Origin of the sequence: Microbacterium sp. SA39, assembly GCF_000967865.1 — a bacterium.
Lineage (GTDB): Bacteria > Actinomycetota > Actinomycetes > Actinomycetales > Microbacteriaceae > Microbacterium.
The window spans coordinates 167,001-224,671 of sequence record NZ_JXRU01000033.1 but is presented as its reverse complement, the minus strand read 5'-3'; the positions used below and the strand labels follow the sequence as shown (position 1 = coordinate 224,671).

The window sequence follows — 57,671 nt, the reverse complement described above, 5'->3', positions numbered from 1 at the left end:
TAGCCACTCGACTTGTCCGGGTTGCTGACACGTGTCGTGACGTCATCCTCGAGGTAGCGCCGCATGCCCGCGAGCTCGCGCGTTGCCGAGAAGTAGTCGACCACGGTGAGGTACGGCTCGGCTGCATCTCCGTGTGCGTCGAACAGGCGCTGCCCGGCGAGCAGCAGAATCTCGCTGAGGCGGATCTCTGCGAGCGTGAGCCGGGCGCCGTGCAGACAGACACCCAGGTACTTGCGCCCGGGCTCCTCGTCGAGCGGAACTTCTTTCGAGAAAAAGGTGTCGCTCACGCTGAGCACCTGAGGCGGGAAGACCTCGACATCGCGCGCGTAGAGCCGCTGCACCTGCTCGGCGGCCTTGCGCACGGTCGCGGTGGAGGCGATCACGAGTGGCTTGACCGCCTTCGCGGCATCCGCTTTCCCGAACTCCCAGCTCGACAGTACATCGACGGCGCCTTCGAAGAGGCCGACGGCGGTGCCGAGGGCACCGGTGATGAGGTGCAGCTCGTCCTGGATGATGAGGTCCGGCGGCCGGAGTCGACCGGTCGGCTGCACCTGCGTCGGCGGGTAGGTTCGGCCGTTCGCCTTGCTCGCGTTGTGGTGCTCGGCCCCGCAGACACTCGCATCGGTATCGGCGTGCTTGTACCCATGACGTGCACACTTCTTCGCCACGTATCCGAAGAGACTCGCCGCCTCGCCTTCGCGCGCGAGCCGGGCGAACTTGTCGACCGTCGCGAGCAGGAAGGTCGGTGGATTCCGGTAGATCTCATCGTCGACCGTGAGCACCGGGAGGCCCTCAACAGCCGAGCCGCCTGCACTGAACGGGCATCCGTTGCGCTTGTCGCCGCAATAAACCCGGATGCGTTTCGCGACGTCGTCGGCCTCGACGTCCGCCTTCGGATTGATCGGCGTTCCGCACCACGGGCAGTGGCTGAACTGCAGCACCGTGAGACCGAAGGCAGCGCCCTCGCTGTCGCGCACGCTCTTCACCTGGTCGGCTGCTTCGGCGTAGCGTTTCGGGCTCACGCTCGATCCGACCCAGAGCCCGATGCGGAACGGTACATCGCCCCAAGCGGTCGGGTCTTCGCGGCGCACCACCTCGGCGGCGCACATCAGCGTGGTCGCTCGCAGGAACTGCTGCGACGTGAGCAGTCGCAGCGTGTACCGCATGAGCACGGCAACGCCGTCGCCCCCGTCGAGCAGCCCGTCGGGTGTCTCCACTTTTCCCTGGAGGCGTCGGATGCTGAAGGTGAACGCCGCGAGACCGAGATACGCTTCGGTCTTGCCGCCACCGGTCGGGAAGAACAGGAGCTCGGCCTGAGGGAAGTCGGACGAGCGGCGCTTGTGCGTCGGATCGACGACGGCCGGCAGCTGCATCAGGATGAAGGCCAGCTGGAACGCGCGCCAGGATGCTGCTTTGTCGCCGTAGCTCTCGACCTTGGCCGTCGCCGCCGCGATCGTGACGGTGGGGTCGGCGATGCGCACGGCTGCGATCTGCGAGCGGATGCGCTGGTCGCGCATCGTACGGTTCATGAACCAGAACGCCCGTTGCGCGTGCTGGTCGGTCGTGAGCAGGTCGAGGCCGGCGCGGAGACGGTTGAGCGCAGCTTCACCGTCGGCGATGCCGATCGAGCCTTCCTGGCGGAGCCACTCGGGGAGCTGCTCATTCGCAGCCGCCTGCTTCTTCAGCCACACGTCATAAGCGTCGATGAGGGGTTGGAGCCCGGTGCGCAACTTGTCGGAGCCTGATTCCATGAGCACGCGCATGCTCAGCACCGCGCCGGGCACTTCGGGTGCCAGCGTCTGCGGCACTTCGGCAGTGGGAAGCCAGGTGGTGCGAACTGCCGTCGCGCGTCGGGAATCCTCAGGGGACACTTCCCAGGTGGCGGACGCGGTGCGACCGACGGCGAACTCCAAACGGTCGCGATACAGCAGGTCGAGACGACGAACCTCCTCATCGCGCGAGGCGCGATCGTCGACGAGCGCATCGCGAGTCGGGAGAAAGACGGCGGATGCCGCGTCGAGAGCGGTCACCTCGAGCTCGGCTTGGAACAGCCAGAGTCTCGGCGGCAGTTCGCGCCCCGTCTGCTTGGAGTTGAGCAGGGCCGCCTCTACGACACGACGCCCTTCGTGAGCGAACACCTCGACCGAGAGGTCCACATCGTCGGCGAATACCCGACGCACGGATGCGCCGCTCTCGATCGTGGAGATGTCTATATCGACGATCTCTTCGAACGGGGTGCGGTCGTAGTAGGTCTGCGTCCGGCCCTTCTCATCGACCGCGCGGTGCGATTCGTACTTGCCCCACCGGGCGACGAAGCGCAGGGTCGTCGTCTCGGCACCCACCTGGAACCTGATGCCCATCGACGAGGGGGCGATGATCTTGGAATCCGGGCCGCGGTCCTCGTCGGAGTCGGTGGGGGAGGCCTCACCGATCGTCTCCTCTTCATCGGCTGGCACGCCCTGTACTTCGTGCGCAGCCGATAGATCGGCGACCGCAAGCGTTTCGTCATTGCGGACGTCATCGAGCGTCGCCGCGGAGGCGGTGGAGGTCGTGGCTGAGCCGGACCCCTCGAGTAGAGAGATCGGCGCCAACGCGCCCGCCAGGTAACGGCCGCGCGGCGTGCCGACGATCGTCTCGGTCGGCCCGTCCCACGGCCCGACGAGGTCGCGTCCGAGCAGGTCGAGCAACTCGTCGCGAACGTATGCCGATGTCGTGCTGGTCGCATCGCTCATTAGAACATCGCTCCCTCGGGTTTCGCGGACTCCTCGATCGACTTGCCCTTCTTCTTCGAGTCGAGCCTGGCCGCAGCCTCGGTCGCTGCACGCTTGTGGTTCTCCTCAAGTAGCCGGTCGAGGATCTCGACACGAGCGGCCGGGCTCACCGTCCACCGCTCCATCTGACGGTAGATGTGGAAGCCGTGGTCGAGCGGGATATCGGTCCAGCCATACGCTTCCATGACAGCCTCGTCGATCTGGACGTGGATCGAACGAATGAGATCGACGTCGCTGTCATCCTGATGCGCGGGCGAATTTACAAGATTGTAAAGCGCAGTGAGCCCGAGATTGCGTCGCAGCATGACCTCGCGACGCGCGTCGTCGAGTTGCACGCCTGCCCCGGCGAGTCGCGCCGTTTCATCTGGCCGTGGGAAGGTTACGAATACGTCTGATGGCGTATATCGAGGATCTGAGCGTAGGCCTGACCCGTAGTGAATAACCCAAACTTGGTGTGCCGTCGACGAAAGCACGGCTTGCTGCGCGAAGCTGTCGGTTGCGAACACCACGACAGAATGCGTGAATACCTGTCGGGCCGGCACCCGGAGTGGCATTAGCGCCTTGCTTGTGATCGCAATCGCGAGGACCGAGCCGAAGGATGAGATCGCGGCTCGCATTGCCTTCGCGTCCCGTTCATATCTCCACCAACGCTCCTGGAGCTTGGGCTTCTTGTCTAGCAGCATCCGATGCGGGCGGACGTGAGTTTCAACGTACGAGATAACTTCGCGGTACTCCTGCGCTTCGGGAAGCTCCATGTCGTAGAAGTCGACTGCCCACATCGGGGCCGCCCCAGAAGGACTGCTGTTTATATCAACTCCGCCGAGAGTGGGAAAAAGGACCCGGGAGTTACGTGAATCCAGCGAGATAAAACGTTCCGCATTCTCGGCGGAGAGTTCGAACCCTGTTCCATTCATATTACATCCCACGAACGCGCGACCGAGATTGGCAGCCAGTGATTCGGGCAGCCGCTCCGAGCGTCCACTCGGCTCAAGGAACGACGAGATACGTGCCGTTGGGATGCCGTCGCAAACGGCGCGGACGTCCGGGGCGACGTGCCTGCTTGTCGCCCAGACAGCCGCGAACTCCACGTTTGCGCTGCTGGCGGGCCAAGCTCGACTCTGGATCGCCCGGGTAATGGTCATCCCTCGGGCGACAAGTTGGTCAAGCGCAACTTGGCGTGTGTCTCCTTGAGCGATCGTGTTGGTGGCGATCAGTCCGACCGTGCTGCCCGTCGAAGAAATGTCGGCTAGTCGGCAGAAGAAATACGCAGACAAGTCAGCGTTACCTCGCGCACCATCCGCCACAACGCTCACTAGCCACTCGCGCACGTCAGATCCGATCGCGTTGGAGACTTGTTTTCCGGGCACGAACGGCGGGTTCCCGATGATCGCATCAAACCCCCCATGGTCGTGGACGACGTCAGGGGCTTCGAGGATCCAGTGCAAGGGCTTCCAGCTCGGTCGACCGGTATCGACTGCAGCCGGGAGCCGGGACGCAATGACGGCTTCGAGCCTTCGCCGATCGGGAGCGACGCTACCTCGCGGGTACGCATCGAGAAGCGCATCAGCGAGCTCGTCGTAGCGCGAATCCAGCTTCGGTCCCGCTTTTCCGCCTTCGAGCAGGCCCGCCGCAACGATCCCATCCGCGACATCGCGGAGCTTCGCGGTGACGCGCTTCGATTCTTCGAGCAGCGCTTGCTTTGCTCGTGTCGATCGCATCCGATCCGCGTCATCAACCTGTCCCGACGAGAGCTCTCGCCGCAGTCGCGCGACTTGCTGAAGGTCTGAGCTGACATCGAAGTCGAGCAGCTTCTCCGGCTTTAGCTTGCTCCTCGCAGGGTCAATATGCTGGTACCGCAGCTGATCCTCGGTCGTCACCCCGAGCAGTGAGTTCCCATGGAACACACGGTCATCGACAAACGAGAACGGCTTGCCCGAGTCCATCGAGATGAGCCAGAGCGAGAGCTTGCACATCTCGACGGCCATGCCGTTGATGTCGGCACCGTAGAGGCAACGGGCGACGATCTCGCGTATCGCCCATCGCTCAAGCTCAGGCTCCTCCGCGACGTCTATCCCTTCGAGGGCTCGCGCCTCGACCAGTCGGGCCGCAAGGTAACGTGCCGCAGCGACGAGGAATGCGCCCGAGCCCACGGCTATGTCGGCGACCTTGAGATCGAGAATCTCGGTCGACGACTTCAGCTTCCATTGGGTTTCGTCTTCGGTGTCGAGCGGACCGGGGGAGTACACCAGCGGCTGGAGTGCGTGCAACACGACTTCTTCTGCAAGCGATCGCGGGGTGAAGTGCGTGCCTGTGTTCGCGCGCTGCGGTGATTCCGTCATCACGATGCCGCCGGCTGGGACGACGTAGGGGAAGTCGCGCAGGTCGGTGCGGATGAGGCCGGCAAACGGCAACAGCTGCTCTACGGTCTCGTCCTCACCGAGGAGCGTGTGGCGGAGCTTCGTCCGGGCGTCGGCCTCCTTTTCGGCATCCGCTGACGCATACGCCTTCGCGATCTGGTTCGCGGTCTTCGGCTTTGCGTGCTCCTGCGTCTTCTTCAGATGTTCGGTCAGACGCTTTGCGAAGTCCGCGGGTGTTGAGGCGGCCGCAGCGATCGCTTCGAGTTCGGTGAGCGGGATCTCGGGCTCGAAGCCCGCCTTCCCGTCGAGCCCGACGACGAGCTCCGGTGCATATTCGGCTGAGTAGCCAAGCAGACCCTCGTACACATAGCCGATCTGCTCGACGTCGAGCTCACGAAACGAGAGATGCCGCGCGTCGCCCGCGACGATCGCGATCTGCACGGCGCTCAGTAGTTCGAGCATCGCCCGGTCGGAAACACGGACCAGGAGGCGTCTTTGCTGGTCCGTGGCTTCGAGCCATGGGAACCGGGTCGGGTCGAAGAGCGACCCGCCATAGGCCGGCATCCGCATGTCCTCGAACGAAGTGCCGTTGAAGACCGCGTTGCTCGCAGCGAGCAGACGGTGCCAGGCCTCCCAGGTGTGATCGAGCGCTTCCGCAGAGGTTGCCTGTGCTTCGGTCGCGAGTCTCTCGCGGATGTCGGAGATCGCGTATGCGGTTCGGTAGAGCTCGTGCTCGGGTAGAAGGCCGCGTTCTTCGGCGAAAAGGAGGAACACCACGCGCATGAGCACGGTGACTGCGCCCTCATAGACGCGCTTGGGGTCATCTGGCAGCGGCGACCCGCCGTGCTCGGCGAGAGCACGAAGGTGCACGTCGGAGAATGACTGCAGCACCAGCTCCACCGCGCGACGCACCTGGTCGCCGAGCGCCTCAGTGATCTGCTCGGCGCTGGCGACGCTCTCGGCGAACAGGAGGTCGAGTCGCTTCTCGGGGAGGCCACCCGCGATCGAGGTGAAGCTCGCGAGCGCGAAGAACGCATCGCGGCTCGGGCGCTCCTGCCGCCACAGGTCCGCGTCGAAGACACCGCTCGCCGTTGTGACGTCCTTCGCCGCGGAGACGAGTGCCCACCAGCGTCCATCGGTGACGATGCCGACGGTGACGCCCGTCTCGCGGAGGAGATTTGCCATGCGGTCGATCGCGTTCGCTGACCAGCCGTCGGCGCCGGTCAAACGGAGGTTCGCCGTGCGGTCGACGACCGTGACGAGCGCGTGCGGCCTGCCATCCGTCTCAAGAGTCGCCCAGGGAGCGATCGTCACGGCACTATTCGGTGAATGAGCTCGGAGAAATTCGGCGGGCGCGAGGTTGAGGTCGTCCTGCCACTGCAGAAGATCGCGCAGCACGGCGGCGACCCAACGGTCGCGCGCCTCGCGGGCGACTTCGGCCGCGACCGTCGCGGATGCCATCAGCCAACGCGAATGCTCCTCGACGAAGGTTGCGTTGACATCGTCGACCGAGGCATCCGTCTTCGGAAGGCCTTGCGGGTAGAACGAGCGAAGCGCGGCCTTCGATAGGAACGGCCCATCGGTGTCGACGAGCGTCAGCCACTCCCAAGGGTCTTCGGTCCGGGTCCTAACGGCCACCAGCGGCCTCCAGCTTCTGCACATCATCGGGAGTCAGGGCGAATACGAGCGCGGCCACGAACGTGTGCGCCGTCACGTTACGGTAGCGGCGCTCGACCGACTCGCGCTCCGCCCGCTGCTCGTCGTCGAGGGTGGCGAGGCGCTTGCGCACGCGCTCGAGATCCTTCTCGCGCTGCGCTTTCTCCTCGTCGAACTGGAACAACATCTGTTCGCCAGCCAATCGAGCCTCCTCGGCCGCTGCGAGGGTGCCGATCAAGGTGCCGCGGAAACGGTTGAAGATCGCGTCGATCGAGGCGAGATCCGCAACGCGGCCGTTTTCGAGATCATCGGCGACGTCGCGCTTGCGGCGTTCGGCGCGCTTCTCGACCGCGTCCTTCACTCGGGCGCCGAGCCCGTCCGGGTGACCGGCATCCGTGTTCCAATGCTGGGCCACGCGCTGCAGCGCCGACACGTCGGGGACCGAAAGGCGAGAACCGTCGAGCGCCGATGTCAGCAGGTTTTCGGCTTTCTCGATGCCGAGCTCTTGCCGGCGCGAGATTCGGGTTCCCGCGAGGAAGACTTCTTCGTGCAGGCGCACACCGCCCTCGCCGACGAGAACAAGACGGGCAACGCCGGCGGCGAACGACTGGTCGAGCCCATCGACGACGACCGCGCTGACACCGCGTACCTGATCGGTGCGCGTCCAAACCTGGCCGCGCAGCTCCCGTGCTGCGCGCTGGATCAACGGATGGCCGAGATGAGCGAAGACCGTATCGGTGCCGATGCGAGCCCGCTGCTCCTCGAAGGTGACCGGACGGTAGACGCCCCGGTTCAGTCGCGTGTCGAGTCCGTCGAGGGCCGGGACCCACGACTTCGAGAGACCACGGGGTATCTCGTAGAGCACACCGTCACCGCGCGGGTCATCGATCTCGCGGAGCGACGGCTGACCCGACAAGCGCAGGCCCTCCTGCATCACACGGAGCAAGTTCTGTTCGTGGAGGTGCATCTGGTCACGCGAGTTGTCGAGGCGCTCGGCAAGTCGCGTGAGTTCTCGGCCAAGCTCGTGCTCCTCCTGGAGCACCTTGTTAATGACCTGCTCGCCGGCATCCGTCTTCTGCTTTCGTGCCGGGCCCTCCCCAAAGCCGAGCTCGCGCTGAAGGTCGGGCGCGATGATCTCGTTCGCCGATCCGATGTCGCGTCGGACCTGGGAGATCTTCTGAGCAACCCGCAAGAGTAGGTCGACGTCCTTCGCATAGGCGCTCTCCCCGCCCGTGGCCTGAGGATGCCACACGAGCGGCGTCTGAGTCTGCCCATACCGATCGATGCGGCCGATGCGCTGCTCAAGGCGGTTCGGATTGAAGGGGATGTCGAAGTTCACCAGGCGATAGCAGTAGTTCTGCAGGTCGATGCCCTCGCCCGCGGCATCTGTCGCCAGCAGAATACGAACCGGCTCGTCGCGCGGGGGTGCCGTGAATCGAGCGCGGATGTCTTCGCGCGTGTCGGCGTCGACGGACCCACTGATGACGGCTAGACGGTCGCCACCGTATCCGTGCGCGGTGAGCACGTCCTTCAGCCAGTCGAGGGTGCTCACGTACTCGGTGAAGATGACGACCCGCTCATCGCCCCAGCCCAGGCCGGGCACCTTGACGACGCCCTCGATCAAGCGGATGAGTGCCTGGAGCTTCGCGTCTGCGCGGCCCTCGTGCCGCGAACCCCAGGTGATGAGGTGTTCGAGGTCGGCGACATCCTGAGGGCTCAACGGCACCTGCGCACGTTTCGCGCTGCGCAGTGCTTCTAGCTCGGGCTGCTCGAGGCGACCCTCCTCTTCGTCAGAAGCTTCCTCGCCGAGCACGTCGTCGTACTCGGGGAGATCGAGAGCGTCGTCGCCTCGTGCAGCGAGGTACGCCTCGGCTGTCGACGCGAATGCGACCGGCGAAGAAAAGAACCGCTTCTTGAGGATGAGCGTGGCGAGATCCGTCGCCCGCTTTCCGCGCTCCTGCTTCACCGCGGCGTTGCGGCGCTTCGTGAAGCCGATGAGCCGGTCGTATGCCTCGGCCTCATCATCGGTCGGCTCGAAATCGAGCGTCTGCACCTTGCGCGGCAGGAATCCCTTCTTCGGGAGGTCGCGCTTCAGACGCCGCACCGCCACCTCGCGGAGTGCCTGCTCGTCGAGGTCGGCGCCGCGCGCGAACCTCTGCTGGTCGATCATCTCGAGCAGTGCCGTGAACGACTCTGTGTAACCGTTATGCGGGGTCGCGCTGAGGAAGAGGCGATGCTCGCACACGTCCGAGAGTCGGCGGACGGCGACGGTGCGCTGGCTGTCGACGGCATAGCGGGCCTTCTGATCGTTCGCACCCCTGCTAGGCGTGGCCGGTGCGACGTGGTGCGCCTCATCGACGACGAGGATGTCGAAAGCTCGGCGCGTGGCCGTGCCAGAATCCCTCACGCTCGCGTACACCTCGTCGAGCATGCGCTCGGCCCGGGGCGAGGGCAGCCACGACATCGAAACGATCACTCGCGGATAGACGCGGAAGGGGTTCGCGTGTAGGCCGAAGGTACGGCGGAAGGTCTTCATCGTCTCGGAGTTGACGATCTCGAAACTCAGACCGAATTTGTCGCGCATCTCCTCCTGCCATTTGAGCTGGAGGCCGGCCGGACACACGACCATGACTGATCGCGCCCGATGGCGCAGCAACAGTTCCTGGATGACGAGGCCCGCCTCGATGGTCTTGCCGAGGCCGACGTCGTCAGCGAGAAGCATGTTGGCGCGCGGCGATTCGAGTGCGCGCCGCAGCGGCTCGAGCTGGTAGTCCTCGACCGTCGCGCTGCTGCGGAAGGGCGCCTGGAGGGTTTTCGGGTCAGCGCTCGTCAACGCGCCCCAGCGGAGGGCGTCGAGGTACGCGGCGAAAGTGGTCGGGCTGTCGAACTTCTGCGGGTCGATGCGTTCAGGGAGGCCCTGCTCGCGCACGACGCTGCGGCCTGGCTCGAGTTCCCAAACGACCGTTAGCTCGCGCCCGTAATGATCGTCCTCGATCGATTGCAGGGATACGGCGTGCTGCAGCTCGGCTCGACCATCATCCGCACTGCTGCGCGGAAGTGACTGGGCCGCGACATCCGTCACGGACCAGCGCGCCCCTCGCACGTTGACGAGGCGACCGACTTCTGGCACCTCTATCGATGCTGCTTGTGTGTCTGTGGTCGAGATCACGCCTTCATTCCCCCACCATCGATTCGAAATGTTTTCCAGTATTGGCTGGCCCGCCGAAATTCAGGCCGAGTGAGCCTCGCTCAGCATGCCTGACTCCTTCGATATCTCACGGAACTCCAGGACCGCATTCAACACTGCCGCCCCGAGTTGCGGGGGCACCGCGTTTCCGATCATCGTGGCGAGGGCGGTGCGAGTCGGGCAAGCCGAGAAATCGAAGTAATCCGGGAACCCTTGAATGCGAGCTGCCTCGTGCGCAGTGAGCGCACGGGCCTGCTCCGGGTGCATGTAGCGTCCCTGACCGATGCTGCCGAAGCCGCTGGTGATGGTCTGGGCGGGCTCACTCCACCGGAGCTGTCCATACATGGACTTGTAACTGTGATCGCCCTGGTGGCACTTCGGGCGGAGCTCGTTGGGCAGGTCGTAGACATCATCATGCTCGAGGAGCCACTGCATCCGGGCGAGATTCTCCGCCTTTGCCTGGGGGCGACGGTCGAGGGTCGTGCCGTCATCGATGTCGCGCAGATCGCCGATCGCCCATTCGAGATCCCGCTGGACGGCATTCCCGGCAAGCTGGTTGAAAACGTCTGACGGCAGCACCTCGCCTTCTAGTGTCGCCAGAAGCAAGTGGCGTCGCCGGGTCTGCGCAACGCCTAGGGCTTCGACGGAGACGACGTCGTCGGCGACTCGATAGCCCAGGTTTTCAAGGTGCTGACGGGCGCGGATGACCACGCTCTCACCTTCATGTCGATCTCTTAGAACTGCCGGCACGTTCTCGACGAGCAGCACGCGTGGTCTGAGGACCTCTGCAGCCCGAACCATCCGAAGATAGAGGGCGTTCTTCGCATCCACGCGCCGCGTGTGATTGTTCAGGTTGCTGTGCCCTTGGCAAGGGGGGCCGCCTACGAGCACATCGACTGCGCCCGTCGACTCGCGCGTGCGAGTCTCTCTGAAGGTCAAGGGAGTGTCGAGGGCGCCATCGAAGAATTCCTCGACTGGTGCGAGTTCGACTCGACGGGCGTCCGGGAAGTTCGCTCGGTAGACGTCGACGGCCGTCTGCTCGAAGTCGACGGCGAGCGCGACGTCCGTCGCGACGCCACGGTCATGAGCCGCCTGCGAGATACCGAGGGTGATGCCGCCGCATCCGGCGAACAAGTCGACCAGAGTGATCTGCTGGGCGCCGTCGCCGAACCTCGGGCGAGTAGCGATATGCAGGGGATGTCCGTCTGGGTTCCCCTCCGCGCTCATGTAGGCACTGTATCTGAGTCCGGGTGACTCCGTCCGCAGCAACGTCGAGCTCGGCGATGCAACGAGAACGGTGAGGGCCGGTCGATTTTCTCGGCTCAAGCCCTCACGCCCGCCAAGAGTAAGGAGACTCTTATCGCGGACTGAGTATCGCTATGCGAGCCGTATGATGCTCGCTCCACAGAAGTCATCATAGGACTCAGTCGGCTTGAAGCCTGGGGGTGGGAGGGCAATTTCAGGCGTCCACCTACAGATCCAGTTCCTCACCATGACTTCGCCGCACGGGCCACGGGAAATGCTCCTTGACAAGCTCGTCGTGACGACGTTGGAGGTCGAGCAGTTCTTGATGGAGTTGAATGAGGTTTGAGCTCAACAGTTTGGTCATCGCTGGCGTTGCGGTCGCGTTATTGCGGTCGAGAACACGTCGGCCCAATAGATACAAATGCTCCTGACCGTCCGAGTGCCGCTGCGGCAGATATACTCCGTGCAGATACTCATTGCGCTGCTTGCGCGCACTCCTGACTCGCCTGATCCAGTCGCGAATCGCGTCGCGGGGGCTGTCCTCCAACTTTGCCGCCAACGAATGCACTACCTCGTCGAGCTGGCCATCACGGATCTTCTCCACGAAGACGCCAACGACAAAAGGGTCATTGAGATCGGCGAGATCGATGAACAACCGCTCGACGCGATCAGTCACATTCGACCACGCGATGATCACCTCGCCGAGCTGGCGGGCGTGATCGGAATGTGACATCCGAGGTGAGTACATCGCCAAATGTTAGCCCGGATTGGGGCCGCGAGGTTTGGGTCTCCTTGCCGGCGAATCGTCTTACGACTGCTCAGGGGCTTCAGCGTCGGCCGATGCGGGCTTTCGTTTGTTCGTCAGTAGTGATGTGAGCTTTCCGCGGGCCCTGTCGGCTGCCGCAGCCACCGCGCCGCCAGCATCCTTCATCGCCGTGACAGCGTGCGCCTCATCAGGGACTCCATCTCCGTCGAGGTCCACCGATCGGAACTTCTCCGCCGCCTTGCTCGCGCCCTCCGCGAATGCGCCGCCCGCACGTTTGACCGCTGTCAACGCGCGCGCCTCGTCAGGAATTCCGTCGCCGTCGAGGTCCACTGATCTGAACGCCTCTGTTGCCGCGCTGACCTTGCCCCAGACGCCCTCACCGAAGTCTTTGACGTTTCCGGCGGCGGCCTCCAGTGCAAGAGCTGCTCGCGAGGGGTCGGTGTTCCGCTCAGCCTTCTCGAACTCTTGAAGCCAGTCGGGGAAGGAATCCGGCGTCTCGGGGAAAGCCAAGCGCGAAGACTTCACCACGTCACGCCCGAACGTGAAGCTGCCCACGCCGCCGATGACGGCACCTACGCCGAATGGAATCGCCTTGCCGAGCGTGCCGGCCCCGAGCTTTCCACCCATCTTGAGCGCTTCCCGCCCGATCACGATGGTCAGAGGTGCCAACGCGGAGTCCGGAAGCTGTTCCGTGAGTACCTCACCCCACCCCTTCGGCAGACTCTTGCTCACCGCGCCGGTGGCGAAGGTGCGCGCTTGACTCACTCCTCCGGCTCCGAGCGAAGTGAGCACCCACTTGCTCACTTCGTTCTGAGACTTCTGCCCCAGCAGCATGCCAAGCACCAGCGGCCGCGCACGCTCCGGATCAGCCACGTGGATCCCGTGCAGTTCTGCGACGGCAAGTACGTATAGCGCGCTCGTCTCGTAGAAAAACAGAAGATCGGCGACCCCGAGTCCGAGTGCGACCGGGATTCCAACGCCAGGTATCGCGGCCGAAGCTCCGACACCGCTGCTGGCGATCGTGACCGTAGCCACATAACGGCTGTCGAGTTCCTTCAGAAGGTCGGCGGGGGAGGCGTCGGGCTTGTCGCGGCGGACCGAACGCAGATACTCGACCACCACCGGGCGCTGTACCGCTATCGCCTTGAAGATCTGCGCCTGGAACCCTTCGCCTTGAGCGAGTTCCCTCGCCTTCTTGGCGACGAGCTGAGGAGGGACGCCGAGTGCGGTCGCGATGTCAGCTTCGGGCGGCTCGTCCGGGGTCTGTGTCTTGTCGTTCATACGGTCTCCTCAGTGGCCTATCCGGCGAAATCGAAATTCACTACGGCGTCCGGGTCGATGCTTCGAGCCGGTTCGGTGAAGCAGTGCTCGGTCAGATCACGGAGAGCCAGCTGATCGGCTGCGAGGTGCTTCTTCTCGAGTTCCCCGTCAATGATGGCGCTGAATTGCTCGGCTTCGCCGGATTGCCCCGTGAACGCGCTGAGGACGCCGTCGTTTCCGATCACGCGCTCGATCCGCACGTCGTCCGCCCCGATTCAGATGAATCGGGCAACTGCGACGAGAAACTCCCGGTCTGCCGTTGGTTGCTCACGCGACATCATCCTGTGTGTCGTCGGGATCGGAGTCCAGGTCGAACTCTTCAGCGATCTCGGCGGCGGACCTGTCGCCGACGTCGCGGAGGACCGGCTTGCCGGTCGCTGCTTCGATCAGGCCGATCAAGAACTCTTTGCGGTGTGTAAAGTGTCCGGCGAAATCGTCGGCGCGCAATCTGGTCGGGTCGATTCCGTGCGTGCGGATGATGTCGTCGACGGCATCCGCATCCAGTCGAGCTTTGGCCTCGACACGTCGGAGGTACTCCGAGGGGGCTGAGCCACCGATCGCGCGGTTGGTTTCGGCCGCGAGTGGCGTCTTGTTGATGATGCTGTCGTACTCTGCCGGATCCAATCCGTGGTCGACCGACCACTGCTGCGGGAACACGTGATGGATGTCGGTGGCCAGGTCCTTGTGGCTCTGCAGATCGAACTGCTGGTTCTTCACCCAGTCCGTGGCGCCCTGCGTGATCTGCAGCGCGTAGATCCCCTTGTACGCCGCGGCACGTCGCGTCCGCAGGGTATTGAGGCGGCTCTCGGCGAAAACCGCGTCCCGGACTGTGTTCGGCGAGTCGAGGCTCTTGTCGAGTGCCCACGCCGGTACCTGCTCGACATCGCGGGAAAAGCGCGTTTCCGTGGTGCTGCCGTACTGCTCGCCGAGGACGCCGCACCAGTACCACTGCCTGAGACGAGCGACGATACCGATGGCATCCGCGTCGGCGCCAAGAATCACGCGGATCGCCGCGAGCGGAACGATCTGTGGCGGATACGGCAGGTAGCGGATGTCGAGAATGCGGAGGTCGGTGAGGAACCGTCCCGCCCAGATGAATGCCTCCTCAAGTGGTTGGCGCCACTCGAGGTAGTCGGCGAGTTGCAGCTTGAGGATGTCCTCACGCTTCGCGGAGATAGCCGGGGGACGATCTGATGTGCTGCTGAGATTGCGCTTCCGTGTGGCGAGCAGCGTCACGGCTTGCAGGAAGTCCGTGCTCTTCAGCGCTGCGAGTGTCGGCTGAGACTTGAAGGTGTCGACGAGCTCTTGCCAATCGTCGTTGAGCCGGAAATCGGACCCATGGGTTGCGAAGTAGTTCGCGTCGCCGGCGAAGGTCGCGGTGAGGAGCTCGAAGACGTTGAGCGGTACACCTCCGGTGTTGACCTTCTCGAACACGGTTGCGACCGCAGCCTTGCTTGTCTCTTTGTCGAGCTCGATGGCGGGGATCTGGTACTTGCTCGCAGGCGTCAGGACTGCTGTCGTGAAGGCACGGGCGACGTCATTGTCGGCGAGGCCGAGAAGCCACTGCGACGTGTCAAAGCCGCCAAAAAGCAGATTGAGCGGGAACACAGCATGGGCCTGTTGCGCCTCCGGGGTGGAGAGGTCACGAACGACCGTTCTGCCGAAGTTCTCGCGTTCGACGCCATCGCCAGGCAGTGACACGACCGCCTCATCGAGGCGATCCTCCCCTTCGAGAGCAAGGTTGATGTCGACGAAGTACTTGCGTTCGATCAGCTTTCCTCGGCTATCTGTCGTGCGGACGACACCGTTTCCACTCAACGCCTGTGTCAGAGAAGTCAGCCGTTGCTGACCGTCAAGGAGAAGGAGCTTTGGTACGACCCCGGCGGGAACATGCGAGCCCGTGATCGCCTTCGGCTTGAAGCGCACCTGATCGTTTCCGGTCTCGAGCAGCATCACTGCTCCCATGGGGTGACCTCGCAGCACTGTGACGAGGAGCTGCCGGATACGCTCGTCCTCCCACTTGTACTCGCGCTGGAAGTCAGGCAGCTGCACGCTGCCGGAGGTGGTCCAGTCCAAGTATGTCGAAAGCGGGTATTGCGGAGTATCGAATCCCATGGTGTCCTCTGTCGAGCGGCGTCTGCTCGTCAGCCTAACTTCGTGTCGTCGGTCACCGATAGCATCCGAGCATGGCATCGACAGAGGTACTCACTGATCGAGGCGCGGTCGAAGAGGCGCTGGCCGAGTTCGACCGCATCGGTCGCTTCTCGTTTCTCGAGAAGTACGGATTCGGGGAGGCGCGGGAATACTTCCTCGTCACCGAAACCGGAAACTACGACTCGAAGGCCATCTTCGCTGCCGCGTACGCAAGGCAGCATGGAGTTCTCCTCACGAGCGACGACTTCTCCGGCGGGAAGCAGGGAGCCGCGCAATGGCTCGCAAACCTCGGATACACGATCGAAGGGCTCGAGTCTAAGGAGGGACGGCTCACCTTCGACGCCTTCGAGGCTGCAATGGACGCGTTCCGCCTCGCCGTCGAGAACATCACTGCAGCACGCGCGTTCGTTGGGAGTCGTGACTTCGTGTCGTTCTACCTTCCCCCGAGCCGCCAGTACATCGCGATGATTCCCCGCGGCGGAACGCGCCCCACCGCCTGGATCAACAAGGGCTACGTGTGGTTCAGAAACGAGGACGGCACGCAGGACAGCATCGCTTTCCCGTACAACAAGCTTCGCGACGGCAGTCGCAACTCCCGTCAGAGGCGGCGCGAGGAGGCCGAGCGTCGTGTCTGCCCGAACCCCGGATGCGGCATGGTGCTGCCGCTCAGCGGGGTCTGCGACTACTGCTGAACGGACACGCTAGCTCTCCACCTCACTCACCAGCGTTGCGATCGCGTTAGGCATGTCCAAGAAAGCCCGCCGCGACGTGCGTGAGGCTGCTCGTCGCCTCAACAGTGTGCCTCGCCGTGGGAGTTGTCGGCGGGGTGCTGGTGGCGTCGGTGCTGTTCGTGCAGCGGGTGGCGCGGTTCGAGTGTGTATCGCGGACTGTGTCTTCTGGTGGTGACTGGTTGTGCGTAACCAGCACCAGCGCGACAGTCGCCACCATCACAAAGGTCTCGCTCTTCGGCATCCGCTTCAACGTCGACGGACGCACGCTGTGCCAGTCCAACGCTCCGATCGCGACCATGATCATCACGGCCACCAGAGCTGCCATCGGGATCGTCCCGACGAAGTCACCGAAACCGATGACCAGCAGGAACAGGAGCACTCCGGCGCAGAACGTTGAGATGCGGGTGCGCGCTCCCGATGCCTTCACGTTTATCATCGTCTGACCGATCACCGCGCAGCCGCCCATGCCGCCGAGGATCCCCGAGAGCAAGTTCGCGACTCCTGGCCCCACGACTCGCGGATCGCAGTAATCAAGGACTCCATCAGTCCGCCCAGCCAGCCGGGCGCGAACGATTACACGCTCGACGATTCTTGCGAGCTCGCCGAACTCGCAAACGTCGTCAGACCCGCGTCGCGTCGATCGTCGACAACGAAGGCAACTGTGCCGATCGTCGAGGCTCCGCAGCAGATCGACCGGCGCGCGTGGGTCGTTTTCGAGCAACCGGAACGATCTCGAGGAGACGCAAGTTCCGGGCCTTGACGCCGCTTACACCCGTTCAGTCGCGAGATCCGTCTCGCCCCGCGGACTCATTGATGAAGCGTTCGGCCCTCGTTTGCGCTCCCCTGCGAAATGCGAGCCGCAGTCGCCAACCAACCGCGATCGATACTCTCGCCCCAGAGTCTTTCGATGTGCCCGACCTCGTTACTCAATAGCGCAACGTCGTCCGCGAACTTCCTGAGTACGTAGACCTCTGGTCTGGTGATCCGATCAACAATCCGTTTGATGTGTCCGGCCGGCTTCGTCACTGCCGCCATCTTGAGCGCGACGCCCCCGGCACCGGTAAGTGTGGGCGACGCGACGGTGGAGGCTAGTGTTATCGCGGTGTCGACGGGCACATCCCAAGCACTCGCCTTTCCGAACATCTTCTTCATGAGGAGGTTGAAGGATTCGCTATCGAGCCTGCCATGCGCCCGACCGTCACGCAGATAGTCGCGGACCGGCTTGAATTGCCTGCGAAGCTCAAGTATCTCTGCCCAGATGTCTTCCCGTCGGGCGGAGTTCTTCAGCACGATTCCAAGGAGGTTCGGAACTCGGACACGAGAAAGATATCCGAATTGAGTCGGCTGTTCCAGGACGCTGCCTGGGTGACGGGCGACGCGAGATAGCAACTGGTCGGGGATCTCCGGATACGCTGACCTCCGCGCCAACGCAATTCCCTCCACGGGGTATCGAAGCGTTGTGCAGTTATACGCAACACCCAACGTCGCTGCGACGGTCTCGTTGATCCAATACCGAAAGGTTTGAACGCTGATGTCCCGATCAAGCGACTTCGATGCTTGCTCCCCTTCTCCGCCAACCGTGGCAACGGGGTCGTAGAAGCCCAGCCCCGGCCCACCCGGGAAGTACTGCGTGACTCCGGGACTGTCAGTGATCGAGTCGAATGACCGAAAGTCGATACGAACAGGCCGACCAAGCATCTCCGACCAGCGGCTTTCCAGCTGTTTACGGAGCTCCGGATCGCTCCTCAACGCGCTGTCCCGCTCATTCGCAATAGACCAGCGTGGGTCAACATCTGATGTCTCATAGGGGCGCACAGGTACGATGACGCCCTCTAGCTCCACTGGGAGCTCAATATCTTCTGCGTCGACGAGCACGAAATCGTAGAAGACGCAGCAATGCACGAGCGTCGAGAGATCTAGAAGCCCTTCCGGACGAAGTAGCCCCCGAACGGTGAGCCCGGCCATTTGAACGGTCGTCGTGTCCGTGAGTGTGGCGAGCACGTCGTCCAGCGGAAGCCCGCTGTTTAGTCCAGTCGCCACTGCCGCTAGACGCGACGGCAGTAGTGGCTCCCCGAGATTCTCGACACCCGAGAAATAACGATCGAGGCGTGCGTCCGAAGTGTTCTCAAAGATATGAGCCTCGACCTGCGATATCTCCTCTTCGACGCCGGAGTCTGGATTGCGCAGCAAGAGGGAGTCACCACGTCGTGCCAGGTGCACGATGTCCGGGCCAAGACGCCTTACCGCGAGGACCGGTTCGTCGGGCGTTCCGCGCGGCGGTTCGACAGACTCGGGATCTGTGATTCGCAGCAGGCTCCATCTGCTCAGCTCGACGATCGTCTCCCATCCGAGCTCTTGGGCCATGAGCCTCTGAAATCGTTCGAGAGGCCCGCGTGAATCCGGCCGCTGAAGCAGGCCCAGCGTGATGATGGTGTTCTCAGCCACAGCAGCGCAGACGTCAAACAGCGCCTCATGCATGGCGGCCAACGCATCGGCAGAGATCGCCTCAGGATGGTTGCGTGCGAGTTCCTGGAGCCACCCTGATGCTCGCTGGCGGTGGAACCTGAGCGAGAAGGGGTGAGACTGGTTGTCAATCCACCACCCAGCCGATCGCCATTCAGCGGGAACTGGGCCGAGCTCTTGGAAGGTTGCTGCCCCATGTTGGAGGGCGACGAGCTGGAGGTCTATCTCCTTATCGCTTGGACGGGAATCGGCACTGCGTCTCGAGCTAGTCAGAGTGCGCGTTAGTGCGCGGAGCTCATACAGAGGGTCAGCCATGCCACTTTCCTTATAATCGCGCTCAGGCTGGTAAAGCGGTGGAATACGCTTTACGTGGTGCAGAGCAGAAATCAGTAGTCGCACGCTCATCGATCGGCGGCCGAACGTGCGGACTTCGTTCCCGTTTGATGCCTCCTGGTCGATGCGACTCAATAGTCGACGTAGTCATCCACGTACTGCTTACAGGCTGGGCAGGTAACGGTCCGGGGAGAATCTGTCGCGGGCATATAGACGTTGACGCGCAACCCGCAGACTGTCTCCGCGCCCACCGGATGGTAATGGACCAGGGTCACGTCGATCCCCTGATCAACCATGAACTGAATCTGGCGCTCACGGAACTCGTCTTCGCTCGACATGGCCGTAGCCTATCTCCCGTCAGGTCGAACTAGGGAGAGACGCACTGCCACCCGGCGTTGACGCTTCGCTCGCTCGGCTGCCCGGTGCGTTCTAGACGACCTGGGGGGGCGACCACGGTCCGTCCCGCTCAGCTTGGCCGGGCTCGCTCAACGACCGGAGGGTGGGTTCGCCGCACTCCCTCAACGATCGTCGAGGCGGCTTTGCGGCGGGGGACGAACGGATCTGCGGTTACTCGAACCCACCCGTCAGCCTTCCTCGCATCCGCTGACTGCTCTCATTCATCCCCACGATCTCCACCGTCTTCCCCAACGCCACGTACTTCGTCTCGATCGCATCCAGCGCGGCAACGGTCGACGCATCCCACACATGCGACCCCGTCAGGTCAATGACGACCCGAGATGGATCCGATGAGTAGCTGAACAACGTCGTCAGATCATTGCTCGACGCGAAGAAGAGCTCCCCCTCCACGACATACGTCACAACATCCCCAGCGGAAGACAAGACCCGACGAACGGTCACGAAGTGCGCCACGCGCCGCACGAACAGCACCGACGCGACCAGCACCCCTCCGACAACCCCGACCGCCAGGTTGTGCGTCACCAGTACCAACGCAACCGTGGCGATCATCACGAAGGTCTCGCTCTTCGGCATCCGCTTCAAGGTCGACGGGCGCACGCTGTGCCAGTCGAACGCTCCGATCGCGACCATGATCATCACGGCCACGAGAGCGGCCATCGGGATCGTCCCGACGAAATCCCCGAAGACAACGACCAAGAGAAACAAGAACAGACCGGCGCAGAACGTCGAGATGCGGGTGCGCGCCCCGGACGCCTTCACGTTGATCATCGTCTGACCGATCACCGCGCAGCCGCCCATGCCGCCGAAGATCCCCGACAGCACGTTCGACACTCCCTGCGCCCACGCCTCGCGTCCCTTGCGGGAGTGCGTGTCGGTGATCTCGTCGACGAGCTTCGCGGTGAGCAGCGACTCCATCAGCCCGACCAGCGCCACCCCGAGCGCGAACGGCGCGATGATCGTGAACGTCTCCCACGTCAGCGGCACGTTCGGGATGAACAGCGACGGAAGGCTGCGAGGCAGCTCGCCCTGATCGCCGACGGTCGGCACGGTGATCGCGAACGCCAGCACGACGCCCGTCACGATCACGACCGACACGAGCGGAGCCGGCACGATCTTGGTGATCTTCGGCATCACGATCATCACGATGATCCCGAGCGCCACCAGCGGATACACCAGCCACGGCACATCGATCAGCTGCGGGAACTGCGAGCTGAACACGAAGATCGCCAGCGCGTTCACGAACCCGACCATGACGCTGCGGGGGATGAACCGCATCAGCTTCGCGACGCCGAGCACCCCGAGGATCACCTGGAACACCCCCGCGAGGATCACCGTCGCGATGAAGTAGTCCAGCCCGTATGTCGGCGCGACCGGAGCGATCACCAGCGCCACGGCTCCGGTCGCCGCGGTCACCATCGCCGGACGTCCGCCGAGGAACGCGATCGACACCGCCATGATGAACGACGAGAACAGCCCCACCTTCGGGTCGACCCCGGCGATCACCGAGAACGCGATCGCCTCGGGGATCAGCGCGAGCCCGACGACGAGTCCGGCCAGGACCTCGCGGGTCAGCATCCGCGGATTCTTCAGCGCCTGAAGCACCGTGGGATTCGCCCGATACCGGGCACGATCATCAATCGTCGTTGCAGACATGGGAGCTCCAGGGAAGGGCGCCTCGAGAATGAGGCAGACGTTCCAGCGTAGTTGTCCGAGCTACTCGGGTCTGCGGTCCGATCGTGGGGGCTTGTCCTTGTGGTACCACCCACGGCTGAGGACGGTCACGGTGGCTACGGCGACAGCTCCTGCGATGTTCCACCAGGTGATCGGGTTGCCTGAGAAAAGTGGGACGAGGAGGATGAACAGCGCGATCAGAGAGTTGATCACGACTCGGCTTGCGAAGGATTCCATGAGGATCAGCGCCTGCAGTTGACGGCGGAAGCTCCCGCGATCATTGTGGCTGGCAGCGCAGTCGCCACACCCCTGGAGACCCGGGATCGTCCTGACGTTCGACGCACTTCATCAACCTCCGTATTCGTGCCTTCAGCGAGTGAGAACCTCACTGCGCGGTCACGGTAAACAGAGTCAACAGCACGACGATCGGGACACGCCGGGGCCCCGCACGAGTACACCGGTATGCCGGTGCGACTCCCTGCCGGGCGCCCTATGCCGTTCGTGCAGCACCTCGCAGCCCGCCCCGACGCGATATACCGGAATGCGATGCGCGATACGCGGCCGAAAGCGGCAAAACCGCTGTGTCGGCCGGCGCTGGTCCGAAAGGATGGTCCGATGACCACTCCGAATGACACTCCTGCTGGCTGGTACGACGACGGCTCCGGTCGACAGCGTTGGTGGGACGGGCAGCAGTGGGGGGCTTTCGCCGACGCCGGGAATGAGCAGACCCTCACGACGACCGACGTTCCGGACCCTTCCGCGGGTGCCGCGCCGAAGAAGCTGAACGTCGTTGCTCTCGTCTCCGCGATCGCCGCCGCCATCGGCTTCATCTTGGCGTGCATCCCGGTCACGATCATCGCCGGCTGGATCGTGCTCTCCCTCACCTTCGTGCTGAGCATCGTCTCTCTCTTCTTCAAGGGCGACAAGAAGTGGCTCGGCATCGTCGGTCTCGTGCTCTCGATCGTCGGGCCGATCATCGGTGTCGTCGTCTTCCTGGGTGTTGCAGCGGCCGCGGTGAACGAGGCACTGGAGAAGGGCGACACGACGATCACCGAGTCCGACGGGTCGGGAGACGCCGACGATTCCGACGACGAGGAAGCCGCAGACGAAGGTCCCGGAAGCCGTGAGAACCCGCTCGCGATCGGATCTGAGATCAGTACCAGCGACTGGACGGTCGTCGTCAACTCGGTCAACCCCGACGGAACCGCGATCGTCGCGCAGGCTGCCTCGTTCAACGAACCGGCCCCCGCGGGGTCGCACTACGAGATCATCAACTACACCATCACCTACAAGGGCGAGGGGGCGGCGACCGTCTTCGAGGTCTTCGTCGACGCGGTCACCTCCGGCGGGAATGTCGTCACGAGCCACGACCACTTGGTCTCGCTGCCCGACGATATTGCCCTCGACCAGCTGTACGCGGGTGGAAGCCTCACCGGATCCGCCGCCTACCTCATCCCCGACGGCGAGACCATTCTGGTGCGCGTGACGCCCGGCGGCCTCGCCGACGACGAGGTCTTCGTCCAGCCGTAAGAGTCGATGCGCGAGTCGAGGCCCTGATCAGCCGATGCTGGTCAGGGCCTCGATCGTTCGGCGCTCGGACACGACTCCGGCGGTGGGGTGATATCACTTCGTCACCATCGCGGCTGTGGATAACGCGTTCTCCCCGGGTTCTGCGCTGCATCGGGCATTACGTTCGCCCGCCTGCGATGATTGAGCGCATGGCGACCTCGATGCTCGATCGGGCGATCTACTCGTACTCCGACGTAGATCGCCTCGTAGGTTTGCACACTGGAACAGCGAAGCGGTGGCTCGACGGATACTCGCGAGCTGGCAGGTTCTACGAGCCGATCCTCCGCGAATCGACCACCGGGTCCGAAGCCGTCACGTGGGGCGAGATGGTCGAGGCGCGGCTCCTCGCCGAGTTCCGGAGCCGCGATGTGACCGTCCAGTCGTTGCGTCCGGCGATCGAGCAGTTGCGTGAGGAGTTCGGCCGCTATCCGCTGGCGCTTGCTCGCCCGTTCCTCGACGTCGAAGGACGCGAGCTGGTTCGTGTCGTGCAAGAACGCGTCGGCCTCGGGCGATCCCTTCAGTTGGTGGTCGTGAGGAATGGGCAGAGCATCCTGACCGCGGCCACGGAGCGTTTCAGCGAAGCTGTCCAGTACGTCGCCGGCGCCGCAGGCACCATCCGACCTGATCCTCGCACTCCGTTCGTCGTGATGGACCCGACCCGCACGTTCGGCCAGCCGGCCATACGCAACGTTCGCACCGAGATCATCGCCGGCGACTACAGCGCTGGAAGCTCCCGCGACGAGCTCGCAGACCTCTACGACCTCTCGCTCGATCAGGTCGACGAAGCCCTTCGCTTCGAGCTCATCGTCGGACGCGATCGGGCAGCATGATGAGTGCGTTCTCACCGGTGTATTTCGCCGATGAGAACGCTCTGGGCCTGGCGAAGCTCCTACGGCGCGCGGGGCGCGAAGACGTACTCCACCCTGGGCGCCCTGCCCTGCCCGAAGTGCCGCTCGGAACCCCTGACCTCGAATGGATGCCGATCGCAGGCGCGGCAGGCTTCATCGTCGTGACCCGCGACCGGCGCATCCGCACTCGACCTGCCGAACTCGCGGCTTACCGTGAACACGGCATCCGTTCGGTGTGGATCGGAGTGAAACATGACCTGCGACCGGAGAAGCAAGCCGCACTCTTCCTCCGACATGAGGAGCGACTCGTACGCGAGATCATCAAGCGTGGCGAGGGCCCGTGGGCGCTGGCGATGAGCACGAGAGACCTTCGCCCCGTTCGTCTGTCGGGGTGGTGAGGCGCGGAGGGGCGTTCCCTGACCCATGCGTCACCGAATCCTGTTCGGCGATCCGTTGTCGGTGCTGTTAGTCCGTCGCGAAGGCCGTCCTACTTCGCGCCCTCCCGCGGGCCACGATCGATCGCGCGGCTCAGGCTGAACGCTCCCGGCGCATCCTGCACGACCTTGCCCTTGGCGATGCGCCGGATGTTCGCCGCTTCGGCGCGCATCGCTGTTCCGAGTTCTCTCAGATCGTTCTTCGCCGGTACGCCGGCGCGATACTCCCGTCTGCTCCATGAAGGTGGCGCACGCCCGAGTCATCCGCCGCACCGGGTCGAGGTACTTCGAGTCAGGCCGCAGCTGCATCCGGGCCTCCCGGATCTGCGAGCGCACATGATTCACCGACTCGAGCACCCGCTTGGCGGAGTCGTCCGGCCACGGATCATCGAGGGTCTCGACGGCGAATGCGCGCTTCGCGGCCAGATCGATGAGCAGGTTGTCGATCGCGACGCGTTCCGTGCGTTTCGCGTCGATCCACCTCGCGATGCGATCGGCGGTCAGCGCGAGTGCCGCGCCGACGAAGGTCGCAATAAGGGTCCCGATGAAGTCATCCATAGAGGCTGCTTTCGTTTGTGTTGCCTCATCATCGCAAGTTCTATCCAACCGGATGTATCAGGAGCGCGGCCGCCGGATCCTTCTCTGTGAGCGCCCGAGCATTTCGGCGCCGAGAACGCCGAAGGAGCATCCCCATGCCGCACTCCGAAATATCGCTCATAACGAACCAGCAACGCCTGCCTTTCGGCTCACAGCGTTCTGTCAGGATGAGCGCATGACAACACCGAATGACACTCCCGCCGGCTGGTACGACGACGGCTCGGGCCGCCAGCGCTGGTGGGACGGTCAGCAGTGGGGGACCTTCGCCGACGAGGTACAGGCTCAGACTCTCACGGCGACCGCCGCCCCGATCGCTTCCGCCGACGGCAACCCGAAGAAGCTCAACGTCCTCGCCCTCGTCGCCGCCATCATCGCCGCGGTCGGCTTCATCTTCGCCTGCATCCCCGGCGCCCTGATCGTCGGCTGGATCCTGCTGCCGATCGCCTTCGTGCTGAGCATCGTGTCGCTCTTCCTCAAGGGTGACAAGAAGTGGCTCGGCATCGTCGGCCTGGTGCTCTCGATCGTCGGCACCATCGTCGGCGTTGTCGTCTTCCTCGGAGTCGTCGCGGCATCCGTCGACGAGGCCTTCGGCGACGGCGACACCGTCGTCACCCAGCCCGACACCACCGACGAGGCCGACGAGCCGGCTGACGACGAAGAACCCGCCGAGACCGCTGAGGGCACTCGCGAGAACCCGTACCCGGTCGGATCCGAGATCAGCAACAGCGACTGGTCGGTCGTGGTCAACTCGGTCAACCCCGACGGCAACGCCATCGTCTCCGAGGCGAACCAGTTCAACGAGGCTGCTCCGGCCGGCTCCCACTACGAGATCGTGAACTACACGATCACGTACAAGGGCGCCGAGTCCGCCACCTCCGCCGAAGTCACGGTCGATGTCGTGACCTCCAGCGGCAACGTGGTCAACAGCTACGACAGCCTGGTCTCTCTCACCGACGAGTTCGGCTTCGAAGAGCTCTTCACCGGAGCGACCGTCACCGGCTCGCAGGCGTTCCTGATCCCGGATGGCGAGACTATCGTCGTTCGCGTCACCCCCGGTTTCTTCTCGGACGAGTTCTTCGTCCAGCCGTAACCGCTGCATGAACACGCGGAGGCCCTGATCAGTGAGAACTGATCAGGGCCTCTGTCGTTCCGGTGACCGCCCGGGATACATTCGATGGATGCGCACCGCCCCTCCCGCGACCCGCTCAGACGTCGGGCAGACCCGGTGAAGACCATCGGCGTCCTCGGCGGAATGAGCTGGGAATCCTCCCTCGAGTGGTACCGACTCGCGAACGAACGCGTGCGGGAACAGCTCGGCGGTAACCACTCCGCCCGCATCATCCTCGACTCGCTGGACTTCGCCGAGATCGAAGAACTCCAGGCGCGCGGGGACTGGGATGCCGCGGGCACTCTGCTCGCCGACCACGCCCGCGGACTCGAGCGTGCCGGTGCCGACCTGATCGTGCTCTGCACCAACACGATGCACCTCGTCGCCGACCGGATCGAAGCCGCGATCGGCATCCCGTTCGTCCACATCGCCGACACCACGGCCGCCGCCGTGCTTGCATCCGGCATCCGCAAAGCGGGCCTCCTGGGCACCGCCTTCACGATGGAGAAGCCGTTCTATCGCGAGCGGCTCGAGGCGCAGGGCATCGAGGTGCTCGTGCCCAGCGCCGAGAAGCGCGCCCGAGTGCACGCGATCATCTACGACGAACTGGTGCACGGCATCATCCGTCCGGAATCCCGCGCGTACTACCGCGAGGTGATCGACGAACTCGCGGCGCAGAGCGCGGAGGGCATCATCCTCGGCTGCACCGAGATCGAGCTGCTCGTCTCTGCCGCGGACTCTCCGGTGCCTGTGTTTCCGACCACCTCGCTGCACGTCGATGCTGCGCTCGCCGCCGCGGGGTGAGGTGAAACGCCTCCCCGCGCGCCCTTCCTTGTCGGACGGATGCTGCGCGAGGATGAACAGGACCGCCGTCGAAGGAGATCCGCATTGCGCTTGCCACGCCCCTCTCGCCGGCGTACTGAGCCGCAGACGTCGACATCGAGCCTGTCGCCGGCCCCTGAGTCGATGACCTCGATCTGCGCAGTGCTGTTCGATCTCGACGGAGTCGTCCGGCAGTTCGATGAGGACTACACGACCGACATCGAGAGACGGCACGGCCTTGAGCCGGGCGCGGTTGTGGATGCCGCCTTCGAGCCGGAGCTGCTCGACCAGGTGACCACCGGCCGGATCTCGCGCCGCGCCTGGGTTGCCCGCGTGGGCGAGGCGCTCGGCTCGGCGGCCGCGGCCGAGGAGTGGGGACGGCAGCCGTCCGAAGTCGACGCGGAGGTGCTCGCCATCGCGGACGCGCTTCGTGCCGCCGGCATCCGCACCGCCATTCTCACCAACGGGACCGACACGATTCCGGCCGAGGCGGACGAGCTCGGCCTCACCGAGCATTTCGATGCGATCTTCAACTCCGCCGAGATCGGGTGGGCGAAGCCGGATGCCAGGGCTTTTCAGCACGTGCTCGATGCGCTCGGGGTGGAGGCGTCGGAGGTGTTCTTCACGGACGACTCAGAGGGGAAGCTCGCGGGGGCGGAAGAGGTGGGGATGGTGACGCATCACTTCGAGTCAGCGGAGGGGTTGCGGGAGGCGCTGCGGGCGGAGGGTTTCGCGATCTGAAGACGTTTCGTCTCGCTTCGCTCGCTCAACGACCGCGAAGGAGGAAGCGTCGCTCAACGAACGGGGGCGGGCGCTGGCCGGTAGCGGTGCACGACCACGCCGGAGCGGAACTCCTGGCGCTCCACCAACTCCAGAGGCAGCCGCGCACTCAGCCCGGCCAGCAACGTCGGACCGTGGCCGGCGATGACCGGATGCACGGCGAACACGAACTCGTCGATGAGTCCGAGTTCCGCGAGCGCGAGGGGGAGCGTCACGCCGCCGACCGATAACTCCCCGCCTGGCTGCTGCTTCAGCGCCCGGACGGCGTCGCCCAGATCACCCTGCACCAGTTCGGCGTTCCAGTCGACCTCGGTGAGGGTGCTCGACACGACGTACTTCTTCGACCGATCGATGGCCTCGGCGAAGGCGACCTCCGACTCGTCCATCCGGTCGGGCCACACGCCGTCGGCCGGCCGCCGCCACGCAGACTCCATCATCTGGTACGTCACGCGACCGTAGATCTCGGCATCCGACCGCTCCGTCTCGGCGGTGCAGAAGGCCATGAATTCTTGGTCGGGCGTTATCCCCGCCTCATGATGCACGCACCCGTCGAGCGTCACGTTGGTCCCGTACCGCAGTGGCCTCATTCGTCGCTCTACCTCGATGCGCGCAACCCGGATTCACCGGACGGTAGCAGACGGCCGTCGCCGGCGACAGGCCAGCAGCGCTCGGGTCAAGACCGCCCTCTACTCTGGACGGATACGCCCACCCCGCGAAGGAGCTGCCATGAACCCGTTGATTCCCGGGGTGTGGGACGTCGTCTGGTCGATGGTCTGGATCGCAGCACTCGTGCTCGCGGTCGTCGCGATGGTCACTCTGCTTCGCACGAAGGCGGCACTCGGCCCGGCGGCGACGGCGCTCTGGGCGCTCGCGATCATCTTCATTCCCCTCCTCGGCGCGTTCGTGTGGCTGATGTCGAGCCGGCGTCTGCGGCGCACGGAAGCGCGCCGCCGCAGGACTGCCGCGAGGGCGGAAGCAGCGTGATGAGGTCTCCGATCAACCCGGGTTGATCGCTGCGCACGGACGCTTCGACACGCTCAGCGACCCAGCCGAGCGTCGGAGTCATCCCGGTGGGACGCGTTTCGTCTCGCAAGCTCGCTCAACGACCGGGGTCTCGCAAGCTCGCTCAACGACCGGGGTCTCGCACGCTCGCTCAACGACCGGGGTCTCGCACGCTCGCTCAACGACCGGGCGAGCGTCAGTCGGCCTTGACCTTCCGCGGTCCGGCGCTCCGCGGGGGATTCGCCCGCAGGTGTCCGCTGACCTGCGTCATCACCCGGGCGAGGACCTCGACATCGGCGTCGTCGAGCGACGCGAACAGCAGACTCTGCACGGCCTCGATGTGCCCGGGGAACACCTTCGCGAGCACCGCACGACCCTCGGCCGTGATGGCGACGATCGTGCTCCGCTCATCCTCAGGCGAAGGAGCCCGCGTGACAAGACCCCGCTCCTCGAGCGACTGCGCCTGATACGTCAGCCCGCTGCGGCTGTAGACGACGCCGTCGGCGAGATCCGTCATCCGCTGGCTGCCGTCCGGAGCATCGCCGAGACGCGCCAGCAGCTGGAACTGCACGTAGCTGAGCTTGCCGACATCCTTCAGCTGCTTCTCGACCGCGTGCCGCAGCAGGCTGCTCACCTCGGTGAAGGCGAAGTAGGCCGCGAGCTCGGTCGGGGAGAGCCGAGGAGATCGATCGTTCATGATTCCAGTATACGTGTTGCTTCGAATTCGAAGCAGTGCTACTGTCATCGTATTGCTTCGAATTCGAAGCACCTATGAAAGGAGAGATCATGAAGGCAGTACGGTTCCACCAGGTCGGCGGCCCCGAGGTTCTGCAGCTCGAAGACATCGCGCAGCCGGTTCCGGCCGCGGGGCAGGTGCGGCTGCGCGTCGCGGCATCCGCTTTCAACGCCGCTGACAACGGCATGCGGGCGGGCTTCCTCCCCATCCCGGTCGTGCTCCCGCACATTCCGGGCTACGACGTCTCCGGCACGATCGACGCGATCGGCGACGACGTCGAAGGCTTCGCGGTCGGTGACGCGGTCGTCGGCTTCCTGCCGATGGCCGAAGACGGAGGAGCGGCCGAGTACGTCGTCGCCCCGGCCGACGTGATCGTCGCAGCGCCGATCAGCGTGCCGCTCGCAGACGCCGCAGCTCTCCCCTCGGTCGCTCTCACCGCCCGCCAGGCGCTCTTCGACGACGGGCACCTCGAAGCCGGACAGCGCCTGCTCATCGTCGGCGCGGGCGGCGCCGTCGGCAAGCACGCGATCGCCCTCGCCAAGCGGGCGGGCGCGTACGTGATCGCCACGGCGAGCCCGCGGAGTGCGGATGCCGTGCGTGCCGCCGGCGCCGACGAGATCATCGACCACACCGAGACCGGAGTGCTCGACGCCGTCTCGGATCAGGTCGACATGCTCCTCAACCTCGCGCCGATCGAACCGGAGGAGTTCACCGCCCTGGTGCGCCTCGTCCGCGACGGAGGCGTCGTCGTGAGCACCACGGCCTGGATGCCGGCGCCCGACGACGCCGACCGGAATGTGCGCTCGGTCGTCGTGTTCGTGCGGAGCGACGCCGCGAAGCTCGCCGAGCTCGTGTCGCTGGTCGACGACGGCGTGCTGCAGGTCGAGGTCACGCGCCGCATCCCGCTGGCCGAGCTGCCGGCGCTGCACGCGGAGGCCGCGGCAGGCCGGATCGCGGGCAAGGTGATCGTGCTGCCGTGACGGTGGGTGGTTGTCGCACCCGCGTGGGGTGTGCGTCCCGGAAGGAAGAGTGCGCTTCGCAAGGCCGGTTCGCCGGCATCCGTCCTTGCGAAGCGCATTTCTCCTTGCGCAGGATCGGTCGCGAACGCAATACACCGGTATGCCACCACGCTCGCTCCGCCTGTCGCCCCCGTCGGCAGCGGATGCCGTACGTACAGTGACCGGATGCAGCCAGGATCCCTCGCCGACGTCGTCATCGCCCTCACCGCCATCGGAGCACTCTCGCCGCGATCATCGGGGCGAAGCACGCCGGCCGGCTCTTCGGCATCGAGGCCAATCGAGATGAAGCCGCACGAGCGCGGGAGATGCAGTCGCAGGCGAGCAAGGTCTTCGCCTGGGTCGCCTCCCGGATCGGCGAAGAGCAGACGACTTACGGCGTCGTGGTGGTGAACTCCTCCGAGCAGGCGATCTACGACGTCGAGGTGCGCGTCACGGATGCGTACGAGAGCGAGCGGCGTCCGATCCAGCTGACGATCCTTCCGCCGGGGGCCTACTACCTCGGCGAGAGCACCGAAGCCTACGCGTGGGAGTTCGCCTCGCGGCTGCGCTCGTTCGAGGACGAGATCCGCCCCGTCACGAAGTCGCGCAAGCGCCGCATCGTCGGGATGGCATTCCGCGACAGCTCTAACCTCACGTGGGTAAGGGACGTCGAGGGGCTGCTTGCGCGGGCGTGATCACTCGTGCTGCCATGACTGCATGCTGCCGGGTGTGCGCCCGTGAAGGAGGAGCGCGCTTCGCAAGGCCGGTTCGCCGGCATCCGTCCTTGCGAAGCGCGCTGCACCTCACGACGGATCATCCGCGTTCTGCGGAGTCACGCGAGAATCGATCTGCGAAAGAAATTCTGCACGTCAACCCAACGTGTAAAGAACAGGCCGACTTTTACACATCCGCGGGGGCACAGCTGAAGCATGCCAGAGCGTTTCGTCTCGCTGCGCTCGCTCAACGACCGGGGGATGGCGCGAGTCGAAGGATCGCTCAACGACCCGGTAACGTCACGCCGAGAACGCAGGGACCGCCTCGATCAGCATCCGCGTGTACTCCTGCTGCGGGTTCGTGAAGATCTGCCCGGCGTCGCCGCACTCGACGAGGATGCCGTTCTTGAGCACGGCGATGCGGTCGGCGGTCTCTGCCACGACGCCGAGGTCGTGCGTGATGAAGAGGTAGCTCAGCTCGCGCTCGCGCTGCAGCTCGTCGAGCAGCTTCAGGATCTGCGCCTGCACCGACACGTCGAGCGCCGAGACGGCCTCATCCAGCACGAGGAACTCGGGATCGAGTGCGAGAGCGCGGGCGATCGCGACGCGCTGCCGCTGTCCGCCCGAGAGCTCGTCCGGGAAGCGGTCCAGCATCCCGTCGGGCAGGGCAACCTGTTCCGACAGTTCGACGGCTCGTTTCGACCGCGACGACCGATCGCCCTCGCCGAACGACAGCAGCGGCTCGGTGATGAGCTGCTCGATCGTCATCCGCGGGTTCAGCGAGTCGAACGGGCTTTGATAGACCATCTGGAACCGGCGCCGCAGCTGCCGCAGCTTCTCGCCCTTGACGTGCGTGATGTCTTCGCCGGCGAACGAGATCGCACCGGATGTCGGCTCGTCGAGCCGCAGCACGAGCCGTCCGAGGGTGCTCTTGCCCGACCCCGATTCACCCACGACCGCGAGCGTCTCGCCGCGACGCACCTCGAGCGACACGGCATCCAGGGCGGTGAGCGTACGACGATCGCCCTCGCCCTTGGGCAGCGGGAAGATCTTCGTCAGCTCGCTCACCCGCACGATCGGCTCGCCACCGAACTCGATGCGGGCCTGCGTGGATGCCGTCCGTCGCTCGTGCGCGCTCAACCGCGGCGCCGCGTCGATGAGCTTGCGCGTGTACTCGTGCGTCGGCGCGGTCATGACCTGCGCCGCGGGACCGGCGTCGACGATCTCGCCCTGCCGCATGACGATGACCCGGTCGGCCCGTTCGGCCGCCATGCCCAGGTCGTGCGTGATGAGCAGGATCGACGTGCCCAGCTCCTGCGTCAGATGCGCGAGGTGATCGAGGATCTGCTTCTGCACCGTCACGTCGAGGGCGCTCGTCGGCTCATCCGCGATGACCAGGCTCGGTCGGGCGGCCAGCGCCCCCGCGATCAGGGCGCGCTGCTTCATGCCGCCGGAGAACTGATGCGGATACTGCTTCGCCCGCTCCGCCGGATACGTCAGACCCGCCATCTCGAGCAGCTCGATCGCACGGTCCGCCGCGTCGTGCTTCGACGCGAGCCCGTGCACGAGCAGCGGCTCCGCCACCTGCACGCCCACGCGGCGCACGGGGTTGAGAGACAGCGCCGGATCCTGCGGGACCAGCCCCATCAGCCGACCTCGGATGCCGCGCCAACGGCGCTCGCTCAACGGCAGCAGATCCTCGCCCTCGAACACGACTCGCCCGCCGGTGACTTCGGCGTTCGGCGCGAGAAGGTTCATGATCGCCTGCGCGACGGTGCTCTTGCCCGAGCCGGACTCGCCCACGATCGCGACGACCTCACCGCGCTTGACGCTCAGGCTCACTCCGCGGACGGCGTCGACCTCGCGGTCGCCGATCCGGTAGGCGATGCGCAGATCCTCGACGCGGAGGATGTCGTCGCGTGCAGCGGATTCCCCGTTGTGAGCAGGGTCCGCGGATGCCCCGGAACGGGTGGACTCATCGGCGGTCGCGGCGTCGTCCTTCTGCAGCATGCGTCCTCCTCGTCGAGCACGGGTGTCGTCATCAGCCCTGATCATGTTCTCGTTCACGCTACGCGCGCCGATTCATCCGGATCAAGGGCTCCATCGGCATGGAGCAATGCGCCGGGCGCATCGATCAGGCGTCCGCATCCACGTCGTCGGCCAGGCTCAGCAGACGTTCGACGAGGGGATTCGGAGTCTCGGAGTTCCACGCGATGTCGAGCTCGACGCTGTTCACCCGCGACGACGGGTCGGCATCGCTGATCGGCAGCAGCGTCACGGTGTCGGGGGCGATGCGCCCTGCCGACTCGGGGACGAGCGTGAACCCGATCCCCGCACTCACCAGCGCCAGCAGCGCGGGCACCTGGCCGGCGTATTGCACGATGCGCGGATGCACGCCGCTCGCCACGAACATCGACAGCAGCAGGTCGTGGAAGTACCGCGCGACAGTCGGTGAGTACATCAGCAGCCGCTCGTCCTTGAGGTCGATGAGCTTCACCGGCTCCCCGCGCTGCGCCAATGTCGAGCCGCTCGACACCGCCACGGCGAGCCGCTCGCGGTACACCGCTCGGCTGCTGATCTGCGGCCGGGCCAGCAGCGGCCGCATCAGGCCGATGTCGACCGTGCCCTTCTCGAGCTCCTCCATCTGGTCGAGCGAGACGAGCTCGCGCAGCAGCAGCGTGACGCCCGGCAGCTCGGCCGATGCGCGACGCAGCAGATCGGGGACGACCGACTGCCCGGCCATCGCCGTGTACGCGATCGTGACCGTGCCGGCGGCGCCCTCGCCGACCGAGCGCACATCGGAGACCGCCTTCGCCGCGAGATCGATGAGCCGACGGGCGTTGGGCAGCAGCGCACGGCCGGCCTGCGTCAGAGCGACGCGGCGACTGGTGCGGTCGAACAGCCTCGTCGACAGCTCGCGCTCGAGCTGCTGGATCTGACGACTGAGCGGAGGCTGCGTCATCTTCAGGCGCGTGGCCGCGGCGCCGAAGTGCAATTCCTCCGCGACGGCGATGAAGCATTCGAGCTGTACCAGCGAGATCATCGATCCACTCCCGACATCAGTCAGTGCGCTATTTGGTTTGTCCGCGCATCCGTCTCACCATAGTGTCGAAGCAACTCGATGACGCGGAATCCGTCGACGCGGATGCACGGCGTCTCACCGACGGAGGCCCGATGTCCGAAGAGTTCCTGCTGTCTGTCCCGGCATCCACCCGGCTGCCCGAGAAGGCGGTGCGGTCGGTGCGCATCACGCCGGTCGCCTTCCAGGACCCGCCGCTGCTCAACACGGTCGGCGTGCATGAGCCCCTGGCGCTCCGGGCCATCGTGCAGGTCACCACCGAATCGGGAGTGCTCGGTCTCGGCGAGACCTACGGCGACAGCGCGCACCTGCATCGCCTGCGGATCGCCGCCGATGCCGTGCTCGGCTGCGACGTCTTCGCGACCAACGACCTGCGGGCGCGCGTCGAGCGCAGCGTCGCCGGTGACGGCATACGAGGCGGGCACGGCATGTCGGGAATGGTCACCGGCACGAGCACCGGCGACCGCGTGCTGTCGCCGTTCGATGTGGCAGCCCTCGACATCCGCGGCAAGCTCCTCGGAGTGCCGGTCAGCGAACTGCTGGGCGGACGGGTGCGGGATGCCGTGCCCTTCAGCGGCTACCTCTTCTACAAGTGGGCGGGGCATCCCGGCGCGGCATCCGACGAATGGGGCGAAGCCCTCACGCCCGACGGCATCGTCTCGCAGGCGCGTCGCATCGTCGACGGGTACGGCTTCACCGCCCTCAAGCTCAAGGCCGGCGTGCTGCCGCCCGACGAAGAGATCGCGGCGATCCTCGCGCTGCGCGAGGCGTTCCCGGAGCACCCGCTGCGCATCGATCCGAACGGCGCCTGGACCGTCGAGACCTCGCTGCGTGTCGCCGACGCGCTGAAGGACGTGCTCGAGTACCTCGAGGATCCCACTCCCGGGCTCGAGGGCATGGCTGAGGTCCGCCGCGGTACTGATCTGCCGCTCGCGACCAACATGTGCGTCGTCGCGTTCTCGCATATCGCGGATGCCGTGCGCCTGGGCTCCATCGACATCGTGCTCTCCGACCACCACTTCTGGGGAGGCCTCGAGCGATCGCGTCTGCTCGCCGGCTTCGCGGAGACGCTCGGGTGGGGACTGTCGATGCACTCGAACTCCCACCTCGGGATCAGCCTCGCCGCGATGACCCACCTCGCCGCGGCGACCCCCGGTCTCGGTTACGCGTGCGACACCCACTGGCCGTGGAAGCGCGACGACGAAGACATCGTCGCCCCCGGCGCGCTGACCTTCGCGAACGGTTCGCTGGCCGTGCCTACCGGGGCCGGCCTCGGCGTCGAGCTCGACCCCGAGGCGCTGGCGCGGCTGCATCGGCAATACCTCGACGGCGGCATCCGAGAGCGCGACGACACCGGCTACATGCAGCGCGTCGACGCCGGATTCGTGCTGGAAAGCCCGCGCTGGTGAGCGCGCCGTTGCGCATCGCCGTCACGGACCCGATCATCGCGGAGTTCGCCGACGAACTGCGTCGCACCGCGCGACCGCACGACTGGGTGTTCGCCGACCTCGACGTGCCCGAGTCGGTGCGCGCTGCGATCGACGGCGCCGACGTCGTGATCGGTTCGCGGATCACGGTCGACGACATGGCCGACGCCGATCGCGTGCGCCTGGTGCACGTGACAGGCGCGGGAGTGGACCGGGTCGAGGACGGCGCCGTGCCCGACGGAGTGCCGCTGTGCAACACCGGTCACCACGGCCCGGCGATCGCCGAGCACGTGCTCGTGACCGCCCTCATGCTGCGGCGCCGCGTGCTGCCGGTCGACGCGGAGCTGCGCCGCGGAGAATGGCGCACGGTCGCCACGGCGCCCGGATCCATCGCGTACCATCGCTCGCTCGCCGGCAGCACCCTCGGACTCATCGGCTACGGCGAGATCGGACGCTCCGTGGCCCACCTCGCGAAGGCCTTCGGCATGCGCGTGATCGCGATGCGACGGCATCCGGATGCCGCGGGCCCGGGCACCGAGCTGCTCGACCGCGTGTACGGCGAGGACCAGCTGCATCCGCTCCTCGGCGAGAGCGACGTCGTGGTCGTCACCGCGCCACTCACCGAGAGCACGCGCGGTCTGATCGATGCGGATGCCCTGGCGCAGCTGCATCCGGACGCCCTGATCATCAACGTCGCGCGCGGCGCCCTCATCGACGAGGACGCGCTGTACGCCGCGCTCGCCGAAGAGCGCATCGGGGGCGCGGGGATCGACGTGTGGTGGGACGCGCCGGACGGCACGCAGGCCCCCGCCTCCGTGCGCCGGTTCGCCGCGCTCGACCGGGTCGTGCTGACCCCGCACTACTCCGGCCACGCCCGCGAGGTCTTCACCGCGCGGGCCGCCGACATCGCCCGCAACATCGACCTGCTCGACGTCGGGCTCCCGCTGGAGCGGCAGGTGCGCTGAGGAGGATGCCGCGTCGCCGCGGCATCCGCTCAGATCATCTCGAACAGGCGGGTGGCGATCAGCGTCAGCGCGCCGAGAGCCGAGGCGCCGAGCGCGATCGCGCGCGTGCGGCGGCGGTTGAGGAACCGGTTCAGGAACCGTGAGACCACCGCGCCGGCCACGGCGAACGGTGCCATCCACGCGGCGGTGAGGAGCGCATGCGGCGGCACGGCGCCCCACAGGAACAGGGCGACGAGTGACAGCGTCGAGCCGACGAGGAAGAACGCCGACATCGTGCCGCGCAGTCGAGGCCCCTCGGATCCCTGCCAGATGATCGCCATCGGCGCCCCACCCACCGAGGTGGTCGTGCCCATGACGCCGGACAGCGCCCCGGCGAGAGCCTGCGTCGTGCGCGTCACCCGCGGACGCCAGCCGCGCAGCGACACGAGCACGCCCACCAGCACGACCGCGGCGACCGCCCACGACAGCACGGCCGTCGACATCACGGTGACGAGTCCCGCTCCGACGACGGTGCCCGGCACTCGCCCGGCCAGCGCCCAGCCGGCGCCGCGGAGGTCGAGGGCTGCGCGATCCATCACCACCACGATGACTGTCACGATCATGGCCAGCGTGATGACGAGCACCGGCAGCAAGGTCGCGTCGATGAGGGCGATGAAGGGCGCCGCCAGCATCCCCATGCCGAAGCCGATCGAGCCCTGCAGGCAGGCGGCGGCGAGGATGACCGCGGCCAGCAGTGCGAACTCGAGGGGCGTCACCGGGGCTCAGCGCCGCGGGGCGATGGAGCCGATCACGCGACGACGCTTCTTCGTCTGCAGACGCCAGCGCTGCCCCGGGTCGGTCGCGAGGCGCAGCCAGGCGGCCAGCACGTTCGCGCAGACCGTCGTGATGACGATCGCGAGACCGGGGAGGACCGACTGCCACCACGCCTCGGCGAGGTACTGGCGTCCCTGCGCGACCATGAGACCCCAGCTGACGTCGGGCGGCTGGATGCCGATGCCGAGGAAGCTCAGCGACGACTCGGCCAGCATCACGTAGCAGAACTCGAGGGTGGCGAGCGTGACGAGCGTGGGCAGCACGTTCGGGACGATGTGCCGGAAGACGATCGCGCTGTTCTTGGCTCCGAAGTTCGTCGCGGCATCCACGAACATCCGCGAGCGCAGCTCGGCGGCATCCGCTCGCGCGGTGCGCAGATACAGGGGGATTCGGGTGATGGCGAGGACGAGGACGATGTTCGCGGCGCTCGGGTTGAACACGTAGAGGATCACGACGGCGAGCAGCAGCGAGGGGAAGCTCATGATGACGTCGGCGATGCGCATCGACACCGACTCGCGCCACCCGCGATGGAACCCGGCCCACATGCCCCAGATCGATCCGATGACCGCGGCGACCAGGACGGCGGCCGCGGCCACGCCCAGGGTCGTCCCCGCTGCCGTGATGATGCGGGCGAGCAGGCTGCGACCCAGGGAGTCGCTGCCGAGGATGTACTCCCAGCCCAGCTGCAGGCTGAACGGCGGCATGTTGCGCGCGCCGAGGTCCTGACGCTGCGCGAGCTCGCCGAACAGCGGAGGACCGACGATCGCGGTGAGCACGATGAACGCCAGCACGAAGGCGGCGACGGTGGCGACCTTGTCGTTCAGCAGCAGCCGCCAGAGGTTCGCGCGGCCCGACGCCCGGTTACGGCGCGCCTTCTGGGTGAGGACGGTGACGGTGGATGCATTGTCGTCAGACATTCGTCAGCACCTCTGCCTTCGTGTCGGAGAGCATTCCGGGTCCGCGGCGACGCGCGCGGGACCGTGACGTCGGACGCACGCGCGGATCGAGCAGCGCGTAGCCGAGGTCGATGATGATGTTGAGGGCGAAGATCGCCAGGGCGGTGATCAGCACCGCGGCCTGCAGCACGGCGAAGTCGCGCTGCAGGATCGAGTCGATCATGAGCTTGCCGATGCCCGGCCATCCGAAGATCGACTCGACGACCACCGCGCCGTTGACGAGACCGACGGTGAGGTCGCCCGCCACGGTGAGCGCGGGCGCTGCGGCATTGCGCAGCGCGTGCTTGGTGACGATGTGCATCTGTCCGGCGCCGCGACTGCGGGCGACCTGGACGTACGGCTGACCCATGACCGTGACCATCGACCCGCGGATGACCTGGGCGAGCACACCCATCGGTCGCAGCATGAGCGTCGCGATCGGCAGGATCCAGACGAGAGGACCGGAGGTGCCCGAGGTGGGCAGCCACCCCAGCGTGATCGCGAAGATCCAGATACCGAGGATCGCGACCCAGAAGTCGGGAACGCTCGCCGCCACCATCGAGAAGAAGCTCACGATGCGGTCGGCGATCCCGTTGGGCTTGAGCGATGCCCAGCTGCCGAGCACCACGGCGATGACGATCGCCAGGAGCATTGTCACCGCGGCGAGCTGCAGAGTTGCGGGGAACGCGCGGAGCGCCATCTCGGCGGCGGGTTCCCCGGTGCGCAGCGACGTACCGAAGTCGAGCTGCAGCACCCCGAGGAAGTAGCTGCCCATCTGCTCCCAGAGCGGCTTGTCGAAGCCGTTGCGGGCCGCGAAGTCCTCGCGCATCTGCTCGGTCGCGTTCAGCGGCAGATACAGCTGCGACGGATCGCCGGTGAGGCGGGCGAGCACGAAGACACCCAGTACGACTGCGATCAGCGGCAATGCGCTCTGCAGGATTCGTCTTCTCAGGTAGATCCACATGATCGCCCGCCTCTCTCACTCTCGCTCGCGGTCAGCCCGCGAGCGAGACCTCCTTGATGCGCAGCTCGTCACCGGTGGACGAGTTGGGCTCATACGTCACCCGGTCCGACAGCCCCAGCATGACGGTCTGGTGGGCGATCGGCGCGAGGGCGGTGACGTTCTCGCGCTCGAAGGCGAACACCTCCTCGTATGCGGTCTGGCGCTCCTCGTCGGTCAGGGTGCGTGCGGTGTTGATGAGCTCGTCCAGACCGGGGTCGCCGAACTCGGACTGTGCGCCGCCGGTGAGCATGTACTGCTCGACCGTGAACTGCGCGTCACCCGCCTGGTTGCCGTGCTGGATCAGCATCGCGATCGGGCCCTCGTTCGTCACGAAGGGGCTCAGCTGGTATTGCAGGTGCTGCGTGGTGTCGACCATGCGCAGCTCGACGTTCAGCCCGGCGGCGGCGAGCTGCTCGCGCAGCACCTCACCGAGTTCGCTGACCTTCGGGAACTGCGCGGTGCGCACCGGCATGAGGATCTTCGTGTCGACGGGGACGCCGTCGGCCTTGGCCTCCTCGACCAGCTCCTTCGCCTTCTCGGGGTCGTACGCCCACGGCTCGAGGTCGGCGTTGAATCCGACGATGCCCTCGGGGATCAGCTGCGCGGCGACCTTGTCGCCGTCGGGGTAGAGCGACGAGACGATGCCCTCGCGGTCGATGGCGAAGTTGATCGCCTGACGGATGCGGATGTCGTCGAGCGGCGCCGTCTGACCGGAGAAGCGCAGAGCGATCGTCTCGTTGTTCGGGTAGCTCACTCCGAGGTCGCCGATGCCGTCTTCAGCGCTGAGGCCCAGAGCGATGTCGGCTTCGCCACTCGTGATCATCGCGGCGCGGACGGTGCCCTCGGAACGCCACTGGTACTCGACGGCTGCGAACTGCGGCGCATCGCCCCAGTAGTCGTCGTTGCGGTCGAGCGTCAGCTTCGTGCCGGCCTGCCATTCGCCGATCGCGTAGGGACCGGTGCCGATCGGCTCGCGGACGAACTCGGTGTTGGACGTCTCGGGCGAGACGATCTCGATGAACGAGAGCTTCAGCGGGAGGATCGGGTCGGCGCTCGGCGTGGTGACCGTGAGGGTCGTGGCGTCGGTGGCCTCGACCTCGAGGTCCTCGTCGCCGAAGATGTAGCCCTCGACGTTGCACCCGAGGTCGCCGTTCACGGCGCGATCGATGGAGTACGCGGCCGCCTCCGCGTCGAACGGCGTGCCGTCCTGGAAGGTGACGTCGTCGCGGAGGGTGAACGTCCACTCCGTGTCTCCGGTCTGCTCCCACTCGGTGGCGAGCAGGGGATCCAGGTCGCCCGTGGACGGGTTGCGCTCGACGAGCGGCTCGGTGACTGTGCTGCGGACGACGACGCCGGTCGAGGTCAGGTTCGCATCGCAGGCCTCGAGCGTGGGCGGCTCCTGCGGGAGCACGACGCGGAGCATGTCGTCGCCACCGCCGCCTTCGCCGCCGTCGGGCGATTCCGAGTTCGCGACGGAGCACGAGGCGAGCAGGGCGATCGACGCGATCCCGGCGGCGACGGCAGACGCTCGGGTGGCTGTGCGTCGGGGGGAAGAAAGCTTCATCGGTTCCTCCAGGTAGGGGACGGCCGTGGCCCAGAATGGCTGTCGGCTCGTTGTGAATGTCGCAGACCGCTTCACGAGCGTCAACCGATGCGCGGGTGGCATCGGCGGGTCGCGTCGATGCCAGGCGCCCCGCGGCATCCGTCGACCGCAGCGCGATCCGCGAGATTCCGCCGGTCTCACCCCATGAATACAGTACGCGCATCAATCCATGCAACTTCGCTTATGGCAGCGCATCGTTGGCTGGTCGTAGTCTCGCGCCATGACCAACCTTCCCGATTCCGCCTCCCCGGTCGCTCCCGGCACCGTCGCCCAGGCGGGCCCGCTGCTCGAATCCCTTCAGCAGAGCCTGCGGGACGAGTACTCCGTGGTGCGCCTCCCCGACGATGTCGCGACCCTCGATCCGGCGGTCGCGGCAGCCGTGCGCGCCGTCGTCACCAGTGGCCGCGTCGGCGTCGGATCCGAGCTCATGGCGGCGCTGCCGAACCTCGAGATCGTGACGAATTTCGGCGTGGGATACGACACCACCGACGTCGCGCAGGCGGCTGCCCGCGGCATCCGGGTGGCGAACACACCCGACGTGCTGACCGACTGCGTCGCCGACACCGCGCTCGGGCTCATGCTCGACGTGTTCCGCCGGTTCGGGGCATCCGAGCGGTTCCTGCGCGACGGCCGGTGGGAGTCGGGCGGGTTCCCGCTGACGCGCAGGTTCTCGGGGAGCACGGTCGGCGTGCTGGGTCTCGGCCGCATCGGGCAGGCGATCGCCCGTCGCGCCGCCGCCTTCGACACCACGATCCTCTACACGACCCGGCGCCCCGTCGAGGGCGTGCCCTGGGAGCATGTGCCCTCCGCTGTCGACCTCGCACGCCGGTCGGACGTGCTCGTCGTGGCGGTTCCCGGCGGAGCCTCGACGGAGGGACTGGTGGATGCCGAGGTGATCCGCGCCCTCGGACCGGACGGGTTCCTCGTGAACATCGCACGCGGGTCGGTCGTCGACGAGGATGCGCTCATCGTCGCGCTGGAGAGCGGCGAGATCGCGGGCGCGGGACTCGACGTGTTCGCGCACGAGCCCCACGTGCCGGAGCGGTTGATCCGCGATGACGTCACCCTGCTGCCGCATGTCGGGAGCGGGACGACGGAGACCCGCCAGGACATGCGCGACCTCACGCTGGCGAACCTCCGCGCCCACCTCGCGGGTGAGCCGCTGCCGACTCCGGTTCCGGAGACGCCCGCCGGTTGATGCAGTCGCGGCATTGATCCATCCACCATTTGGTTTGTAGGCGCATCGTTTCGCGCATAGCGTGACGAGTGTTCAGATCCGAGCCGGACACCGGCGAGAAACCCCAGGAGTGCACCGTGGCACGATTCACGCCCACCGAGCTGGCCGACCACCTCCGCGATGGTCTCCTCTCGTTCCCCGCGACGGCGTTCACGCCGGAGCTCGAGTTCGACGAGAAGCGCTACCGCGAGCACGTGGAGTGGCAGGCGGGATTCGGCGTCTCCGGACTGTTCGCCGCCGGCGGGACCGGCGAGGGGTTCAGCCTCGACGCCGCCGAATCCGCCGCGGTCGTCCGCGCGGCCGTGCAGTCGTCCCGGCCCGAGGTGCCGGTGCTCGCATCGGCCGGCGGCTGGACCCGGCACGCGATCGCCAACGCCCGCGCGGCGGAGGAGGCCGGCGCCGAGGGCATCCTCGTGCTGCCGCCGTACCTGACCGAGTGCGACCAGCCCGGGCTGCTCGAGCACGTCTCGGCGATCGCCGCCGCGACCAGCCTCGCGATCATCGTCTACAACCGCGGCAACGCGATCTACTCGGCCGACACCATGGCCGCGCTCGCCGACCGACACGAGAACGTCATCGGCTTCAAGGATGCGACGGCCGACATCGAGCACCTGGCCTCGGTCTATGTGAAGAACGGCGAGCGCCTGTTCTACCTGGGCGGGCTGCCCACGGCCGAGACCTACGCGTTGCCGCTGCTCCAGATGGGCATGAGCACGTACTCCTCGGCGATGTTCAACTTCGTTCCCGAGTTCGCGCTCGAGTTCTACCGCGACGTGCGGGCCCAGGACCGCGCCGCCGTGACCGAGAAGCTGGGACGGTTCGTGCTGCCCTACCTCGAGATCCGCAACCGCGGACGCGGGTTCGGCGTCTCGATCGTCAAGGCCGGACTCCGCGTGACCGGACGCGGCGTCGGCCCCGTCCGCCCGCCGCTGCACGACCTGTCGGAGCAGGACGACGCCGATCTCGCGGCGCTCCTCGAGCGCTCCGGGGTGCTCGCCTCCGTTCCCGTCTGAACCTCGCTGCCGACCCCCTCGCCGCTGAATCACTGCCGCTGAATCCAGGAGTGTGACATGACCACCACCGCCGTCCTCACCGGCCATTCTTCGATCGCCGGGCGTTCCGTGCCGGGCACCGGAGCACCGCTGCACGCCATCGCGCCCGACACCGGCGAGCAGCTCGATCCGCCGTACTCGCAGATCGACGTAGAGCAGCTCCGTGAGGCGACGGCGGCCGCGGCCGAGGCCTTCACCTCCTTCTCGCGCCTGGAGCCCGAGGCCCACGCCGCATTCCTCGACTCGATCGCCGACGAGATCGAGGCGATCGGCGATGCGCTGATCGAGCGGGGGATGCAGGAGACCGGGCTGCCGCAGGCGCGCCTTCTCGGCGAGCGGGCGCGGACCACTGGACAGCTGCGGCTGTTCGCGGCGGTCGTGCGTGCCGGCGAGCACCGGGGTGTGCGGATCGATCCCGCGCAGCCTGAACGTTCGCCGCTGCCGCGCGTCGACATCCGCCAGCGCAAGATCCCGCTCGGACCGGTCGCCGTGTTCGGTGCGTCCAACTTCCCGCTGGCGTTCTCGACGGCCGGGGGAGACACGGCATCAGCCCTCGCCGCCGGCTGCCCTGTTGTCTTCAAGGCGCACAGCTCGCATCCTGGAACGAGCGAGCTCGTCGCCGGGGCGATCGCCCGCGCCATCGCCGCGCACGGTCTGCACCCCGGGGTGTTCTCGCACATCTTCGGCCCCGGGCGCAGCGTCGGTCAGGCGCTCGTCGCCGATCCCGGCATCCACGCCGTCGGATTCACGGGATCCCGCGCCGGCGGTCTGGCGCTCGTGCGCACGGCGCAGGAGCGGCCGGTGCCGATCCCCGTGTACGCCGAGATGAGCTCGGTGAACCCGGTGTTCATCCTGCCGGGCGCGCTGGACGGCGACGTGGCGGCGCTCGCCGCAGGCTACGTGCAGAGCGTGACCGGGTCGAGCGGACAGCTGTGCACGCAGCCCGGTGTCGTCTTCGTCCCGCGCGGCGAGCAGGGTGAGGCGTTCCTGCGGGCCGTCTCGGATGTCCTTCGCGCGGCCACCGGGCAGACCATGCTCTCGCCGAGCATCGCCGGCGCGTGGCGCGAGGGCGTCGCGACGAGGGATGCCCACGCCGAGGTGCTCGCGAAGGGGGCGGACGGCGAGGGGCCGCACGCTCCCGCGCCGGTCATCCACGCCGCAGACGTCACGTCCTTCGAGGAGGACGAGGTGCTGCAGGAGGAGATCTTCGGTGCCGCGTCGCTCGTGGTGCGCTACGGCGATGTCACCGAGCTGGTCGAGGCCGCTGCGCGGCTGGAGGGTCAGTTGACGGCCACGCTGCAGCTCGGCGCGGGCGACCACGAGCTCGCATCGGCCCTGCTGCCCGTGCTGGAGCACAAGGTCGGGCGCATCCTCGCGGGCGGCTGGCCCACCGGGGTCGAGGTCGGGCATGCGATGGTGCACGGCGGTCCCTTCCCGGCCACGAGCGATTCGCGCTCGACCAGCGTCGGGACCCTCGCGATCGACCGCTTCCTGCGCCCGGTCGCGTACCAGAACATCCCCGACGAGCTGCTGCCCGAGGCGCTGCGTGAGGCCAACCCCTGGCACCTGCCGCGTCTCGTCGACGGGCGGCGTGAGGCATCGGCATGACCGCCGTCCCCACGATCGAGAAGATCGAGGTCGTCCCGGTCGCCGGGCACGACTCGATGCTGCTGAACCTCTCCGGCGCGCACGGGCCGTTCTTCACCCGGAACATCGTCGTCGCGACCGATTCGGACGGACGCGAGGGGCTCGGCGAGGTTCCCGGCGGCGAGTCGATCCGCACGACGATCGCCGACGCCGGCGAGCTGCTCCGGGATGAGCCGGTCGGTCGGTACCGTTCGCTGCTGCGGTCCATCGCGACGCGCTTCGCCGATCGCGACGCCGCAGGGCGCGGGCTGCAGACGTTCGATCTGCGCACGACCGTGCATGCCGTCACCGGCATCGAGTCGGCGCTCCTCGATCTGCACGCCCAGCACCTCGGCGTGCCCGTCGCGGAGCTGCTCGGTGACGGTCAGCAGCGTGAGAGCGTGCCAATGCTGGGGTATCTGTTCTTCATCGGCGACGCGGACCGCACCGATCTTCCGTACCTGCGCGAGAGCGGTGACGCGTGGGAGAGCGTGCGGCGGGAGGAGGCGATGACAGCGGAGGGCGTCGTGCGCCTCGCCGAAGCCGCGCAGGCCCGGTACGGATTCTCCGACTTCAAGCTCAAAGGCGGCGTCCTCGACGCCGACACCGAGGCCGACGTCGTCACCGCGCTCGCGCAGCGCTTCCCCGAGGCGCGGATCACGCTCGACCCGAACGGGGCGTGGCTGCTGGAGGATGCCGTGCGCATCGGCCGTCGCCTCCGCGATGTGCTCGCGTACGCCGAGGACCCGTGCGGTGCCGAGGGCCGCTTCTCCGGTCGCGAGGTGATGGCGGAGTTCCGTCGACGCACCGGGCTGCGCACGGCGACGAACATGATCGCGACCGACTGGCGTGAGCTGGCGCATGCCATTCGATCGGATGCCGTCGACATCCCGCTCGCGGATCCGCACTTCTGGACGATGGCGGGTTCGGTGCGGGTCGCGCAGCTGTGCCAGGACTTCGATCTCACGTGGGGGTCGCACTCGAACAACCACTTCGACATCTCGCTCGCGATGTTCACGCAGGTGGGGGCAGCGGCGCCCGGCGAGATCACGGCGCTCGACACGCACTGGATCTGGCAGGACGGTCAGCAGCTGACGGTGAACGCGCCGCAGATCCGCGACGGCGCCGTGGAGGTGCCCGACCGGCCTGGGCTCGGCGTGACGCTCGATCGCGCGCGGCTCGCCGAGGCGCATGAGCTCTACGTCGAGCACGGACTCGGCGCGCGGGACGATGCGGTCGGGATGCAGTACCTGGTGCCCGACTGGGAGTTCGACAGCAAGCGGCCCTCGCTCGTGCGCTGAGCCTCCGCCGTCAGACGCGCGCCGTCTGGCGCGCGCCGTCAGACGCGCGCCGTCAGACCCGCTCGCGCCAGCCGACCCCGCGCCGCTCGATGCGCCGCAGCACCTCGTCGGCCGCCACGGGCTCCCCGACATCCGGACCGGCCGCGAGCGACACCGCGGAGTGCACGATCGTGTCGTCGTAGACGTGCACGAGGTTGTAGCCCTGCGCGGCATCCTGCCCTCGGGTGGCGCCGACGGGCTGCGCGAGATCCTGTCCGTACGCGCTCGATGACGCCACAGCCACCGGCACACCCGCGAACGTCCCGAACGACGGGTGATGCACGTGTCCCGAAAGGATGCCGCGCACGTCGGACCCGCGCAGCACCTGCGCGAGCGGGCCCTGGCCGCGCAGCTCGACCGTGACGGCCAGGTCGAGCACCGTCGGCAGCGGCGGGTGATGCATCAGCAGCAGGGTGCCCTCCGGTGCCGCCGTCGACAGCTCCCCCTCCAGCCATGACAGCTGCGACGACGGCACCTCCCCCCAGTGCGCGCCCGGCACCGTCGAATCCACGACGATGACGCGCATCCCTCCGAACCACCGCACCTCCGTGATCGGGTCCGCCGCCGAGGCGTCGGCACCCTCGGTACCGGAAACCGCCGGTCCCAGCCCCAGCTCCGCCCGCATCGCGCCGCGGTCGTCGTGATTGCCGGCGGCCCACACCACCTCGCACCCGAGAGCTTCCGCCGCCGGCCCGATCAGCACACGCAGCCGCACGTACGCCGACGCATCGCCCCGGTCGGCCATGTCTCCGGTCAGCAGCAGCGCATCCGGACGGATGCCCGAGTCGACCAGCCGCGACAGCATCAGTTCGAGGTTCGCATCGGCATCCGCTCCGCTGCCGTAGAGCGGCGAACGCTCGCGCGGCAGGTGGGTGTCGGAGATGTGCACGAAGACGTGCGACGGTCGCGGGTGTTCGGTGAGGATCATGTCTCTTCCTGAAGAGCGAAAAGGTGAAAGCTCAGATCGGGCGTGCGGTCGTTCCGGGCACGAGTTCGCCGGTGAAGGCCTGGCGCATCACGGCATCCGACTCGCCGGAGGTCAGCAGCCGCTGCATGGTCTCGACCGCCGCCGACGCCACCGCCTCCACGGGAATCCGCACCGTGGTCAGTCCGAGCAGGTCGGCACCGGGAAGGATGCCGTCGCACCCGGTCACGCTGAGATCGTCCGGTACCCGCAGGCCGAGCGCCCGTGAGGCCCGCATCACCGCGAGCTGCCGGTAGTCCGAGGCGCACATCACCGCGGTCGCCCCGGCCCGCACGGCCTTGAGCGCCTCGTCGACGCCCTCTTCCGGGCGCGCGCCCGCCGAGATCATCGTCACCGCGACCTCGGCCTCGATGAGCGTCTCGCGCATCGCCATGGCGCGCAGGTGCTCGGGGTACGACGCCTCGGGACTTCCGCCCAGGACGACCACGTGCCGGTGCCCCAGCGCGATGACGTGGTCGGCCAGCATCCGTCCGTGCTTCTCGTCGTCGTAGTGCGCGGTGTGGATGCGCGCCGAATCCTCCACGCGCCCGGCGCGCAGGATCGGCACCTGGTCGGCGAACGGCTCGAGCTGCGCGCCGGTGATGCCGCCGGTCGCCACGATGAGCCCGGCCACCCGCATCCCGAGCAGCCGATGCAGCGCACCGACCTGCTTGGTGCCCTGCTCATCGGCGCCGATCGTCACGGTGACGAGGTCGAGTCCGCGGCGGTGAGCCTCGTCCTGCAGGCGCGAGAACAGCAGACCGTAGGCCGGGTTGCTCGCATCGCGCAGCATCAGCCCGACCGTGCCGGTGCGTCCGGCGGCGAGCTCGGCGGCCATCGTGTTCGGCACGTAGCCGAGCCGTTCGGCGACCTCGAGGATGCGCTCCCGCGTCTCCTCGGCGAAGCGCCCCTCGCCCTTCATCGCGCGCGTGGCCGTGGCCCGAGACACTCCGGCCGCCGACGCCACATCAGCGATCGTGACGCGCAGGGCGGGCGTCGCCTGGTCGTCGGCGCTCATGCGGAACGCGTCTTCCGCGTCTTCTGCGAGCTCTTCCGACTCGATCCGGTTCCCGATCCTCGTCCGTACACGAGGTACATCGTGACACCCATGATGATCATCAGCAGCACCGTGTAGACGAACGTGATGGGCATCGCGTCGAGATTGTTCTCGCCGCGAGTGCTCTCCTGGATCGCCACGCCCAGCGGCTTGTACAGCGGCTGGTACAGGAAGATCGCCGCGTCGTAGTCGTCGAGCAGGCTGTTGAAGTTCAGCGCGGTGATCGCGGCGGCGGTCGGCAGCACGAGCGGGATGATCACCCGGCGGAAGGCCGTCAGCGACCGCGCGCCGAGAATGCGCGAAGCATCCTCCAGCGAGTCGGGGACCGACGCGAAGCCGGCCTTCAGCAGTCGCAGCGTGAACGGGATCTTCACGCAGATGTACGCGATCAGCAGCAGCACCGGGGTGCCGGTGAGCACGATGTTGCCCACGATCGCCTGGGGCTCGTCGAACGCCATCACGAACGCGAGGGCGATCAGCACGATCGGCAGGATCCACGGGATGTGCAGCACGTACTCGATCGCGCTCGTGATCACGTTGCGGTACTTCTGCAGCACCCGTGCCACGAACAGCAGTCCCACGACCACGATCAGTGAGGCGAGCGCGCTGTAGACGACACTCACGATGAACGGGTTGAGCGCCGCGGGGCTGCTGAACACCGTCACATAGTTGTCGAGCGTGAAGCTCTCGAACGTGATCGTGCCGGCGAGGATGCTGCGCGCATCGACGAACGAGAACACGGCGATGAGGATCACCGGGATCAGGTAGATCACCCACAGCACGTATGCGATGACGTGCACCACGACGTTCGCGAACGCATTGCGGATCGGCTGCTTCTGGATCGGCGTCGCGACCTTCGCGACCGAGAAGTACACACCCGACTTCTCGGCGCGGTTCATGATCGCCAGCAGGATGATGGTCGCGAGCCCCAGCACGATCGCCAGGAGCGCCGCGATGTCCCGCGTGATCGGACTCCGCGACAGGTCGATGATGAGCGGCGCGACGGTCTGGAAGTCGGGCCCGCCGAGCACCAGGGGAGCGGTCAGCGCGCCGAGACCGATCAGGAAGGTCAGCACGGTGACGGCGAACAGCATCGGCTTCATGACCGGCAGCACGATGCGGCGCAGGATCGTCCACGACGACGCCCCCATGAGCTTCGCCGCCTCGATCGACGCGTAGTCGACCTTGCCGAGCGACGACGACAGGAACAACATGTGGTTCGTGGTCGTCGCGAACGTCATCACGAACGCGACCGCGAAGAACCCCGAGAACCAGTCGCGGTCCATGTCGGGCCACCAGTTGACCATCACGTTCGTGAAGAACCCGAAGCGGCCGTAGACGAAGTTGTACCCGGCGGCCAGCACGATGCCGCCGTAGATCAGCGTCGTCGCGTAGCCCAGCCAGAGGATCTTCGCCCCGCGGATGCGGAAGTACTGCGTCACCAGCACGATGAACACCCCGACCACGTTGACCGTGATCGACAGCGTCACCGCGAGCAGGAAGCTGTTGCCGAGCGTCTTCAGCGCGCGCTCGCTGCCCAGCAGCTTCTCGACCGCACGGATGCTGAACTGCCCCTCGGGGAAGAAGGTCGCAGCCAGCAGCGCCGCGTTCGGCAGCACGAGGAACGCGACTGCGAACCAGATCACGACGACGCCCGTCACCCAGGCCATCGGCGAGCGGAGCATCGAGCGGATGCCGCCGCGCGGGGCCGTGCGCTTCTTCTTGTCCGGCTGCTCGCTCTGTGTGGTGGCGGTCAGCACGCCGGCCTCGCCGGGGAGCCCTGCCGACGGCGGCGGGACCGGGGCGGACATCTTCGGATCGGTCATGTCACGCCGCCGGGTACTGCAGGATCCAGCGCGGATCGACGTCGACGCGCACCGCGTCTCCGGCATCCCAGCGGTCGGCGCTCGCCGCGGCCGGCACGCTCACGCGCACCGTCGCGTCCGCGGTCTCCACCGTGTAGACGCTGTGGCCGCCGTGATACGTGCGGTCGAGCACGAATCCGTCGATGGATGCCGTGGGAGCGGATGCCGTCGCACCGGCATCCGCCCTTCGCTCTTCCGGCCGCGCGAGATGCAGCTTCTCGGGACGCACATAGCTCTCGGCCGTGGTGTCGAGGCCGCCGCCGATGGCCACGAGCATCGCCGGGGTGAGCCGGTTGTTCTCGCCGATGAACCGGCAGACGAAGGGCGTCGCGCTGCGGTCGTAGATCTCCTCGGGAGTGCCGACCTGCTGCAGCTTTCCCGCGTCGAGCACGGCGATCCGGTCGCTGAGGGTCAGCGCCTCCTCCTGGTCGTGCGTGACGTAGACCGTCGTCACGCCGACCTCGCGCTGCAGCTCTTTCAGCTGTTCGCGCAGCTGCACGCGCAGCTTCGCGTCGAGGTTCGACAGCGGCTCGTCGAGCAGCAGGATGCGCGGGGTCAGCACCAGGGCGCGGGCGATCGCGACGCGCTGCTGCTGTCCGCCCGACAGCTCCGACACGTTGCGGTCGAGCTGTGACGAGGCGAGCCCCGTGCGGTCGGCGATCTCGTCGACCCGCCGCTTCTGATCCGCCTTCGAGACCTTGTCCGACCCCTTCTGCACAGTGAGGCCGAACGCGATGTTGTCGCGCACGTTCATGCTGGGGAAGAGCGCGTAGTTCTGGAACACCATGCCCACATCGCGCTTCTCGCTGGGGACGCCCGTGACGTCGCGCCCGCCGATGTGGATGCGACCCCCCGTCGGCTCGACGAAGCCGGCGAGGGAGCGGAGTGCCGTGGTCTTGCCGCAGCCCGAGGGACCCAGGAGGGTGAAGAACTCACCCTCCTGGATCTCGAGATTCAGCTGCGAGACCGCACGATGGTCGCCGAACACGACGTCGACGTCTTCGAAACGGATCATGGTGTCTTCTTCCCGATCGGTCTTCCCGATCAGCCGATGTACTCGAGCGTGACCTTCTCGACCCAGGCGCCGAGGTTCTCGCTCACGAACGAGAAGTCGATCTCCTGCCGCGGAAGCTCGGCCATCAGGTCGACGACCTCGGGATTGGCCTGCTCGACCGCGCCCTCGTTCACGGGCATGGAGTTGAACTCGGCCGCGAACTCGCCCTGCACCTCGGCGCTGCCGAACCAGTCGATGAACTCCTGGGCCGTCTTCTCACGCGGAGTGCCGGCGATCGGGGCGATCTGCTCGGTCACGTAGGGCACGCCGTACTCGGGCACGATCATGCCGGTCGAGGTGGCGTACTCGGTGTCGCGGGCCTCGATGCCGCTGGAAGGCAGCACTCCGTAGTCGATCTCGTCACGGGTGATGCGGGCGTAGAGGTCGGTGCCTTCGACGGCCGGGGAGCCGTTCGCGTAGTACGACTCGACGAGCTCCCAGCCCTCGTCGCTGACGCCGAGATCGCCGTCCTCGTCGAGATGACGGCTGAGGATGCTGGCCAGCACGAGCTGCGGGGTGGCCTGGCCGAGAGCCGGGTTGACCTCGAAGCGGCCGGCGTACTCGTCGTCGCTCCAGAGTTCTTCCTCGTCGGAGACCGGGTCGCTGATGCGGTTCTCGTCGTAGACGGTGACGATGGCCTGCTCGACCAGCGGCCAGTACACGCCGTCAGCGGCGTCGCCGGCGTCGGCGGGGACCTCGCCGCTCCACTCGGGCTCGTAGGCGGAGATGGCCTCTTCGGCCTTGAGCTGCTCGAAGAACATGTTGTTCAGGCCGAAGACCACGTCGCCGACCGGGTTGTTCTTCTCGGCGATGATGCGGTTCGTCAGGTCGGCGCCGCCGAGCCCGACGATCTCGATCTCGATGCCGGCCTCGGCCGCCTTCTCGGTGACCCACTCGCCGCGTCCGTCGCTGTTCGAGTTCGTGTAGACGATGAGCGTGCCGCCCTCGTCGGTCGGGCCCGACTCTTCGTCTCCACCGGAGGGCTCCGTGCCGCCTGCGCAGCCGGTCAGTGCGATCGCCGTGACTGCCGCGAACCCGATGAGGGCCCAGCGCTTCTTCCGGATGTCGACCATGGTCGTCCTTTCTCGTCGTCGAGTGATGTCAGAGTCGACATTACTCGGTTCTTGTCGTGTGTCTACAAAGAATGGGCAGATGCTTACCTGCGGTCACGCGCCCGCACTCAAGATAGGCCTCTGAGATGAACCTCGGGGCACGGGAAGATGAACGCAACGGGCGAATCGGCGGGGTGGGGGCGGGGTGCGCGAACGTCTCGAGAGCAGAGTGTCAAGAAGAATGGGTGAAATCGGTCGAAATGACCTGCCCATGGGCGCTCCCACTTGGTGATCTGCTATCTGATTTGGAACGGATGCCGCCACAGGCGGATACTCATGGCATCCGCGTCGTCCCCATCCGACCGGTTCTCACCATGAATCCTGACTCCGCTCTCCCGCCCGGAACGACCATCGCCGTCATCGGCGCCGGCCGTCTCGGAGGCGTTCTCGCCCGGTGTCTGCGCATCGCAGGGTTCGAGGTTCTCGGTCCTCTCCGACGCGAGCAGTCGATGCCGTCGGCCGACATCGCCCTCCTCTGCGTGCCGGATGCCGCGATCCCTGCCGTCGCCTTCGTGGCGCGCCCGCACGTGCGATTCGTCGGGCACGTCTCCGGCGCGACAGCGCTCGACGACGTGGACTTCAGCTTCCATCCCCTGCAGACCTTCACCGGGTCCGAGACGCCCGACGTCTTCGACGGCATCGGCGCCGCGATCGCCGGTCGCACCGACGAGGCCCGCGCGGTGGCCGAGCAGCTCGCCCGCGCACTCGGTGCCCACCCGTTCACGGTCGACGACGAGCACCGCGCGACCTATCACGCGGCGGCATCCTTCGCCTCGAACTTCGTCCTCACGGTGTTGGACGCGGCCGAGCAGCTCGCTTCCGCAGCCGGCGTGCGTGACGCGCGCGAGCTTCTCGCCCCGCTCGTCCGCCGCAGCGTCGACAACTGGGTGGCGACCGGAGCTCAGGAAGCCCTCACCGGACCCATCGCCCGCGGCGACGCCCTCACCGTCGAACGACAGCGGGATGCCGTCGATGAGGTCGCACCGCACCTGAACGAACTCTTCGCCGAGCTCGTCACTGCAACACGGGCGCTCGCCTCCCGCGCCTCCGGAACGCCGACGATCGGTGGCGGCTCGAGGGTGCTCGTTCAGGACACGTCGGTCCCGGATGCGACCGCCCACCCCGCCCACGGCGCCCCCGGCCCCGACCGCGAGGAGCCCCGGGCATGAAGATTCTCCGCACGATTCCCGAGGTGCGAGCCGCTGTCTCCGATGCCCGCCGTGATGGCCAGAGCGTCGGGCTCGTCCCCACGATGGGTGCCTTCCACGACGGACACCTCTCGCTCATGCGTCGAGCCCGCGAGCGGAACCATCTCGTCGTCGTCTCCCTGTTCGTCAACCCGACGCAGTTCGGTGCGCACGAAGACCTCGGTGCCTACCCGCGCGACGAGGCCCGCGACGCCGAGCTCGCGGAGGCCGAGGGAGTCGACATCCTCTTCGCGCCCGCGGCATCCGAGATCTACCCCCACGGCTTCGCGACGACCATCCATGTCGCGGACGTCACCGAGGTGCTCGACGGCGCCAGCCGCGGCGCGTTCCACTTCGACGGCGTCGCCACGGTCGTCACCAAACTGTTCGGGATCGTGCGCCCCGACGTGGCCTACTTCGGGCAGAAGGATGCCCAGCAGGTCCTCGTCGTCCGCCGCGTCGTGCGCGACCTCGACCTCGACGTGCGCATCGAGGCGTGCCCGATCGTGCGCCAGGCCGACGGACTCGCCATGAGCTCGCGCAACGTCTATCTCGACGCGGATGCTCGCGCCCAGGCGACCGTGCTGAACCGGTCGCTCGACGCCGCGGCATCCGCCTTCGAAGCGGGCGAGCGCGATGCGGACAGCATCCTGTCCGCCGCCGACCGCGTGCTCGCCGACGCCGGGATCGCGCCCGAGTACCTCGAACTCCGCGATGCGGAGACCCTCGAACTCGTCACCCGCGTCGACCGCGATGCGCTGCTGGCCGTCGCCGCCCGCGTGGGCGCGGCCCGGCTGATCGACAACCACCTCCTCTCCTCTATTTCTTCCGCCACCGACAGAACGGGCGCCTGATGCGACGCACCATGCTGAAGTCGAAGATCCACCGCGCGACCGTCACCGGCAGCGATCTGCACTACGTCGGCTCGATCACCATCGATCCGATCCTGCTCGAGGCCTCCGACATCCTGCCGCACGAGCAGGTGCACGTCGTCGACGTCGACAACGGCGCCCGCTTCGAGACGTACACGCTCGCGGGCGAACGCGGATCCGGAGTCATCCAGGTCAACGGCGCCGCCGCCCGGCTCGTGCACACGGGCGACACGATCATCGTCATCTCCTACGCGGACTACTCGCCGGAAGACCTTGCTTCCTACTCGCCGACGGTCGTGCACGTCGATCGTGCCAACAGCATCATCCAGGTCGACGACGCCGTCGATCGCCTGCTGACGGAGGCCGCGCTGTGAGCGCGCACGCGGCTCCGCGCAAGAGGGTCACCCTCGGAAGTCTCGCTGCGAAGAAGGATGCCGGCGAGCCTCTGGTGATGGTCACCGCCTACGACCACCCGAGCGCGCAGATCGTGGAGGAGGCCGGGGTCGACCTGGTGCTCGTCGGCGACTCCGCCGCGATGACGGTGCTCGGCTACGACAGCACCGTCCCGGTGACGGTCGACGAGATGCTCATGCTGACGAAGGCCGTCCGGCGGGGCCTCTCGGTGCCGCTGCTCGTGGGCGACCTTCCGTTCGGGTCGTACGAGGCGTCCGACGAGCTCGCGATCGCCACGGCGCAGCGCTTCGTCAAGGAGGCCGGAGTCGACCTCGTCAAGATCGAGCGCGGCGGCGCGACCGTCGATCGGGTGCGAGCCCTCGTGCACGCCGGCATCCCGGTGGTCGGTCATGTGGGCCTCACGCCGCAGACCGCCACGGCCCTCGGCGGCTACCGCGCGCAAGGACGCACTGCGGATGCCGCGCTCGCCGTGATCGACGACGCCCTCGCCCTGCAGGATGCCGGGTGCTCGATGCTCGTGATCGAGGCGGTGCCGTCGGAGGTCACCGCAGCGCTCATGCCGCTGCTCCATATCCCGGTCATCGGCATCGGAGCGGGAGCGGATGCCGACGGCCAGGTGCTCGTGTTCCACGACCTGCTCGGGCTGTACGACGGCGGTGCGGCGAAGTTCGTGAAGCGATACGCCGAGCTCCGCGGGGCAGCTGTCGCCGGGGTCACGGCGTATGCGGACGAGGTGCGCGGCGGGGTCTATCCCGGGCCCGAGCACGGCTACGCGATGCCAGCGGATGAGGCTGCGCGGCTGCGAGAGCTGCTCGCCGCGCGGTAGTAGTCGCGGTCCGTTCGCGGCGGCATCGGCGGTCGGCGTTCACAATTCAGCAAGAACTGCCGCCAACGGTTCCGCACGACCGGATCTGCGGCTCCCGGGCGAATTCTGACTGAACTATGAACGGGGCGACGCGGAGACCCGCGACTTCTATCGCCAGCGCCGTCATGTTGTGTTTACTTCTTCGAGGCACGCCTGGGGCGCATCCCTGAAGTTGTTTACCTAACGTTCCGGCATCCGCCCCTTCAAATCTCCTCTCGCTCCCTAGCGTCGACAACGCCTCCGATCAGGGGCGTCGTAGATACACACGTGAAAGAGGATGAAGTGAAGAGACAGATCGCAGGGGCGTGCACGATCGCGGTCGTGGCCGCCGTCGTCGCGCTTCCGGGCACGGCGACGTTCGCCGCCGACGAGCTCGCGGCACCGACGTTCAGCCAGGACGGTGGCCGATTCACGCAACCGGCCACGGTCGAGATCTCCGGCCCGCGGGGTGCGCAGATCCGTTACACGCTCGACGGGTCGACGCCGACCCCGGCGAGCCCCGTCTATCAGAAGCCGCTGGTCCTCGAGGAGACCACCAACCTCGCAGCCGCCGCGTTCAAGGGCGGCGTCTCCTCGCCGACCGAGATCGAGGGCTACATCGTCAAGACCGACGAGAAGCCGCTGCTGTCGTTCTTCGTGCTCAGCGATGTGCACACCTCCGCGCTCAGTGACAAGAACCGCGGCATCTGGAACAGTCACTTCGACACTCTCGCGTCGATCAATCCCGACCCCGACCTGATCATCTCCAACGGCGACCAGATCAACGACAACAACAACAACACCGCGCCCGACCACCAGGTCGTGAAGACGCTCTTCGACGAGAACATCGACAGGCTCGGCCTCGACGACACCTCGATCCTCATGTCGCGCGGCAACCACGACGTCGGCAACGCCGACATGGCTCAGTACTACGGCGAGTGGTTCCCGAACGCGACCGGCGGATACTACGAGAAGACGATCGACGGCCAGACGTTCCTGGTGATCGACACCGAGCGCTACTCCGGCGCGCAGCGCACCTGGCTGCAGGAACGCCTCGCGTCGCTCTCGGCTGAGCCGGGCGCTCTCACCAAGCCGATCTTCGTCGTCGGACACCGGCCGACCACCAACACGGTGTATGACGGGGCCCAGGCCTCGAACCCTGCGATCACCGCCGACCTCACGGCCTACCCGCAGGCGGTCTACTTCTCGGGCCACTCGCACCTCAATCTGAACGACGAGCGCTCGATCTGGCAGGGCGGATTCACGGCCGTCAACGACGGATCCATGTCGTACACCGAGACTCCTCATGACGTGTACCAGATGTACGGCAAGGCCCTGTGGGAGGAGTTCACCATCCCCACCGCACAGGCGCTCTACGTCGAGGTCTACAAGGACCGCACCGAGATCGACCGCGTCAACTTCGCCGCCGAGGACGAGCGCACCTATACGAACGGCGCCTGGGGGACCTACCAGTCCGGGTTCCCGTTCGAGAGCGCAGGCACCCTCGCGGGCCCGACGTGGACGGTGCGCCTCGACGGCACGACGCCGGAAGAGGTGCGCGCGAACTTCGACTACACCGCCGCTGCGCGCGATAACGTCGCCCCCGTCTTCGATGGCACTCCGTCGCACATCCTCGTCGATGGAACAGATGTGCTCCGAGTGCCCGCCGCGACCGACGACGAGTCGGTCTACGCCTACGACGTCCGAGTGACGGATGCCGCCACCGGAGCCGTCGCGCTCCCGATCAAGGCCGGCGCCAAGGTGCTCGCCGACTTCCAGATCGCGCCGCGTCCCAGCATCCTCGACATCCCCCTCGCGATCCGCAACGGACGCCAGGCGGATGCTCCGCTGATCACCCTCACGCCGGGCATCGGTTACGTGGCGGAGGTGGCTGCCGTTGACATGTACGGCAACAGGTCGCCGGTGAAGACGGTCGAGTTCGTCGCGGGAGAACCGGCGGCGCCCGACACGACGCGCCCGCAGGTCGCGCTCGTCAGCCCGACCGCGGCCGGACCCTCGAAGACCATCGACATCCGAGTGGATGCCGCCGACGAGGTCGGCCTCGACCGCATCGTCGCCAACGTCTACCAGGGCAGCACGCTCGTGAAGAGCACGCAGTCGAAGGTGCAGGGGACGAGCGGGTCGCACACGGCGACCGTGACGCTCCCGGACGGCGCGTACACGATCAAGTACAACGCGCAGGATGCCGCGGGCAACGTGTCGAAGACCTCGAAGTTCGATGTGGTCCTGGATGCCACCGCTCCGAAGGTCACCGTCAAGGCGGGCGAACCCTTCACGGGCGGTGACGACTCGGGCTACGACCGGGTCAGCTTCAAGCTCAACGATGCCGGCAAGATCGACAAGGTCGAGCTCAACGGAGTGCTGAAGGACCTGACGAACAACGTCTGGTCCGACCTCAACTTCGTGAAGCCGGGAGCGTTCGGCGCCGTCGCGGGCGCAAACACTCTCGTGGTGTACGACGTCGCGGGCAACGCCACGACGGTGGAGTTCACGCTGCGCTGATCAGCGAGCGGGCCCTGCGGT

General features: G+C 66.6%; 47 protein-coding genes and 1 pseudogene (1 of these 48 only partly in view). 22 read left to right on the top strand and 26 right to left on the bottom strand.

The genetic code is table 11. The features are described 5' to 3' along the window. From drmA to RS85_RS09890, 8 genes are all read right to left on the bottom strand, one after another. Positions 1–2,732: the 5' portion of a DISARM system helicase DrmA gene (drmA, locus tag RS85_RS09925; RefSeq protein ID WP_046013263.1), read on the bottom strand. 955 nt of this gene lie to the left of the window's left edge; 2,732 of the gene's 3,687 nt are visible here — the first part of the coding sequence; it begins with the start codon at positions 2,730–2,732; the stop codon falls past the left edge of the window. Continuing rightward, complete coding sequence (locus RS85_RS09920; protein ID WP_200894820.1) at positions 2,732–6,766, bottom strand: DNA methyltransferase; 4,035 nt, start codon at positions 6,764–6,766, stop codon at positions 2,732–2,734. The genes drmA and RS85_RS09920 overlap by 1 nt, the downstream gene beginning before the upstream one ends. Beyond that, positions 6,756–9,914, bottom strand: coding sequence for a DISARM system SNF2-like helicase DrmD (gene drmD, locus RS85_RS09915; RefSeq protein WP_235282402.1), 3,159 nt, complete (start codon positions 9,912–9,914; stop codon positions 6,756–6,758). Before drmD ends, RS85_RS09920 begins: the two co-directional genes overlap by 11 nt. 99 nt (positions 9,915–10,013) lie before the next feature. Then, positions 10,014–11,198 carry a DNA cytosine methyltransferase gene (locus tag RS85_RS09910; protein ID WP_052703517.1) on the bottom strand — a complete coding sequence of 395 codons (1,185 nt, stop codon included), beginning with the start codon at positions 11,196–11,198 and terminating at the stop codon, positions 10,014–10,016. Positions 11,199–11,442: 244 nt separating this feature from the next. Next, positions 11,443–11,949, bottom strand: coding sequence for a hypothetical protein (locus RS85_RS19495; protein WP_152642385.1), 507 nt, complete (start codon positions 11,947–11,949; stop codon positions 11,443–11,445). 75 nt (positions 11,950–12,024) lie between these two features. Beyond that, positions 12,025–13,263 carry a hypothetical protein gene (locus tag RS85_RS19000; protein ID WP_052703516.1) on the bottom strand — a complete coding sequence of 413 codons (1,239 nt, stop codon included), beginning with the start codon at positions 13,261–13,263 and terminating at the stop codon, positions 12,025–12,027. A gap of 17 nt (positions 13,264–13,280) precedes the next feature. Next, entirely contained in the window at positions 13,281–13,502 is a 222-nt protein-coding gene (locus tag RS85_RS09895; protein WP_046013260.1) for a hypothetical protein, read from the bottom strand. A 67-nt stretch (positions 13,503–13,569) separates the two neighbouring features. After that, positions 13,570–15,417 carry a DUF262 domain-containing protein gene (locus tag RS85_RS09890; RefSeq protein WP_046013259.1) on the bottom strand — a complete coding sequence of 616 codons (1,848 nt, stop codon included), beginning with the start codon at positions 15,415–15,417 and terminating at the stop codon, positions 13,570–13,572. A 71-nt stretch (positions 15,418–15,488) separates the two neighbouring features. Between RS85_RS09890 and RS85_RS19875 the strand changes: the two genes are divergently transcribed. After that, the gene (locus RS85_RS19875) at positions 15,489–16,148 is read left to right on the top strand and encodes a hypothetical protein (protein WP_200894818.1); all 660 of its coding nucleotides are present in this window, start codon (positions 15,489–15,491) and stop codon (positions 16,146–16,148) included. A gap of 217 nt (positions 16,149–16,365) precedes the next feature. Here RS85_RS19875 and RS85_RS19245 read toward each other — a convergent pair. The 5 genes and pseudogenes from RS85_RS19245 to RS85_RS09860 form a co-directional block, all read right to left on the bottom strand. Further along, positions 16,366–16,742, bottom strand: a pseudogene (locus tag RS85_RS19245) (SulP family inorganic anion transporter); the annotation flags it as partial. A gap of 252 nt (positions 16,743–16,994) precedes the next feature. Next, the gene (locus RS85_RS09875; protein ID WP_046013257.1) at positions 16,995–18,965 is read right to left on the bottom strand and encodes a hypothetical protein; all 1,971 of its coding nucleotides are present in this window, start codon (positions 18,963–18,965) and stop codon (positions 16,995–16,997) included. Positions 18,966–19,114: 149 nt separating this feature from the next. Continuing rightward, positions 19,115–19,321, bottom strand: a complete 207-nt coding sequence (locus tag RS85_RS09870; protein ID WP_046013256.1) for a hypothetical protein — start codon at positions 19,319–19,321, stop codon at positions 19,115–19,117. Between the two features lie 229 nt (positions 19,322–19,550). After that, positions 19,551–21,053, bottom strand: coding sequence for a SulP family inorganic anion transporter (locus RS85_RS09865; protein ID WP_046013255.1), 1,503 nt, complete (start codon positions 21,051–21,053; stop codon positions 19,551–19,553). Positions 21,054–21,113: 60 nt separating this feature from the next. Next, entirely contained in the window at positions 21,114–21,308 is a 195-nt protein-coding gene (locus tag RS85_RS09860) for a hypothetical protein (protein WP_046013254.1), read from the bottom strand. Between the two features lie 378 nt (positions 21,309–21,686). On the opposite strand from RS85_RS09860, the gene RS85_RS09855 reads away from it, so the two are divergent. From RS85_RS09855 to RS85_RS09825, 7 genes are all read left to right on the top strand, one after another. After that, positions 21,687–22,601 carry a DUF2510 domain-containing protein gene (locus tag RS85_RS09855; RefSeq protein WP_052703515.1) on the top strand — a complete coding sequence of 305 codons (915 nt, stop codon included), beginning with the start codon at positions 21,687–21,689 and terminating at the stop codon, positions 22,599–22,601. 188 nt (positions 22,602–22,789) lie between these two features. Beyond that, a complete protein-coding gene (locus tag RS85_RS09850) occupies positions 22,790–23,470 on the top strand; it encodes a DUF433 domain-containing protein (RefSeq protein WP_052703514.1) in 681 nt (226 codons plus the stop codon). Beyond that, positions 23,470–23,886: a hypothetical protein gene (locus RS85_RS18995; protein ID WP_152642383.1), complete on the top strand. Its 417-nt coding sequence runs from the start codon at positions 23,470–23,472 to the stop codon at positions 23,884–23,886. Before RS85_RS09850 ends, RS85_RS18995 begins: the two co-directional genes overlap by 1 nt. A 372-nt stretch (positions 23,887–24,258) precedes the next feature. Then, complete coding sequence (locus RS85_RS19490; protein WP_152642382.1) at positions 24,259–24,570, top strand: hypothetical protein; 312 nt, start codon at positions 24,259–24,261, stop codon at positions 24,568–24,570. A gap of 124 nt (positions 24,571–24,694) precedes the next feature. Further along, positions 24,695–25,609: a DUF2510 domain-containing protein gene (locus tag RS85_RS09835; RefSeq protein ID WP_152642381.1), complete on the top strand. Its 915-nt coding sequence runs from the start codon at positions 24,695–24,697 to the stop codon at positions 25,607–25,609. A 135-nt stretch (positions 25,610–25,744) separates the two neighbouring features. Next, positions 25,745–26,431, top strand: coding sequence for an aspartate/glutamate racemase family protein (locus tag RS85_RS09830; RefSeq protein WP_046013296.1), 687 nt, complete (start codon positions 25,745–25,747; stop codon positions 26,429–26,431). A gap of 162 nt (positions 26,432–26,593) precedes the next feature. Then, positions 26,594–27,190 (top strand): HAD family hydrolase, encoded by a 597-nt coding sequence (locus RS85_RS09825; protein WP_046013251.1) that lies wholly within the window; start codon positions 26,594–26,596, stop codon positions 27,188–27,190. 53 nt (positions 27,191–27,243) lie between these two features. Here RS85_RS09825 and RS85_RS09820 read toward each other — a convergent pair whose 3' ends face one another. Further along, a complete protein-coding gene (locus RS85_RS09820; protein ID WP_046013250.1) occupies positions 27,244–27,816 on the bottom strand; it encodes a dihydrofolate reductase family protein in 573 nt (190 codons plus the stop codon). Positions 27,817–27,955: 139 nt separating this feature from the next. On the opposite strand from RS85_RS09820, the gene RS85_RS09815 reads away from it, so the two are divergent. Next, complete coding sequence (locus RS85_RS09815; protein ID WP_046013249.1) at positions 27,956–28,213, top strand: PLDc N-terminal domain-containing protein; 258 nt, start codon at positions 27,956–27,958, stop codon at positions 28,211–28,213. Between the two features lie 214 nt (positions 28,214–28,427). On the opposite strand, the gene RS85_RS09810 is transcribed toward RS85_RS09815, so the two are convergent. Continuing rightward, a complete protein-coding gene (locus RS85_RS09810; protein WP_046013248.1) occupies positions 28,428–28,928 on the bottom strand; it encodes a MarR family winged helix-turn-helix transcriptional regulator in 501 nt (166 codons plus the stop codon). Positions 28,929–29,017: 89 nt separating this feature from the next. On the opposite strand from RS85_RS09810, the gene RS85_RS09805 reads away from it, so the two are divergent. After that, positions 29,018–29,947: an NADP-dependent oxidoreductase gene (locus RS85_RS09805; protein ID WP_046013295.1), complete on the top strand. Its 930-nt coding sequence runs from the start codon at positions 29,018–29,020 to the stop codon at positions 29,945–29,947. A 344-nt stretch (positions 29,948–30,291) separates the two neighbouring features. Then, positions 30,292–30,660: a hypothetical protein gene (locus RS85_RS09800; protein ID WP_046013247.1), complete on the top strand. Its 369-nt coding sequence runs from the start codon at positions 30,292–30,294 to the stop codon at positions 30,658–30,660. Between the two features lie 318 nt (positions 30,661–30,978). On the opposite strand, the gene RS85_RS09795 is transcribed toward RS85_RS09800, so the two are convergent. Both RS85_RS09795 and RS85_RS09790 read right to left on the bottom strand, forming a co-directional pair. Next, positions 30,979–32,688: a dipeptide ABC transporter ATP-binding protein gene (locus tag RS85_RS09795; protein WP_152642380.1), complete on the bottom strand. Its 1,710-nt coding sequence runs from the start codon at positions 32,686–32,688 to the stop codon at positions 30,979–30,981. Positions 32,689–32,812: 124 nt separating this feature from the next. Next, a complete protein-coding gene (locus RS85_RS09790) occupies positions 32,813–33,721 on the bottom strand; it encodes a LysR family transcriptional regulator (RefSeq protein ID WP_046013246.1) in 909 nt (302 codons plus the stop codon). Positions 33,722–33,852: 131 nt separating this feature from the next. Here RS85_RS09790 and RS85_RS09785 point away from each other — a divergent pair, with 131 nt between their 5' ends. Together RS85_RS09785 and RS85_RS09780 are read left to right on the top strand one after the other, a co-directional pair. Further along, positions 33,853–35,166, top strand: a complete 1,314-nt coding sequence (locus tag RS85_RS09785) for a glucarate dehydratase family protein (RefSeq protein ID WP_046013293.1) — start codon at positions 33,853–33,855, stop codon at positions 35,164–35,166. Continuing rightward, entirely contained in the window at positions 35,163–36,149 is a 987-nt protein-coding gene (locus RS85_RS09780) for a 2-hydroxyacid dehydrogenase (RefSeq protein ID WP_235282401.1), read from the top strand. Before RS85_RS09785 ends, RS85_RS09780 begins: the two co-directional genes overlap by 4 nt. A 29-nt stretch (positions 36,150–36,178) precedes the next feature. Here the strand turns inward: RS85_RS09780 and RS85_RS09775 are convergent, their stop codons facing one another. From RS85_RS09775 to RS85_RS09760, 4 genes are read right to left on the bottom strand one after another with little or no spacing between them, the layout of a single operon-like run. Beyond that, the gene (locus RS85_RS09775) at positions 36,179–36,904 is read right to left on the bottom strand and encodes a sulfite exporter TauE/SafE family protein (RefSeq protein ID WP_046013245.1); all 726 of its coding nucleotides are present in this window, start codon (positions 36,902–36,904) and stop codon (positions 36,179–36,181) included. A 6-nt stretch (positions 36,905–36,910) separates the two neighbouring features. Next, positions 36,911–37,879, bottom strand: coding sequence for an ABC transporter permease (locus RS85_RS09770; RefSeq protein WP_046013244.1), 969 nt, complete (start codon positions 37,877–37,879; stop codon positions 36,911–36,913). Continuing rightward, positions 37,872–38,861: an ABC transporter permease gene (locus RS85_RS09765; protein WP_082087570.1), complete on the bottom strand. Its 990-nt coding sequence runs from the start codon at positions 38,859–38,861 to the stop codon at positions 37,872–37,874. The genes RS85_RS09770 and RS85_RS09765 overlap by 8 nt, the downstream gene beginning before the upstream one ends. Positions 38,862–38,892: 31 nt before the next feature. Then, positions 38,893–40,464, bottom strand: a complete 1,572-nt coding sequence (locus RS85_RS09760) for an ABC transporter substrate-binding protein (protein WP_046013243.1) — start codon at positions 40,462–40,464, stop codon at positions 38,893–38,895. Between the two features lie 259 nt (positions 40,465–40,723). Here RS85_RS09760 and RS85_RS09755 point away from each other — a divergent pair, with 259 nt between their 5' ends. The 4 genes from RS85_RS09755 (at position 40,724) to RS85_RS09740 (ending at position 45,719) form a co-directional block, all read left to right on the top strand. Then, positions 40,724–41,701, top strand: a complete 978-nt coding sequence (locus tag RS85_RS09755) for a 2-hydroxyacid dehydrogenase (protein WP_046013242.1) — start codon at positions 40,724–40,726, stop codon at positions 41,699–41,701. Positions 41,702–41,817: 116 nt separating this feature from the next. Continuing rightward, positions 41,818–42,753 (top strand): 5-dehydro-4-deoxyglucarate dehydratase, encoded by a 936-nt coding sequence (locus RS85_RS09750; protein WP_046013241.1) that lies wholly within the window; start codon positions 41,818–41,820, stop codon positions 42,751–42,753. Between the two features lie 57 nt (positions 42,754–42,810). Further along, positions 42,811–44,400, top strand: coding sequence for an aldehyde dehydrogenase (NADP(+)) (locus tag RS85_RS09745; protein WP_046013240.1), 1,590 nt, complete (start codon positions 42,811–42,813; stop codon positions 44,398–44,400). Next, positions 44,397–45,719, top strand: a complete 1,323-nt coding sequence (locus RS85_RS09740; RefSeq protein ID WP_046013239.1) for an enolase C-terminal domain-like protein — start codon at positions 44,397–44,399, stop codon at positions 45,717–45,719. The genes RS85_RS09745 and RS85_RS09740 overlap by 4 nt, the downstream gene beginning before the upstream one ends. Positions 45,720–45,771: 52 nt before the next feature. Here the strand turns inward: RS85_RS09740 and RS85_RS09735 are convergent, their stop codons facing one another. Genes RS85_RS09735 through RS85_RS09715 form a run of 5 tightly spaced genes read right to left on the bottom strand, consistent with a single transcriptional unit; the run spans position 45,772 to position 51,771 of the window. Then, a complete protein-coding gene (locus RS85_RS09735; RefSeq protein WP_046013238.1) occupies positions 45,772–46,686 on the bottom strand; it encodes a metallophosphoesterase in 915 nt (304 codons plus the stop codon). Positions 46,687–46,717: 31 nt separating this feature from the next. After that, positions 46,718–47,740 (bottom strand): LacI family DNA-binding transcriptional regulator, encoded by a 1,023-nt coding sequence (locus RS85_RS09730; protein ID WP_052703512.1) that lies wholly within the window; start codon positions 47,738–47,740, stop codon positions 46,718–46,720. Continuing rightward, positions 47,737–49,605: an ABC transporter permease gene (locus RS85_RS09725; RefSeq protein WP_327037212.1), complete on the bottom strand. Its 1,869-nt coding sequence runs from the start codon at positions 49,603–49,605 to the stop codon at positions 47,737–47,739. Before RS85_RS09725 ends, RS85_RS09730 begins: the two co-directional genes overlap by 4 nt. A 1-nt stretch (position 49,606) precedes the next feature. Beyond that, on the bottom strand, positions 49,607–50,659 hold the full coding sequence (locus RS85_RS09720; RefSeq protein ID WP_046013237.1) for an ABC transporter ATP-binding protein: 1,053 nt from the start codon (positions 50,657–50,659) through the stop codon (positions 49,607–49,609). A gap of 29 nt (positions 50,660–50,688) precedes the next feature. Further along, a complete protein-coding gene (locus RS85_RS09715) occupies positions 50,689–51,771 on the bottom strand; it encodes an extracellular solute-binding protein (protein WP_046013236.1) in 1,083 nt (360 codons plus the stop codon). Positions 51,772–52,124: 353 nt separating this feature from the next. Here RS85_RS09715 and RS85_RS09710 point away from each other — a divergent pair, with 353 nt between their 5' ends. From RS85_RS09710 to RS85_RS09690, 5 genes are all read left to right on the top strand, one after another. Further along, the gene (locus RS85_RS09710) at positions 52,125–52,979 is read left to right on the top strand and encodes a Rossmann-like and DUF2520 domain-containing protein (RefSeq protein WP_082087578.1); all 855 of its coding nucleotides are present in this window, start codon (positions 52,125–52,127) and stop codon (positions 52,977–52,979) included. After that, on the top strand, positions 52,976–53,851 hold the full coding sequence (gene panC / locus RS85_RS09705) for a pantoate--beta-alanine ligase (RefSeq protein WP_046013235.1): 876 nt from the start codon (positions 52,976–52,978) through the stop codon (positions 53,849–53,851). The genes RS85_RS09710 and panC overlap by 4 nt, the downstream gene beginning before the upstream one ends. Further along, positions 53,851–54,243, top strand: a complete 393-nt coding sequence (gene panD, locus RS85_RS09700) for an aspartate 1-decarboxylase (RefSeq protein ID WP_046013234.1) — start codon at positions 53,851–53,853, stop codon at positions 54,241–54,243. The genes panC and panD overlap by 1 nt, the downstream gene beginning before the upstream one ends. Then, positions 54,240–55,109: a 3-methyl-2-oxobutanoate hydroxymethyltransferase gene (panB, locus tag RS85_RS09695; RefSeq protein ID WP_046013233.1), complete on the top strand. Its 870-nt coding sequence runs from the start codon at positions 54,240–54,242 to the stop codon at positions 55,107–55,109. The genes panD and panB overlap by 4 nt, the downstream gene beginning before the upstream one ends. A gap of 321 nt (positions 55,110–55,430) precedes the next feature. Further along, positions 55,431–57,650 carry a chitobiase/beta-hexosaminidase C-terminal domain-containing protein gene (locus tag RS85_RS09690; protein WP_052703511.1) on the top strand — a complete coding sequence of 740 codons (2,220 nt, stop codon included), beginning with the start codon at positions 55,431–55,433 and terminating at the stop codon, positions 57,648–57,650. The last annotated feature ends 21 nt before the right edge of the window (positions 57,651–57,671 follow it).

Bases quoted from the DNA above. Each gene is read 5' to 3' on its own strand.
- RS85_RS09825 (WP_046013251.1), top strand. From the start codon at position 26,594: ATGACCTCGATCTGCGCAGTGCTGTTCGATCTCGACGGAGTCGTCCGG.
- RS85_RS09810 (WP_046013248.1), bottom strand. From the start codon at position 28,928: ATGAACGATCGATCTCCTCGGCTCTCCCCGACCGAGCTCGCGGCCTAC.
- RS85_RS19495 (WP_152642385.1), bottom strand. From the start codon at position 11,949: ATGTCACATTCCGATCACGCCCGCCAGCTCGGCGAGGTGATCATCGCG.
- RS85_RS09710 (WP_082087578.1), top strand. From the start codon at position 52,125: ATGAATCCTGACTCCGCTCTCCCGCCCGGAACGACCATCGCCGTCATC.
- RS85_RS09890 (WP_046013259.1), bottom strand. From the start codon at position 15,417: ATGGGATTCGATACTCCGCAATACCCGCTTTCGACATACTTGGACTGG.
- RS85_RS09740 (WP_046013239.1), top strand. From the start codon at position 44,397: ATGACCGCCGTCCCCACGATCGAGAAGATCGAGGTCGTCCCGGTCGCC.
- RS85_RS09855 (WP_052703515.1), top strand. From the start codon at position 21,687: ATGACCACTCCGAATGACACTCCTGCTGGCTGGTACGACGACGGCTCC.
- RS85_RS09715 (WP_046013236.1), bottom strand. From the start codon at position 51,771: ATGGTCGACATCCGGAAGAAGCGCTGGGCCCTCATCGGGTTCGCGGCA.
- RS85_RS19000 (WP_052703516.1), bottom strand. From the start codon at position 13,263: ATGAACGACAAGACACAGACCCCGGACGAGCCGCCCGAAGCTGACATC.
- RS85_RS19875 (WP_200894818.1), top strand. From the start codon at position 15,489: ATGGCATCGACAGAGGTACTCACTGATCGAGGCGCGGTCGAAGAGGCG.
- RS85_RS09835 (WP_152642381.1), top strand. From the start codon at position 24,695: ATGACAACACCGAATGACACTCCCGCCGGCTGGTACGACGACGGCTCG.
- RS85_RS19490 (WP_152642382.1), top strand. From the start codon at position 24,259: ATGATTCACCGACTCGAGCACCCGCTTGGCGGAGTCGTCCGGCCACGG.
- RS85_RS09815 (WP_046013249.1), top strand. From the start codon at position 27,956: ATGAACCCGTTGATTCCCGGGGTGTGGGACGTCGTCTGGTCGATGGTC.
- RS85_RS09795 (WP_152642380.1), bottom strand. From the start codon at position 32,688: ATGCTGCAGAAGGACGACGCCGCGACCGCCGATGAGTCCACCCGTTCC.
- RS85_RS09725 (WP_327037212.1), bottom strand. From the start codon at position 49,605: ATGACCGATCCGAAGATGTCCGCCCCGGTCCCGCCGCCGTCGGCAGGG.
- RS85_RS09910 (WP_052703517.1), bottom strand. From the start codon at position 11,198: ATGAGCGCGGAGGGGAACCCAGACGGACATCCCCTGCATATCGCTACT.
- RS85_RS09770 (WP_046013244.1), bottom strand. From the start codon at position 37,879: ATGTCTGACGACAATGCATCCACCGTCACCGTCCTCACCCAGAAGGCG.
- RS85_RS09760 (WP_046013243.1), bottom strand. From the start codon at position 40,464: ATGAAGCTTTCTTCCCCCCGACGCACAGCCACCCGAGCGTCTGCCGTC.
- RS85_RS18995 (WP_152642383.1), top strand. From the start codon at position 23,470: ATGAGTGCGTTCTCACCGGTGTATTTCGCCGATGAGAACGCTCTGGGC.
- RS85_RS09785 (WP_046013293.1), top strand. From the start codon at position 33,853: ATGTCCGAAGAGTTCCTGCTGTCTGTCCCGGCATCCACCCGGCTGCCC.
- RS85_RS09735 (WP_046013238.1), bottom strand. From the start codon at position 46,686: ATGATCCTCACCGAACACCCGCGACCGTCGCACGTCTTCGTGCACATC.
- panD (WP_046013234.1), top strand. From the start codon at position 53,851: ATGCGACGCACCATGCTGAAGTCGAAGATCCACCGCGCGACCGTCACC.
- panC (WP_046013235.1), top strand. From the start codon at position 52,976: ATGAAGATTCTCCGCACGATTCCCGAGGTGCGAGCCGCTGTCTCCGAT.
- RS85_RS09805 (WP_046013295.1), top strand. From the start codon at position 29,018: ATGAAGGCAGTACGGTTCCACCAGGTCGGCGGCCCCGAGGTTCTGCAG.
- RS85_RS09755 (WP_046013242.1), top strand. From the start codon at position 40,724: ATGACCAACCTTCCCGATTCCGCCTCCCCGGTCGCTCCCGGCACCGTC.
- RS85_RS09765 (WP_082087570.1), bottom strand. From the start codon at position 38,861: ATGTGGATCTACCTGAGAAGACGAATCCTGCAGAGCGCATTGCCGCTG.
- RS85_RS09820 (WP_046013250.1), bottom strand. From the start codon at position 27,816: ATGAGGCCACTGCGGTACGGGACCAACGTGACGCTCGACGGGTGCGTG.
- RS85_RS09860 (WP_046013254.1), bottom strand. From the start codon at position 21,308: ATGGAATCCTTCGCAAGCCGAGTCGTGATCAACTCTCTGATCGCGCTG.
- RS85_RS09875 (WP_046013257.1), bottom strand. From the start codon at position 18,965: ATGGCTGACCCTCTGTATGAGCTCCGCGCACTAACGCGCACTCTGACT.
- RS85_RS09850 (WP_052703514.1), top strand. From the start codon at position 22,790: ATGGCGACCTCGATGCTCGATCGGGCGATCTACTCGTACTCCGACGTA.
- RS85_RS09720 (WP_046013237.1), bottom strand. From the start codon at position 50,659: ATGATCCGTTTCGAAGACGTCGACGTCGTGTTCGGCGACCATCGTGCG.
- RS85_RS09800 (WP_046013247.1), top strand. From the start codon at position 30,292: ATGCAGTCGCAGGCGAGCAAGGTCTTCGCCTGGGTCGCCTCCCGGATC.
- RS85_RS09745 (WP_046013240.1), top strand. From the start codon at position 42,811: ATGACCACCACCGCCGTCCTCACCGGCCATTCTTCGATCGCCGGGCGT.
- RS85_RS09730 (WP_052703512.1), bottom strand. From the start codon at position 47,740: ATGAGCGCCGACGACCAGGCGACGCCCGCCCTGCGCGTCACGATCGCT.
- RS85_RS09865 (WP_046013255.1), bottom strand. From the start codon at position 21,053: ATGTCTGCAACGACGATTGATGATCGTGCCCGGTATCGGGCGAATCCC.
- RS85_RS09870 (WP_046013256.1), bottom strand. From the start codon at position 19,321: ATGTCGAGCGAAGACGAGTTCCGTGAGCGCCAGATTCAGTTCATGGTT.
- RS85_RS09790 (WP_046013246.1), bottom strand. From the start codon at position 33,721: ATGATCTCGCTGGTACAGCTCGAATGCTTCATCGCCGTCGCGGAGGAA.